Genomic DNA, 52,482 nt, shown 5'->3' on the forward strand with positions numbered 1-52,482 from the left:
GTCCTCGTGAACTTCGCCGACACCCAGTCGGCCAGGCCCGGCACCAGGGCCGAGGCCGCCGCCACGAGGCGCGACGCCCGCATCGGGTAGATGTCGGCTCGCGGTCGCCGGAGTGCGCGCACCATGGTCGCCGCGACGTGGTCGGGCGACTGTCGCGGCCCGGCGCCGGCGACGTCCTGGCCCCACTCGCGCGCCATCGCGCTGCGGAAGCCGGTCTCGGTGCTGATCGGGTACACCAGCGTGACGTGGACGCCGGTGCCGGCCAGTTCGGCGCGCACCGACTCGCCGAGCCCGACCTGCGCGAACTTCGTGGCCGCGTACGCGCCCATGCGCGGCACGCCCTTGCGCCCGACGATCGACGACATGATGAAGAGGTGGCCCGCGCCCGTGGTGCGGAAGTGGCGGACCGCCGCCCGCGCGGCATGGAAGGTGCCGAAGTAGTTCACCTCCATGAGGTGGCGCATGGTGTCGAGGTCGGTCTCGTCGAGGCGGCCGTTGTACCCGAGGCCGGCGTTGGCGACGACCACGTCGAGCCGTCCGGTCACGGCCACGGCCCTGGCCACGAGCGCTTCGACCTGCGCCGCGTCGGTGACGTCGCACGGCACGGCGGTGGCGGCGCCGCCGGCCGCCGCGATGTCGGCCGCCACGCGGGCGAGCTCGGCCTCGCGCCGTGCGGCCAGCACCACGTGGAGGCCCTCGCGGGCGAAGGCGCGTGCGCAGGCCTCCCCGATGCCCGAGGAGGCGCCCGTGATCACCGCGGTCCGGCGGTCGGCCATCCGGGGCATCGTACCAGCCCGTGGATGCTATCCTCGGCCGTATGACTGCTCGCTTGACCCTCGCGGCCGCGACTCTCGCCCTGGTCACGGCCGGGTGGATGCGCCCCGACACGCTCCTGCTCGCCCAGCACCAGGCGCCGGCCATGCCGCCCGTGCCGGCCAATCTCGCCGCACTCGAGGGCCGCCTCTCCGACATCCGGATGCTGACCGATGCCGGCGAGAACGCCGAGGCGTACTTCTCGCCCGACGGCTCGCACCTGATTTTCCAGTCGTCGCCCGATCCGGTCTCCTGCGACCAGATGTTCGTGATGAAGATCGACGGCACCGATCGGCGCCGCGTCAGCAACGGGGAAGGGCGCACCACCTGCGGCTTCTTCACCCGCGACGCCAAGCAGATCGTGTACGCCTCGACGCACGGCAAGGCGGCCGCGTGCCCCGAGCGCCCGTCGATGGCGCGCGGTTACGTGTGGCCGATCTACGACGGCTACGACATCTACAAGGCCAACGCCGACGGCAGCGCGCCGGTCGCCCTCACGAAGACGCCGGGCTACGACGCCGAGGCGACGGTGGGATCCAACGGCCGGATCGTGTTCACGAGCCTGCGCGACGGCGACATGGAGATCTACTCGATGGCCGGCGACGGGTCGGACGTCAAGCGCCTGACCAACCTGCCCGGCCCCGACGGCGGCGCCTTCTACTCGCCCGACGGGACGCAGATCGTCTTCCGCGGTCGCCACCCGCAGGCCGGCAGCCCCGAGATCACCGAGTACTTCACGCTGCTCAAGGAAGGCCTCTGGAAGCCGACGTCGACCGAGCTCTACATCATGAACGCCGACGGCTCGAAGCTGCGCCAGATCACCGACAACGGCGCCGCCAACTTCGCGCCGTTCTGGACGCCCGACGGCAAGCAGCTGATCTTCTCGTCGAACCTCCACAACGTGAAGGGCCGCAACTTCGACCTGTTCCTCATCAACGCCGACGGCACGGGCGTCGAGCAGGTCACGCACCATCCCGACTTCGACGGGTTCCCGATGTTCTCGCCCGACGGGACCAAGCTCGTGTTCGCGTCGAACCGCAACCAGAAGACCCGCGGCGACACCAACATCTTCATGGCGCGCTGGAAGCGCTAGTCATGGAGCGGGCGCGGCAGCTGCTGCGCGACCTCGTCGCGATCAACTCGATCAACCCGTCGCTCGTGCCCGGCGCCCCGGGCGAGGGCGAGGCGGCGGCGTGCCTGGCCGACTGCCTGCGCGAGTCGGGCCTCGACGTCACGATCACCGACGTCGCGCCGGGACGCCCGAACGTGGTGGGCGTCCTCGAGGGCGCGCAGCCCGGCCCGACGCTGCTGTTGTGCGGGCACCTCGACACGGTGGGCGTCGAGGGCATGACCGACCCGTTCGTGCCCGTCGAGCGCGACGGCCGGCTCTACGGGCGCGGCACGCAGGACATGAAGGCCGGCGTGGCGGCGTGCGTCGGGGCGGCACGGCAACTGGCCGCCGAGGGGCTGTCGAGGGGACGCCTGATCGTCGCCGGCGTCGTCGACGAGGAGTACGCGAGCCTCGGCGCCGAGGCGCTCGTGCGCGACTGGCGGGCCGACGGTGCGGTGATCACCGAGCCGACCGATCTCAGCGTTGGCGTCGCCCACAAGGGCTTCGCCTGGCTCGAGATCAACGCCCACGGCCGCGCGGCGCACGGCAGTCGCCCGGAGGAAGGCAAGGACGCCATCCTCGCCATGGGCCGCGTGCTCGGCGTGCTCGAGCGCTTCGATCAGGAACTGCGCGCCAGGCCGACCCATCCGCTGCTGGGCAGTGGGTCGCTGCACGCGTCGACGATCACCGGCGGCACCGAGGCCAGCGTGTACCCGGCGCTGTGCCGGCTGCTGATCGAGCGCCGGACGCTGCCGGGCGAGGATGGCGCGCGCGCGCTGCACGAGGTCGAGCAGATGCTCGCCGTGCTCCGCACCAACGACCCCGAGTTCACCGCCGACGTGCGACTCGTGGTGGAGCGGGCCGGCTACGACCTCGATCCGGCCGCGGAACTCCCGCAACAGTTGATCGTCGCCGGCCGCGCCCGCGGGCTCGAGGCGCGCGTGGCCGGCATGAGTTACTGGACCGACGCCGCGATCCTCGGCGGCGCGGGCATTCCCACCGTGATCTTCGGGCCACGCGGCGCCGGCCTGCACAGCACGGTCGAGTACGTCGAGCTGGCCAGCGTCGACGAGTGTGCTTACACCCTCGCGGCGCTCGCGCGGCAGTTCCTCGGTTAGCGAGAGGAGCCCAGGGCTGCAGGCTCAGTGAGGCTCAGCGTTCGCGGAGGAGGCTCTTGAGCACGAATCCGACGTTCGCGGGCCGTTCACCGAGCCGACGCATGAAGTACGGGAACCACTCGCGGCCGTAGGGGATGTAGACACGCATGCCGAAGCCCTCGGCCCTGAGCGCCGCCTGCAGGTCGCGGCGGACCCCGTAGAGCATCTGGAACTCGAAGGCACCAGCCGGCACGCCGGCGGCCGCGGCGAGGCGCTTCGTCTCGGCGATCATCTCCGGGTCGTGGGTCGCGATGGCCGGGAAGTGCCCGGCGCGCAGCAGGCGGTCGAGCATCCGGACGTACGCGCCGTCCACCTCGGCCTTGGACTGCCAGGCGACGGCGGCCGGCTCCTTGTAGGCGCCCTTCACGAGGCGGACGCGCGCACCGAGGGCCAGCACGCGCTCGAGGTCGGCCTCGCTGCGCTTGAGCGCCGATTGCAGCACCACGCCCACGTTGGTCAGTCCGTCGCGCCAGACAGCCTCGAACAACGCCAGCGTCGCCTCGACGTAGGGCGAGTTCTCCATGTCGATGCGCACGAAGAAGCCCAGCTCGGCGCCGTGCGACAGGATGCGGCGCAGGTGCGTGCCGGCCAGCTCGGGCGAGAGGTCGAGTCCGAGTTGCGTCAGCTTGATGGAGATGTTGCGGCCGATGCCGGCCTCGGCGATGCGCGGCATCATCGCCAGGTACGCCTCGGTGGCGGCGACGGCCTCGGCCTCGCTGGCGACGCTCTCGCCGAGCAGGTCCAGCGTCTGCGAGAGACCCTGCGCCTCTACTGCGCGGGCGGCGCCGATGGCCTCGTCGATGGTCTCGCCGGCGACGAAGCGGCGGGCAAAGCCACCCCGGCCGCGCATGCCGTACCGGCTGGCGACGCCCTTGAGCGCAGCACTGCCGGCCAGCGTGCCGAACACGGCCTTCGAGAGGGCGTCGATCATCTCACTCGATGGGACGCGTCGGCTCGAGCAGGTGTTGCAGTTGTCGCCCGTAGAAGCGGAGCGTGAAGCGGTCGCGCACGCGCACCAGGTCGCCCTCGCGCTGCAGGACGCCGCGTTCCTCGAGCAGGGCCACGCCGTCGTGCACGGCGTCGCGGGCCGAGGTCGTCGACATGTTGGCGCCCGAGGCCGTCAGCTCCCCGATGAGCGCATCGACGCGCGACACCAGCGTCGCGTACGGCGTGGAGGGCGTCATGGCCCGCGCCACGAGCGCGGTCGGCAGCACCTTGTGGAGCCGCCCCACCGCCGCCAGCGACTGCTGCGCGAGGTCGATCACGTCGCGCCGCGACCGTGCCTCGCCGCCGGCGAGCGTGATCGGCTCGCCGAACGTGACGAACGCGCGCGACTGGTACCCGACGGCCGTGCCGACCATCTCGGCGAGCTCGCGCGTGAAGGGCCGCTGCCGGCTCTTGGTCATCTGCGGCGCCAGGATGCGGTCCTCGAGCACGAGGTCGTACGCGATCGCCAGCGGCAGGATGTGCAGCACCGGCACTTCCGCCGTGACGACGGCGTTGAACAGGCCCGTCTTGGCCGACTTGAGCGCGCCGCTGTAGCTGCGGCCGCCCTCCGGGTAGAAGAACAGGTCGTGCCGCTCGAGCAACTCGGCGACGTAGGCCTTGAGGGTCACCAGGTAGGCCGCGTCGCGCGTGCCGCGCCTGATCGGGATGGCGCCGGTCACGTGCTTGTGCAGCAGGCCGAGCGCGCCGCCGAACAGGTTGATGCCGGCCGCGATGATCGGCGGCCGGATGTCGTGCTCCTCGAGGATCAGCAACTCGATCAGGTAGTCGACGTGGCTCTTGTGGTTCGAGACGTAGACCACCCGTCCGGAGCCGATCGCGCTCTGCACCCGGTCGAGGTGCTCGGGGATGCGCTCGACCTTCCGCAGGATCGGATAGAGCGGGTGTTGTAGCGCCCGGTAGATGGACCGGCGCTGCGTCGCGCGCAGCTCCTCGAGGTACTCCTCGACGCGCACCAGGGCGGCGGGATCGCCGTCGGGGGGCTCGAACAGCCGGCGCACGTCCTCGCGCGCCAGCACCTGGTGCCGCAGGTCGTCCGCGTTCACGGCCTCAGCCCCGATGAGCGTGGATTTCCCGCACCACGGCGTCGGTGAACGCGGTGGTCGACGCCGACCCGCCGAGGTCCCGCGTCAGGGTCGTGCCGGCCGCCAGCACGCGGCTCAGCGCGCCGAAGATCACGTCGGCCGCGGAGCGCTCGCCCATGTGGCGCAGCATCATGAGGCCCGAGAGCAGCAGGGCCGTCGGGTTGGCCTTGTCCTGGCCGGCGATGTCGGGCGCGCTGCCGTGCACCGCCTCGAACACGGCCGCCTTCTCGCCGAGGTTCGCACCCGGGACGACGCCGAGCCCGCCCACCAGGCCTGCCGCCAGGTCCGACACGATGTCGCCGTAGAGGTTCGGCAGGAGCAGGACGTCGAACTGGCCGGGCCGCATCACCAACTGCATGCACGCGTTGTCGACGATCTTCTCGTCGTACTCGATGCCCGGGAACTCCGGGGCCACCGCCCGCGCGCTCCGCAGGAACAGGCCGTCGGCCTGCTTCATGATGTTGGCCTTGTGGATGGCCGTCACCTTCTTGCGGCCGTTCTCCACCGCGTGCCGGAAGGCGAAGCGCGCGATGCGCTCGCTGGCCACGGCCGTGATGATCTTCAGGCCCGCCACGACGCCCGGGACGATCTCGTTCTCCATGCCGGAGTAGAGGTCCTCGGTGTTCTCCCGGACGATCACCATGTCGACGTCCTGGTACCGGGAGGGGACGCCGGGCAGGTTGCTGACCGGCCGCAGGTTGGCGTAGAGGTCGAGCGTCTTGCGCAGCCCCACGTTCACGCTGGTGAAGCCCTCGCCGACCGGCGTGGTCACGGGACCCTTCAGCGCCACGCGGTTGGCCAGCACCGAGTCGAGGAGCGTCTGGGGCAGTGTGCTGCCCGATTGCTCGACGGCGGTCACCCCCGCGTGGTGCTCGTCCCACTCGATGGCGACCCCGGCCGCCCCGATGATGCGCACGACGGCAGCGCTGACCTCCGGCCCGATGCCATCTCCTGGAATGAGCGTTACACGGTGAGCCATGGCGTCGTCATTATAGGACCCGTGGCTCCTCAAGACTGGCAACCGTGGCAGACGGCCGCCTTCCTGGACGCGCAGCGTCGCCGACGGCCCGTCCTGCTGCTCCTCGACGCCGAGTGGGCGCCGGCGGCGGCCGAGGCCCACGCGCGCGTGTTCGCCAGGCCCGACGTGGCCGCCGTCATCGGCGATCGCACCGTGCCCGTCAGGGTCGATGTCGACCGCCGGCCCGATATCGCCGATCGGTACGGCCTCGGGCAGTGGCCCTCCCTCCTGCTGCTGACGCCCGAGGGGCACGTCCTCACCGGCGGCACGGCCCTCGACGACACGCTGGCCGAACGCCTGCGGGCGGCGGCCGACGCCTATGCCGCGCAAGGCCGGCCCGACGCGTCCTGGCCGGCGGCCGCCACGACGGCCGTGCCGGGGGACGCGGACGCGGCAGGAGCCGACGACCTGCTGCAGGAGGTCCGGCAGGCCGTCGAGGCCCCGGAGACCCTCGGCCTCGCGGCCCCCGTGGCGGTTGCGGCACTCTGCGCCTTCGCCCAGGCTGCCGTGGCGCGCGACCCCGAGTGGGCGTCGCTGGCGGCCTCGCTGCTCGACGCCGCCGACGAGCCATCCCTCGATCCCGACGCCGTCGCCGACGACGCGCCCGCGCCGGCGCGCCTCGACGACCAGGCCGAGTGGGTGCGCGTGCTCTCGCGTGCCGTGCGGCTCGAGCCCCTGCCGTCCTGGCAGGCACACCTGCATCGCCGCCTCGCCGCCCTGCGCGCCCTGCGACGTCCTGACGGGCACTGGCGGCCCTGGGCCGGCGCGGGACGCGTGGTCCTGGTCGACGCGAGCGCGCGGGCGTGCCGCGCGCTGCTCGCCGCCGCGGAGGCCCTGCAGGATGACGACCTCGCTGCGGAGGCCATCGAGGCGCTCGAGGTGCTGGCGCCGCTGGCGTACGCGCGTGGCGCTGGCGTGTCGCACGTGATCGACAACGGGCAGGCACACGGCCCGGTGCTGCTCGACGACGCGATGGCGTTGGCGCAGGCGGTGCTCGACGCCGACCAGTGGCGCGACGAGTCCGTGTACCGGGACCTCGCCGACGAAGTGCTGCAGACGGCGCTCGGCCGCCTGGCGCATCCCTCGGGCGCGCTCGTCGATCGCGTTGCGACGATGGCGGGCGCCGGACAGGTGGGGCGATTGTCTGCCCCGCACGTGCCCATCGTCGGCAATGCCGAGGCGGCGCGCGTCCTCGTGCGGCTGCACGGCCATGATGCTGCCGCCCGCGAGCGGGCACGGCGCATCGTCGTGGCGGCTGCGGCCGAGGCGGGTGGGGCGGGCGTGTTCGCGGCGCCGCTGGGACTGGCCTGGATCGGCCTGGATCCGGCCGGGACCGCCACCGCCGCGTGGTAGACTACGCGTTCTCCGGAGGTCCTTGTGTCACCGTCAGTTGCACCCGCACACGCCGTCCTGCACAACGTCGCTACCCGCCTGCGCATCGACTCCGTCCGGAGCACCACCAAGGCAGGGAGCGGCCACCCGAGCACCTGCGCATCGGCCGCCGAAATCGTGGCTGTTTTGTACTGCGGCGAGATGCGGTACGACCCCCAGGACCCACACCGGGTCGACAACGACAGGTTCATCCTCTCGAAGGGCCACGCCGCGCCGCTGCTGTACGCCGCCTGGGCCGAGGTGGGCATCGTCTCGCGTGAGGCGACGCTGACGCTTCGCGAGCTGACGAGCGACCTCGAGGGCCACCCGACGCCGCGCCTCCCGTGGGTGGATCTGGCGACCGGCTCGCTCGGGCAGGGACTCGCCGCCGGTGTCGGCTGCGCGCTCAACGCGCGCCGCATCGGCAGCGACTACCGCACCTACGTGCTGATGGGCGATGGCGAGATGGCGGAGGGGTCGGTGTGGGAAGCCGCGCAGAGCGGCCAGTTCCACCAGCTCGACTCGCTCTGCGCCATCGTCGACCTCAACGGCCTCGGCCAGAGCCGCGAGACGCAGTTCGGCCACGACACCGAGACGGTCGCGGCCCGCTGGCGCGCCTTCGGCTGGCACGCCATCGTCGTCGACGGCCACGACATCGGCGCCGTGCAGGCCGCCTTTGCCGAGGCCAGGGCCACCACGGGCAAGCCGACCGTGCTCGTGGCGCGCACCGAGAAGGGCAAGGCCATCTCGTTGATGGAGGGCAAGGCCGGCTGGCACGGCAAGGCGCTGTCGGCCGAGCAGGCCGATGCGGCCGTGGCGGAACTCGAGGGGCAACTGGTGCCCGAGAACGGCGCCGGCCGTCCGACGATCCCGATGCCGTCTGGCGTCGTGACGCGGCCTGACCCCGTCGGTCCGTCGGCGGTGGAGGCCCCGGCGTACAAGAAGGGCGAACTCGTGGCGACGCGTGAGGCGTACGGCACGGGCCTGGCCAAGCTCGGCGTGGCCGACGCGCGCGTCGTCGCGCTCGACGCCGACGTGAAGAACTCGACGTTCACCGACAAGTTCGAGAAGGTGGCGCCGGAGCGCTTCTACCAGTCGTTCATCGCCGAGCAGGTGATGGCGGGCATGGCGATGGGCCTGGCTGCGCGTGGCGCGACCCCGTTCGCGACGACGTTCGCGGCGTTCCTGACGCGCGCCGCCGACTTCATCCGCATGGCCGGCATCAGCGGCGTCAACACGAAGTTCGCCGGCAGTCACTGCGGCGTGTCGATCGGCGAGGACGGCGGGTCGCAGATGGCCCTCGAGGACCTCGCGATGTTCCGCGCCGTGCCCGGCTGCGCCGTGCTCTACCCGTGCGAAGCGGTGAGCGCCGAGAAGCTCGTGGCCGAGGCGGCCGCCCACAAGGGCATGGCCTACATCCGCACCAGCCGGCCCAAGACGCCCGTCATCTACGACGCGTCGGAGTCGTTCCCGATCGGCGGGTCGAAGGTGCTCCGGTCGTCGGCCAGCGACGTGATCACGATCGTGACGGCGGGTGTCACCGTGTTCGAGGCCCTCGCGGCTGCCGACGCCGTGGCGGCCGATGGCATCCACGTGCGCGTGATCGACCTGTATTCGGTCAAGCCTGTCGACGCGGCGACGGTCATCGCTGCCGGTCGCGAGACGGGGCTGCTGGTGACGGTCGAGGACCACTACGCGGCCGGCGGCATCGGCGACGCGGTGTGCGAGGTGGTCTCGCCCCACGGCCTGCGCGTCGAGCGCGTCGCCGTGCCCGGGCTGCCCCGCAGCGGCACGCCAGAGGAACTGATGGACGTCAACGGCCTGTCGGCCGCGAAGCTGGCCGCCACCATCCGGCGTCTCGTCAGCGCACGCTGACGCGTCGAGGCGGCCGAACGGCATGCGCGCAGGTGCCAGGCTCGGTCGCCTCGTCCTCCTCGGCAGTGCGATCGCAGGCGCGTGGCACCTGGCCGCGCGCGCCCAGGACGCGCGGCCGCTGACGGCGGTGCGCGACCCCGCCTGGGCGCCATCCGGCGGCCGCATCGCCGTCTCCCTGCTCGATCAGATCTGGACCATGACGCCCGACGGGCGCGACCCGCGCCCGTTCGTCGCCTGGCCGCGCGGCACCACCCCGGCGGTCGAGCGCGACCCCGCGTGGGCGCCCGACGGCCGACGCCTTGCCTTTGCCGCCGACCTCGGCGACGGATTCGACCTCTACGTGGCCGAGGAGGGCGCCGCCCCGCGCCGCGTGACCATCGCCCCGGGTGACGAGCGCCAGCCTTCGTGGACGCCCGACGGGCGCCTCGTGTTCGCCCAGCGCCTCCGCGATCAGTGGGGCGTGATGCGCGTCAACCTCGATGGGTCTGCCCCCGGCATGCCCCCGCCCATCGACACGGTGATCGACTCGCCGGCCGACGAGTACGACCCGGCCGTGTCGCCAGACGGGTCGCGCATCGCTTACGTCTCGAGCCACGAGGACGATCGCGGGGCCGACGATGTGTGGGTGCGCACGATGCAGCCGGCGGACCCGCCGGAGGGCCGCGGCGAGCCCGCCACCGGTCGCGCGCGCGACGAACGCGGATGGCGCGTCACGGCCACACGCGGCCGCGAGAGCACGCCCGCGTGGTCGCCCGACGGTTCGCGGCTGGCCTACGCCTCGGCCGCCGATGGCGCAGGCGCCGTGTGGGTGGCGCCGGTGCCCGCGGCGGAGGCGCTCGCCGAGCGACGGACGACGCGCCAGTCCGGCGACTCCGCGATCCTCGTGTCGCGCCAGCGGTCCCACCCCGCGTGGTCGCCCGACGGCCGCACCCTCCTGCTGGCGGACCTGCCCGACGACCTGCCGGCCTACAACGGCAACCCCATGCGGGTGCCCGGCGATCCGCCTCCCGTGTTCGAGCGTGGACGTGCCTTCACGCTGCGCACCATCCCGGCGCCGTTGCCGCCCGATGCCGGCGCGCAGCGCGTCACGGGCGCGATCGTCCCCGACCCGTCGCGCTACGCGCTGGCGTTCGATCGCACGTGGGCCCTGCTGCGCGACCTGTACTACCAGGCCGGCGCGTCGGCGGCCGCGTGGGACCTCCTCAAGCTCCAACTGCGTCCGCAGGCGGCTTCGGCACGAACGGCGGCCGACCTCGAGCAGGTGGTCGACGACCTGGTGGCGCGCCAGCCGCTGGTGCGCACGCCGGTCACCTCGTCGGATGCCCTCGTGGTGTCGGGGCACCGCCTCGCGAGCGAGGCCGGCGCTCGCGTCCTCGCGCAGGGCGGCAACATCGTCGATGCGGCGATCGCCGTGTCCTTCGCGCTGGGTGTGGTCGAGCCGGACGCCTCGGGCATCGGGGGCGATGGCATGGCGCTGCTGTTCCTGAACGGCATGCGCGAGCCGGTGGTGATCGACTACAAGGACCAGTCGCCGATCCACGCGACCCTCACCAACGCCGCCATCTTCCGCGACGGCCGCCTCGTGGGCGACGGCCCTGCCGCCGCCAACATCCCCGGCGTCGTCGCCGGCATGGATCACCTGCACCGGCGGTACGGGTCCGGCCGTTTCACCTGGGGACAGCTCATCGCGCCGGCCGTCGCGCTGGCCACCGATGGCTTCGAACTCGACGATGCCTTGCCCACGACGTTGCGCGAGGGGCGGGCGCTGCTCGAGCGCTGGCCCGAAGCGGCGCGAGTCTACCTGCCGGGCGGCCGCGTGCCGCGCGCCGGCGAGCGCTTCGCCAACCCCGACTACGCCGCCACGCTCAGGACGATCGCGTCAGAGGGCGCCGACGCGTTCTATCGCGGCAGCCTGGCGCGCCGCATCGCCACCGACATGGAGGCCAACGGCGGCATCATCGGCCTCGAGGACCTCGCGCAGTACCAGGTGATCGAGCGTGCGCCCGTGTCGGGGCGCTATCGCGGCCTGCAGGTGTTCGGCGCGCCGCCGCCCGTGTCGACCGGCACGGCGCTGATCGAGACGCTCCAGATCCTCGACCATCACGAGCGTGCCGCGACCCCCGGCCAGCCGACGTCGGTCGACGACCTGCACCACGTGATCGAGGCCTGGAAGGTGCGCGACCCGCTGCGGCGCGTCGCCGATCCGGCCCTGTGGCCCGTCGACGTCACCACGCACCTCGAGCCGTCGCACGCCGCGACGCTGTTCGGGCGCATCGACCCGGCGCGGGCGCTGCCGTTCGCCGAGGATGCCGACACCACGGGGCAGGGCCAGGGCGATCGCATCGGCCGCGGTACCACGGCCTTTGCCGTCGGCGACGCGGCGGGCAACGTCATCGTCATCACGCAGACGCTGTCGACCTGGGGCGGCAACTTCTACGTGTCCAAGGGACTCGGCTTCCTCTACAACAACCACCTGCGCGGCTACCGCACGGTGCGCGGCGCCTACGGGCAATTGCTGCCGCTGATGCGTTCGTCGTCCACGAGCGCGCCGACGCTGGTGTGCGAGGACGTCAACGGCACCCTGAAGCCGCGTCTGGCGGTCGGGGCCGCAGGCAACGCGTGGATCACGGCGTCGGTGTACGGGATCATCCTCGCGCACGTCGATGGTGGCCTCGGCGCGCAGGCGGCCGTGGAGGCGCCGCGGCTGCTCGTCGGCCGCGATCCCGCCGATCCCGCGGGCACGCGGCCTCGTGTGCAGATCGAGGATCGCTTCCCGGCGCCGCTGCTCGACGCCCTGACCGCGCGTGGGCATCTCTTCCAGAAGGTCGGGCGCAAGGGCGAGTTGCGCTACGGCTATGCCTCCGCGTTGCAGTTCGACGCCACCACCGGCCGGCTCGAGGCCGGGGCCGATCCGCGGCGGTCGCACTTCGCCGTCGCCGTGTCCAGGTAGGGCGCGGGACGTTCGCCGGCCACGGGTCGAGACCGCGCACCCGTCGCGCCTGGCCGCACGGTGCTACCGTGACCGGATGGGCACTTCCCGCACGGCCTTCCTCATCGATGAGCTGCATCGCGCCTTCGATGGCGACCCCTGGCACGGGCCCTCGTTCATGCTGGCGTTGCAGGGTGTGACGCTGGCGCAGGCGCAAGGGCAGGTCTCGCCCGACGTCCATGGCATCGCCGAGATCGTGGCGCACGCGACGTCGTGGACGGTCGAGGTCACCCGCCGACTCGGCGGCCACCCGGCGGGCGATCCCGAGGATGGCGACTGGCCCATTCCGGCGGCCATCGACGAGGCCGGCTGGGTGGCGATGCACCTGTCGCTGGCCAACGCCGTGGCGCGCGCCATCGAGGCCATCGCCGGGTTTCCGGAGGCCCGGTGGGACGAACTCGTGGGCGACGTGCGCAACCCCGCGCTCGGCACGGGCGTGACGTACGCGCAGACGGTCTCGGGCCTGGTGCAGCACTTCGCCTACCACGGCGGCCAGGTGGCGGTGCTGCGAAAGCTGGTCGGCTGATAGGCTGGACACATGAGCCTTCAAGTCCTCGACGCCACCCTGGGCGATGCGTACCAGACGACGCTGACGGTTCGCCAGCACGTGTTCACGGCGGACGAACCTCTCGCCGTGGGCGGCACCGACACCGCGCCCACGCCCGTCGAGTTGCTGCTGGGCAGCCTGGCCGCCTGCACGGCCATCACGCTGCGCATGTATGCCCAGCGCAAGCAGTTGCCCCTGGAAGGCCTCGACGTGCAGGTGCAATACACCGCCAGGCCGGTGCCGGCGGTGGTCAAGGTGATCACGCCGCATGGACCCCTCGACGACACGCAGAAGGCGCGGCTGCTCGAGATCGCCGAGATGTGCCCCGTGGCCAAGCTGTTGAAGGGTGGCGTTGCCAGCGAGTCGCGGCTCGGCCCCGCCGACGCGGTCGCGCAGGCCTAGCCCACGGCGCCCGACAGCAGGCGCGCCACGGCGACGCGGTCCACCTTGCCGCGATCGGTCAGCGGCAACGCACGCGTCACCACGACGACGCGTGGCAGCTTGTACGGGGCGAGGGATGGCGCCAGCGCTTCCCGTATCGTCCGGGCGTTCCACGCCGCCTCGCTCGCCACGACGACGCCGAGCGCCTGTCCGCGGAGGGGGTCGTCCACGCCGATCGCCACCGCGTCGCGCACGCCCGGCAGGGCGCGCAGCGCCGCCTCCACCTCCTGTGGTTGCACCTTGCGGCCCGCGACGTTGACGACCGTCGCCACGCGGCCCGCGAGCGTGTAGACGCCGCCATCGTCGCGGCGGGCGTAGTCGCCGGTCAGGTACACGCCATCGAACGGCTGGCCCTCGGCCGGACCCGCGTACCTGTCGATCACGTTCGGCCCCGACACCTGCACGCGCCCGGCGTCGTCGGGCGCATCGTCGTCGGGCACGAGGTCCACCTGCGTGGCCCCCATCGGGCGACCCACCGGCACACGGGCGTCCAGCGCGTCGCCATCGTCGAAGCAGATGCCGCCCGTCTCGCTCGATCCGTAGAAGGACCGCACCTTGCGGCCCGTCGCCGCATGGAAGGCCTGGACGGTCTCGAACGGCAGGCGTGCGCCCGCCGAGATCACCAGGCGCAGCGACGGGAGGGGCGGCAGCGCCTGATGTCGCGCCAGGTGCTCGAACATGAACGGCACGCCGGCGAAGGTCGCGAGGGCGCCGGCCGCGATGTCGCCGGCCACCTGCGTCGGCACGAACTGCGCCCGCAGCAGCACCGGCGAGCCCTGCCACAGCAGCGGCATCACCAGGTTGCTGAAGCCGTACGAGTGCGAGAGCGGAATCACGCCGAGCTGGCGGTCGTGCGGGCCGATGGCCATGGCGTCGACGATGTGGCGCACGTCGGCGATCAGGTGGCGTTCTTCCGTGCAGGTGGCCCGCGGCTCGCCCGTGCTCCCGGACGTCAGCTTGAGCAGCGCGGCGGGGGCATGTCGGCCCGGCGTGGGGAGGTGGGCCGGCAACCAGGCGGCCAGATCGCCCGGCAGGGCGCGGGGCAACCTGCCCGACGCGTCGGCGCTGAGGTCGCTGGCCTCCGGCACCAGCACTGCGGCGGCCTCCCAGCGGTCTGCCAGCGCCATCAACTCGGCCGGAGGGGCGCTGCGGTCCACGGGCATGAGCGGCCAGCCTTCACGGAGGCAGGCCAGCACCAGTGCCGGCATCGCCGCGACGTTGCCGAGGCTGCTGATGACCAGGTGTCCGGGTGCGAGTCCGCAGTCGTGCAGGCTCGAGGCGAGCGCTCGTGCGGCGGCGTCGAGATCGTGGCCCGTGAGCGTGCGTCCCTCGCCGGGCGCCATCACGAGGCGATCGTCGCCGCGGTCGCGCAGGACGGCGGCAAAGGCCTCGGCGATGGGGGAGGGGGAGGGCATGGCGCGTCTGGGCGATGATAAGCCGTGGATTACCTCTCGCTGCTGCCTCACACGCCCCCGATGCGCCTCGTCGAGGAGGTCGTGTCGGTCGACCCCGGCCAGCAGGCCGTCGCCAGGCGGGTCACGCGGCCCGACGACTTCTTCTTCCAGGGGCACTTCCCCGGCCAGCCGGTGGTGCCCGCCATCGTGTTGATCGAGCTGCTGGCCCAGACCGGCGGCCTGGCCGCGGGCACCCCCCGCCCGGGCGAGCCGCACCAGCCCCGCGCCCTGCGCGTGGCGGCCGTCGACGGCTTCCGCTTCCCGGCCGGCTGTGGCGCGGGCGTGACGCTGGAGGCCACGGCGAAGGTGGCGGGACGGATGGGCGGGTTGTTCAAGATCGAGGGGACGGTGACGGCCGACGGCACGCTCGTGGCGCGAGGCGCCCTCACCCTGGCCGACGTGCCGGCGTCGCGCGGCTAGAGCTCGGCGACGCCCTCGATCTCGACGAGGAGGTCGGCGCGGCACAACTCCGCCTGCGCGTACTCCACGTCGGCGAGCACGCCGTACCGCGCCTCGATGCGATCACGGACCACGGCGACGTCCTCGGCCCGCACGATGTACACACGCAGGCTCGTGAAGCGGGCCTGTGTGCCGCTCGTGCCGTGCCGTGTCTCGGCGGCCGCGAGCAGCGCGTCGAGGTTGTCGAGCGTCTCGACCGTCTGCGCCGCGACGTCGCCGACATGGACCGTCTGTTCGCCGCAGATGCTTGCGGTGCCTGCCACGAGCAGCCACCAGGCGTCGCCGATGGGCTGGGCCAGCTGCGTCGCGCGCGCGAAACACGGCGGACGCGGGCCATAGCGGCGCGAGTACTTGTAGGCCGGCACCTGCCGCGGGTTCTCGACGGGCGACCCGGGCGCCTCGGCGGCGAGGCAGTGGATGGCCAGGGCCTCGCCCAGCACGCCCACGCCAGAGGCGGCCGCGAGGGTGTGGTCGAAGTCGTTGGGCGACCCGTGCCAGTGCTCGCACGCGGCGAAGCGCCCGCCGTTGAACACCATGTACCGATCCATCCCCTCGCCCGACGGCGTGTGGATGTGCGGCACGAAATTCCAGAACCGCACCGGATGCCGCTGCTGGGCGTTCAGCGTCGTGGCTACCGAGAGATAGGCGTCGCGGACGTCGGCGGACAGCACCTCTGGAGCCAGCGCATGCGCCCGCGGAATCGTGACCGAGACGTGAGTGAACCGCGGCGCGGTACGGACGACGACGGTGCCGTGGGCGGTTTCGGTGCGCGAGATGACCGGCGCGGGCCCGAGGAGCGTGTCGACCCAGGGCGGGGGGAGCGGAGCGAGTGGCGCGACCGTGATGGGGGACGTGACCGTGGACTTTGGCATCACTGCACGGCGACCCCGCACGCGGCTGCGCGGGACGAGCCGCCATAATACCCGAAGATGACCACGGCTCCGTTGGCGGGCAGTGCCCGTGCGCTGTCGCGCGCCTCGCGCCTGCAGCGCGCCATCCACGCGCTCAGGACCGAGGGCGACACGCGCGGGCGCGAGTCCCTCGCGATCGGCCTGGGGCTCATGATCGGCTGCACCCCGTTCTGGGGCGTGCACTTCGGGTTGTGCTGGCTGGTGGGCATGGCGTTCAAGCTCAACCGCCTGAAGATGTACCTGGCGGCCAACGTCATCAATCCGCTGATCGTCCCGCCCCTGTTCTATGCCGAGGTTCAGGCGGGCGCCCTCGTCCGCCGAGGGCACTTCCTGTCCCTCTCCTGGGACATGCTCTCGGCCGATCGCATCTGGGCCTTCGGCGCCGACCTCGTCGTCGGCAGCGTGGTCATCGGAGTGATCGTGGGCGCGATTGGCGGGATCGTGACATGGGCGGCGCGGCGGCCCGCCTCCGACCCGTTCTTCCAGCTCCTGGTGCGGCGCGCCAGCGATCGCTACCTCGATTCGGGCATCACCGCCTGGGAGTTCGCGAGGGGCAAGCTGTCGGGCGACCCCGTGTACGCCGCGGCACTGACTGCCGAGTTTCCGGCAGCGACGGGGACGCTGCTCGACATCGGCTGCGGGCAGGGACTCACGCTCGCGCTGGTGGCCGAGGCGCAGGACACGGCCCGCGAGGGCGCCTGGGACACGGCGCGCCCCGACCCGCCGCAGTTCACGCGCCTGGTGGGGGTCGAACTCCGCCCGAAGATCGCCGGGATCGCGGCGCGCGCGCTCGAGCACGAGGCAGAGATCGTGAGCAGCGACGCGCGGGACACCGGGCTGCCGCACGCCGACGTGGTGCTGCTCTTCGACGTGCTCCACATGCTGCCCGATCAGGACCAGCGCAGCCTGCTGCGGGCGATCCGCGCCGCGCTGCCGCCCACGGGGCGCCTGCTCGTGCGGGAGGCCGATGCGGCCGCCGGGTGGCGCTTCCGCATGGTGCGGCTCGGCAACACCCTCAAGGCGCTGGTCACCGGCCGCTGGCGTCAGCGGTTCGTGTTCCGCTCACAGGCCCAGTGGCGGACCCTGCTGCACGAGGAAGGCTTCATGCCGCACGTGCAGCCGATGGGCACCGGCACGCCGTTCGCCAACGTCCTCATCAGCGCCGGCGTGCGCGACTTGCCGTCCTAGGCTTTCTCCTTCTGCCTTCTGCCTTCGCCCTTCGGCATGAGGCATGAGTCATGAGTCATGAGGCATGAGGCATGAGGCATCACTCGACCCTCCATCGCTGCGGGGCGCGACGCTGCAGGTGCCCCCCGAGCCAGACCAGTGCCTCGTACGGCCGCCCCTCCGTGTCGTAGGAGCCGCCGAACCACAACGCGCATCGCAGCGGGGCCTTCGCGGGCCGCACGTCCTGGTGCGGCACGTCGTCCTGCGCGTCGGCCTGTTCGTCGGGCGTCCAGCAGAAGCGCGCGTCCGACCAGAACACCACGTGCCCCGCCGCATCGTGCCGCAACGACGCGAAGGCGAACGGGTGCACGGGCACGAACGTGTGCGCGGTGGCGAAGTCGTCGAGCGAGGCGCGTGCGAACGGCTGTTCCTGCGTCGGTGATTGCGTGAATCGGAGGCGCGCCTGCCGGCTGACGCCATCGGCCTGCCAGGCGCGGACGGTGCCGTCGGGCAGGCGATCGAAGAACCGCCACTCGCGCCACGAGCCCCACACGGCCTCCATGGCCACCTGAGAAGGAGCAGGCCCGGCTGCCGCGGCCGCGGCCTCGTACGCCGTCGCCGCGCGGGCCCGGGTCGCCAGCTTCACGCCACTCACGAGGGCGAGCAACGCCATCACCAGGGCCGCCGCGGTCCGTGGCACGCGGGGCCACACCCAGAAGGCCACGGCGCCGAGCGCGAGCACGGCGATGGCGATCGGATCCGCCATCGCGACCACGGGCGCGGTGACCACGCGCGAGGAGAACGGCCACAGGACCTGGATGCCCGCGCCCGAGTAGATGTCGAAGAACACGTGGCTGAGCACGCCGAGCCACGCGCCGAACGTCAGCGCACCGAAGGGCGCCTGCGGGGCCCAGGTGCGCACCAGGCCTGCAGTGGCGAGAGCCACGACCGGACTCCCGACCAGCGCGTGGGTTCCGAGTTCATGCCAGCGGAGGTAGACGTCCCAGCCGATGGCCATCAGCGCGGCGTCCACATCGGGCGCGAGGCCGCCCAGCACCGTGGCCGCGACCACACCACGCGGCAGGCTGCGGGCTGGCCGCAAGGCGCTGACCATGCGCGCGAACAGCAGGTGCGAGACCGGATCCACCTAGCGCGGAGCCTCGCCGACGACCGGGTTGGGCGAGTCTGGCCCACTGTCCCGGGACGGGATCATCGGGTTGATCAGGCCATCCGGGTTGTCCGGCGACTCGCCGGGAGAACCGGACCGGCCAAGGTCGTCCGCCGCCGTACCCGGTACCCGGAACCCGGTACCCGGCCCGAGGTCCGCCGACGCCTGCGGCGAAGACTGATCCCAGTACCGATAGAACTGGTACCAGCAATCCGGGCGCTCCTCGATTTCGCGCTCGAGCAGCGTGGCGACCTGCTGCGCGGTGCGCTGTACCTGTTCCTCGCGACGGCCCGTCCGGTCGACGAGGATCGGCTCCTGGGGCCGCGCACGGAAGCGGCCGCGTCCCTCGCGGACGAGGAAGATGGGCACCAGCGGTGCGCCGGTCAGGTACGCGAGCATCGCGGGCGCACCCATGAAGTGGGCGCGCCGCCCGAACATCGTCACCGGCACCTTGTCGCGTTCGACGTGCCGATCCATCAGCATGGCGACGGCGCGTCCCTCGGCCAGGCGCCTGCGGATCTGCAAGGGCGTGTCGAGCGACTGGCGCACCTCGATCGTGTCGGCGTCGAGTTCGCCGCGCACCTTGTGGCGGATCCAGTTGACGTTCGGATCGGCCTCGGGCATGGCCACGACGGTGAGCGGCACCTGCAGCGCCTTCATGAGCACCGCGCCGGCTTCCCAGTTGCCGAAGTGGCCCGTCACCAGGATCGCGCCGCGCCCGAGCGACAGCGCATCCTTCAGGCGCTCGGCGCGCTCGTACGTGAACCGCTCGAGCACCTTCTCGCGCGACCACGACAGCGACCGCATGAAGTCCATCCAGTCGTCGGTGTAGGTGTGGCAGGTGCGGTAGGCGCGCTGCCGCAACTGCGCGTCCGTCTCGTGCGGGAACACGGCGCGCAGGTTGTCGACGAGGGCGTCGCGCACGCTCGGCATGAACCGACTGACCAGCCAGGCGCTGGCATGTGCCACCGGCCACGAGATCGGCAGCGGCGCGTACCGCGACCCGAGGTAGCTGGCCCCGACGACGAACGTGCCGTTGAGGCGGTGGTTGACCCACCGGACCGGCGCCTGTCCCGGCAGCGGCGTACTCATGCGCCCGTCCTCCCGCCCTGGCGCAGGAACCGGTACACGAGCGCCAGCAGGATGTTGCGGACCGTATCGCGCACGGGACGGATCTTGCTCGTCTCGTCGCCGTACACGGCCTTGATGGGCACCCCGGAGATGTGGGCGCCGCGTCGCGCCAGCTTGACCACCAGCTCGGTCTCGAATTCGTAGCCGGTGGCCTCGAGCGGAATCTGTCGCAGCACGTCGGTGCGGACGACGCGGAAGCCCGACTGGGTGTCCTTGAGGGACACGCCCATCAGGGTCGCGAGTGCCCAACTGCCGATGATGTTGGCCCAGTAGCGCGATGCGGGCATCTCGTCGCGCACGAAGACGCGCTCGCCGATCACCATCGCGGCGCCCGATGCCGCGGCCTCGGCCAGCAGGGCCGGGATTTCCTGCGGTTGGTGCTGCAGGTCGCCGTCCATGAACAGCACGTGCGTGGCATCGCTCTGGAACACCCGCGACAGCCCGGCGCGCACGGCGGTGCCCTTGCCGCCGTTGCGCTCGAGGCGCATCACCTCCGCGCCGGCCTCGACCGCCACGTCGGCCGTGCCGTCCGTGGATCCGTCGTCGACCACGAGGACGCGCGCGACATTGGCGGCGGCGCCCTGCACGACGCGCGCGATCGTCCTGGCCTCGTCGAAGGCCGGCACCAGCGCCCACACCTTCATCGCGCAGCCCCTCCGGGACGCACCAGCGCCGGCAGCACCAGCAGCGACGCCACGAGCGCCGCGCCGATCGTCGAGACCGACACCAGCCCGAGTGAGCGCAGGGGGGCGTACGCCGACCAGATCAGCGTGCCGAAGCCGACGATGGTCGTCGCGCCTGCGAGCAGCAGCGCAGGGCCCACGAGCGAGAGCGCGCGCGACACGTCGAGGCCGTCTGGCCCGAGCGTCGGGTGCAGGAGATGGATGCCGTAGTCCACGCCGATGCCGAGGAACATCAGGATCGCGAACACGCTGAACAGGTCGAGCACGACGCCCGCCCAGCCCAGCGCGCCCAGTCCCCAGATGATGCCGCAGATGGTGGGCAACAGCGCCAGCGCCGTCGGCCTGACGGCGCGGAACTCGAGCCAGATGAGGAACACGACCACCAGGGCGCCCACGGTCAGGCCCCACGCGAGCTCGCGCGGCAACCGCGCGGCAAGGGCGGCATTCACGAGGGGAAGTCCCGTGAGCACGAGGCCGGGGTGTGCGGCCACGTGCGTGCGCAGCGCCGCCACGGCTGCCGGATTCCCGGCAGTGGCGTACGTCGCCACCAGGTAGTCGCTGCCATCCCGCCGGACGAAGCGTCCCACGAGATCGCCGAGGCCGTGGGCCTCGAGGTCCTCGAGCGTCAGCGCCTGCGACGGATCGAGCAGCCGCTCCAGCCGCGCGCGGAAGGGCGCGAAGGTGCCCGGGACGAAGCCGAGGTCGTCGGCGGCCGCATCCACGTCCGCCGCGATGGCCGCACGCCGCGGCGCGATGGTGCGCAGTTCCCGGCGTCGCGCCTCCTGGACACCTGCCGACGGTAACAGCACCGACGGGCCCGCATGCGCCAGGCCGTCGGTACCAGACAGGGCGTGCTCGAGCGACTCGTGTGCCTGCAACTGCGCGTCGAGCGTCGACCCGCGGCTGAGCACGAGGTACATGTCGGCCGCGAGCCCGAAGCGCGACGTGATCTCGGACTCGAGCGCGAGCCCCGCGGTGGACGGCCGTAGCCGTTCGATGCGGGGATCCACCCGCAGGCGCGGCAGCCCCCACGCGAGTGGCAGCGTGGCGATGGCGGCGAGCGCCAGGATCGCGCCTCGATGCCGGGTGACCCAGGGACCGAGTCCGGGCAGCGTGAGGTCGCGCGAGTGTGCCACCCATCGTCGGCCCGGCAGGCCCGCCACGAGCACGGTGAGCGTGAACAGCGCCGTCAGCAGGATGCCGAGGCCGACCACGACGCCGAGCTGCTGCAGGCTCGGGAAACTCACGAACCAGAGCCCGAGGAACGTCGCTGCAGTGGTCACGGCGCCCAGGACGACGCTCATGCCGATGCCACCGAGCTGGCCGACGGCCTCGGCCGGCGTGAGGCCTCGCGCCAGGCCGTCGCGGTACGCCACGAACAGGAGCACCAGCCCGTCGTCGCCGAGGCCGAAGAGCATCGCGGAGGCGCCCGTGGCAGCGGCAGACAGCTGCACGCCCGCCACCTGGTGGAGCGCCAGCGTCACCAGGGTGCCGAGCAGGATCGGCAGCGTGCCGAATACCACCAGCCAGGCGTTGCGGAAGGCGAGGTAGAGCAGCGCCAGCACGCCGACCATCGACCACACGGTGTTGCTGATGGCCTCGCCCCGCATCAGCGTCTCGGTTTCGATGGCGGTGCGGTGCCCGCCGGCGACGTCCATCCGGGGCGGCGCGAGCTCCTCGTCCTGCCATTGCGCGGTGAACTGGCCGCGCACGACCCGCTCGGCGGCGGCGACGCGATCGAGCAACGTGCGCGCGAACGCGGTGTCGAACGGGGGGCGGGTGGGGTGCACGACGAGCAACTGCGCGCGTCCGTCGCTGGTGACGTAGCCATCGGCGGTGCCCGGAGAGAGGCGCAGCACGCCCGAGGCGCCGTCGAGGCGCGCCGTGGTCAGCTCGAGCCAGCCGAGGGGGTCGCGTTGGGCCAGCGCCTTCAGGTCTTCCGACGGCATGGCGAGCATGTCGCGCGTGCGGGCCACCTGTGCGGGGATCCGTTCGGGCGCCATCCGTGCCACGGCCTCTGTGTAGTTGGCCGGGTCGAGCAGCAGCAACTGGCGGTCGGTGAGGTAGGCCCAGTCGCGCGAGTTGTCGAGGCGGCCCGCGTCGACGCGACGCACCTCGGGCAGCGCGCGCAGCGCCACGACGAGCGCGTCCACGTACTCGCCGTAGTCGGCGACGGAGGCCTCGGCAGGCGCCTCGACATACACGTAGAGGGCGTCGAGGCTGCCGAACCGCTCGAGATAGGTCTCGAAGGCATCGACCGCGCCGGCCTCGCGGGGCATCAACTGCAGCACGTCGGTGCCGAAGCGGATGCGCAGTGTGGGGACGAGGCTGGCGAGCGCGACGATGGCCGCGAGCCCGAGCACCAGGCCGCGCCGGGCACGCGCCCACGTCATGAGCGCCTGGACGAAACGAGTCACGTACGGTGGACCGTGGGAAGCGCGGCGATCAACGCCGAGGAGCCGGCGTGAACGCCTGCGCGTCCACCGTGGGATTGATGCGGACGTCGCTGAACTCCATCAGTCGCGCGTCGCCGCCGGGGTAGTCCATCTTCAGGGCCTGGAGCTGCAGCGACGCCTGGTCGATCCACAGGTGGACGCGCGATACGCCCTCGCGCATCTGTTTGCGCCGGGGCGTGAACGTCACCTGCCAGGCGCCCGTGCGGCCGGGGGCCTCGATGGTCGTGATGTCGAAGTGCTTGCGCAGTTCCGCGGGAGACGTGAGCACGAAGAAGCGTTCGGCGCGCCGCATCGTGCCGCTGATGTCGCGTGTCTCGCGCAGCGCCCGCGACGGCCAGTCGATCGCCAACGTGTTGCCGTTGACGATCACGGTGCGGGCGTCGGCGCCGGCGTACTCGAGCCGGACCTGGTTCGGGCGTCGGCCGACGAGCGTGCCGCGCGCGACCTGCGGCGCCTTGAGGAGCGTGGACGTGCTCGTCTCGACGAAACTGGCCGACACGGTCTTGAGCGTGCGCTCGACGGGGGCGCCGCGCCGGAAGATGTCGTCGAAGGGATCGGTCGTGGCGGCGGCCCTCGTCGTGGTCGCCGGCGCGGGCGTCTGGCCGGACGTGCCGCTCGCCAGCAGGACCAGCCCGAGTGCCAGTCCGGAGGCGAAGACTCGTCGAAGCGCCCGTTGAAGAGCCATGAATCGAAATGGTAACGTACCGCCCGTGCAGCGACGGGCCGCAATCACGGGCGTTGCCGCCTGCTCCAGTCTCGGCCAGACCGACGCCTTCCTCGACGCGCTGCTCGCGGGCCGGTCGGGAATCCGTCCCATCACGTCCTTCGACGTGTCGGCGCGCCGCGCGAAGCACGCGGCCGAACTCATCGACTTCACGCCGTCGGCGTTCATCGCCCCCATGAAGCTGCGGCGCATGGACGAGGTCGGCGCGTTGTCGGTCGCCTCGGCGCGCCTCGCGCTCGATGCCGCCGGGCTGCCGCGCACCGACGCTGGCTACGACGACGTGGGCGTGGTGTTCGGCACCTGCACCTGCGGCGTGCACTCGACCGGCGAGTTCCTCGACCGCCTGCTCGAACTCGGACCGACCGGCGCGCCAGCGCTGCTGTTCAGCAACACCGTCGGCAACGCGGCCGCCAGCCTCGTCGCGCTCGAGGAGAAGCTGCGCGGTCCCAACACGACGCTGAGCTACAAGGAGGCGTCCGGCCTGGCCGCCGTCGCGCTGGCAACCGACCTCGTGCGTGCCGGGAAGGCCGGGGCGCTGGTCACCGGCGGCGCGGAGGACATCTACGACCTGTATTTCCAGGTGCACGACTGGTTCGGAGTGCTGTCGGTGGCGGGCGCACACCCCGAGGGCGCACGGCCGTTCGATGCGACGCGCAACGGGTTCGTGATGGGCGAGGGCGGTTTCGTGCTGGTGGTCGAGGACCTGGCGCGCGCCGAGGCCCGACACGCGACAGTGCTCGCCGAGGTGCTCGGCGTCGGCGCGAACGCGGGCCTGACGCCGGTGAACGCCTGGCCGACCGATCCGGCCCTGCTGGTGCGATGCATGCGGATGGCGCTCGACGAGGCCGGGGTGTCGCCGGATCAGGTCGGGGCCGTGTATGCGGCCGCCAACGGCGCGGTGGACTTCGACCGCCTGGAGGCCGGCGCCATCGCCGAAGTGTTCTCCGGACGTCCCGTCCCGACGACCTCCGTCAAGGGCGCGGTCGGGGAGGGGGGCATGGCGGCCGCCGCGTCGCTGGTGGCGGCCGTGCTCGCCGGCCGTCGCGGGCTGGTGGCGCCCACCGCAGGGCTGACGTCGCCGGACCCGACCTGTGGCCCGCTCGGCTGGGTGATGGGCGCGCCCGCACCGCTGGCGTCCCCGTACGTCCTCGTGAACAGCTTCGCGAGCGGCGGCACGAACTACAGCGTGGTCATCAAGGTCGGATAGCTTCGGCACCCCGTACCCCGTACCCCGTACCCCGTACCCCGTACCCGGTAACCCGTCTCTCCCTTGGTATAGACTAGTCCTTTCGCGGCCCACCCGGGTGCCGCGTGGGACCTGCGTGTACGAATCGCTTGCCTTGTCTGGCCGGGTCGCGCTGGTCACCGGTGGATCGCGCGGCATCGGTCGCGCCATTGTCGAGGTGCTGGCCCGTCGCGGCGCGGCGGTGGCCTTCTCCTATCGGGAACGCGAGGAACCTGCGCGGGCGCTGGTCACGGCGCTCGAGGCGGAAGGCGCGCGCGTGTGGGCCACGCAGTGCGACGTCGCCGACGAGGCTCAGGTCCAGCGCATGGTCGCAGACGCGACGACGGCCCTAGGGAGCATCGACATCCTGGTGAACAACGCCGGCGTCACCCGGGATGGCTACCTGATGATGATGGACCGCGAGAAGTGGGACGCGGTCCTGCGGCCCAACCTGGACGGGGCGTTCTTCTGTGCCCGGGCCGTGGTGCGGGGCATGCTGGTCCGCAAGTGGGGACGCATCATCAGCCTCACCTCGCCGAGCGCGGTGGCGGGCCTGCCCGGACAGGCCAACTACGCGGCGTCCAAGGGGGGGCTGATCGGCTTCACCCGCACGTTGTCGCGTGAACTGGCGCCCAAGGGCGTGCTCGTGAACGCGGTCATGCCCGGCCTCATCGCGACCGACATGACCGCGGCGATTCCCGAGGCGACGCGCGAGGCGCACCTGCGCAACGTGCCCGTCGGCCGCCTGGGCACGGCGGCCGAGGTCGCCGAGATGGTGGCGTTCCTGAGCTCGGACGCGGCTGCGTACGTCACCGGACAGGTGATCGGCGTGGACGGCGGGCTCGTGTAAGGCACTCATGACTGACTTGCGTTCCGACATCAAGGCCGCCATCGTGCGTGCCCTCAAGCTGCCCATCTCGCCCGACGAGATCGACAGCGCCGCGCCCCTGTTCGGCGCCGGCCTCGGCCTCGACTCGATCGACGCGCTCGAACTCGTGCTCGAAATCGAGCGTTCGTTCGGCGTGGTGATCGGCGACGAGGAGACCGGCGGCAAGGTCCTGCAGTCGGTGGATGCCATTGCCGAGTACATCGAGGCGCAGCGCAAGACCGCGTAGCGCATGGCGTTGAACGCCTTCACCGTCGACGTCGAGGACTGGTTCCACATCTGCGGCGTCGACGACCGCCTGCCCGCGTCCGGTTGGACGCGCCTCGAGAGCCGCGTCGTCCCCACCACGCGGGCGCTGCTCGAGGACCTCGCGCACGCCGGGCATCGCGGCACCTTCCTCATGGTGGGCTGGGTGGCCGAGCACTTTCCGGGCCTGGTGCGGGAGATCCGGGATGCCGGGCACGAGATCGGCCTCCACGGTCACCGGCACCGGCGCGTCTTCGAGCTGACCCCCGACACATTCCGCCAGGACCTGCGCGACAACCTCGCTGCCCTGCGGGCGGCTGGCGCAGGCCCCGTGGTCTCTTTTCGCGCCCCCGAGTGGTCGCTGAACCAGCGGGCGCCGTGGGCGCCCGCGATCCTCGCGGAGGAAGGCCTCAGGATCGATGCGAGCCGGGCGCCCGTCGCGCGCGTCGGATCGCCGGGCTATCCACGCCGGCCGTATCCGCTCGCCACGACCGGCGGGCCGCTGCTCGAGATGCCGCCGCTCGTCGGACGCCTCGCGGGGCAGTCCGTGCCGCTCGGGTGGGGCTGGGGCCTGCGCAAGTCCGCACCGGGGGACGTGGTGGCTGCCATCGCCGCCAACAACCGGGACGGTGACCCGGCCGTCCTTACTGTGCATCCATGGGAGATCGATCCCGACCCCCCGCACGTCCGCCTGCCCCCGCCGCTCGCGTTTGCCCATTACTTCCGGCTGTCGGGGTTTCGCACGCGGCTGCGCGAGGTGCTGGCGGGAGCCGAGTTCGGGCCGCTGTGCGAACTGCCCGACGCGAGGGCATGGCTGGCCGAGTGATCGCGGCGGCCGCGGCGCTCGTCGCCTGCCTGATTGGCGCATCCGCCGGTGCGCAGTCGGACCCGCCGCAGCCGCCCCGCTTCTACTTCGAACTGCCCTCGTCTGACGAGGCGGCCTGGACGACCCAGCCCGCGCCGTCGGACGGCGTGCGCGCCGCGCGGCGTGTCGTCGTGCCTGCGATGGCGCCCGACGCGGTCGTGCGGCTTGGGCCGGCAGGGCCGTGGCCGCTGTGGTTGACCATCAGCGTGCCGCAGGCGGGCGCGATCGACGCAGCGGCGTGGCCAACATGGGTGCGTGACGTCCTCGCGGCCGCGCCCACCGTGTCGGCGGTCGAACTCCGGATCGGTGAACCCGGCGCCGGGCCGCTCTCCGACGCACGGCAGGGCGCGTACCTCGTGAAGCTGGCGGCTGCCGAGATCCGTGCGCGCGATGCGCGGATCCCCGTCGTCCTCTCCGGGGCGGTCATCGACGCTGCTGCCCGGGAGGCGCTGGTTACCCCTGACGTGGCGCCCGCCGTCGACGCCTACGTCATCGCCCCGGACGACGATGCCGCGGCTGCCGAGCGCTGGGTCGCGGACCACGACCCCGGTGCGAGCCTCGTGCGTGATGCCATCGCCCTGGTGGATGCGCCTCCACCGCATGTCCCGGGACCTGCGGCACGCTTCGCCGACGTCGAGGTGACCGGCGCGGGCAGTGCCATCGTCGCTCGCGGCTACAGGCTGTCGGCGGCGGCGTTGCGTGCGGTGCTGCCGGTCGCCGCGCGCCTGCGGGACCTTGCGCCTCGGGATGTCGCACCGGTCACGACCACGCCCGACACCGTGCGCATCAGGGCCAGGGGCGTCGACGTCACCGCCTCGCGCCGCTGGCGCGTCCTCTACAACCTCTCGACGCTCGGCACGTACCTGGTGATCGACGGCCTCGGGCCCGGCGAGGAGCGGCTCGACATCGCGCTGGTGCTGCCGTCGGCCGGCAGCGTCGTGGTGCGCGATCCCGTCAGTGGCCGGGATCGCCCCGCGCTGACGACCACGCGCGACGACGCGGCACAGCGCACGGACGCGACGGTGGTGCTGCCGGGGCCGGGGACGTGGCTGGTCGACTTCAACCGCGGTGCAGAGGCGGGGTTCATCCAGCAGGAGGACGTGACCGGCGCGCGCACGCTCTCGGTGGAGGAGGTGCTGGCGCGACACCAGGCGCGGCAGGCGGTGGAGCGCGACGCGTCGCCCCGCTACGTGATGGACGGCCGCATCCAGCAGTACTTCCGGCCGACGGTCACCGACCCGGGCTTCGACGTCATCACGGTGAACCGGTTCTTCGTCGATCGCGTCGATGGCACCGAGTGGGAGGAGCGCGAGTTCAGCGTCAACGGCGCGAAGTTCGGCGAGCCGCGCCCGCCGTTCCCGCTGCTGCAACCGGAGAAGGTGCTCACGCCACCCCTGCAGATCGAACTCGACGCGCGTTACCGCTACCGGCTGCAGGGATCGGCGCGCATCGGCGAGCACGACACCTGGGTCGTGGTGTTCGAGCCGCAGCGCAAGGACCAGTCGCTCTATCGCGGCACGGTGTGGATCGACAAGGCCTCGTACGCGCGCGTGCGGCAGCAGGCCACGCAGACGGCGCTCTCGGCGCCGGTGATCTCCAACGACGAGGTGCAGGACTTCACGCCTGTCCGCGCGTCCGACGGTCGTGAGGTGTGGCTGCCGTCGACGCTGTACAACCAGCAGCTGATCCTGATTGCGGGCCGCAACCTGCTCGTCGAGCGCCGCATCACCTTCACCGGCCACGCCATCGCGCCGGGCGACTTCGCCGCGCAGCGCCAGGAGGCGCGAGGCGGGGCGCGGACGATGTACCGCGACACGCCGGTGGGCGTGCGGTACTTCGTGAAGGACGGCGATCAGCGCGTCGTGTCCGACGTCGCGACGACACGCGCCAAGGCGCTCGCCCTCGGTGTCACCATCGACCCGGGGTTCGGCTTCCCGCTGCCGATCGGCGGCATCAACTACCTGAACTTCCGCTTCCGCGGGCGGGCAGACACGCAGGTCGCCGTGCTGTTTGCCGGCGTGCTGGCGGCGGGCAACATCCAGCGGCCGAAGGCGCTCTTCGGGACGGTCGACGCCTCGATCGATTTCTTCGCGATCGCCCCGCCATCGACCGATCGCCTGTTCGGCCCCGAGGGCGAGCGCGAGGACCAGAGCCTGCTCACGTGGCCGCTGTCGACGGGCCTGAATCTCGGCTGGCAGGCGACCACCTATCAGCGCGTGTCGGGACAGTACCTGTTCCGCTTCGACGGCTACGTGCGCAACACGACCACGGCGGAAGACTTCGTCACGCCCACCAGCACCGTCAGCAACGGCCTGGGCCTCCTGTACGAGTACCGCCGTGGCGGCTACTCGCTGACCGCCAACGGCACGTGGACGCGGCGGATGTCGTGGCGGCCCTGGGGCGACCCGACGGCGCTCACGGCGACGCCGGCGTCGTATGCGAAGTACCAGGCCGTGGCCACCAAGGTGTTCTACCTCGGCCCCTTCAGCAAGGTCATCGTCAACGGCGCGTACTTCGGCGGCGATTCGCTCGATCGCTTCAGCCAGTACCAGTTCGGCCTGTTCGACGACACGAGAATTCACGGCGTGCCGTCTGCCGGTGTGCGCTACGGCGAGTTGGCGATGGCGCGCGGGCAGTACTCGTTCAACATCCTCGACCAGTACCGGATGGACCTGTTCGTCGACCAGGCGTGGGGCCGCACGAGACCCGGCGGCGTTCCGGGCGTGAGCGCGATTCCGTGGGAGCCGCTGACCGGCGTCGGCGTTGCCTTCAACGTGCGCGTGCCCGGCAAGGTCGCCTTCATCCGCGGCGAGGTCGGCCACAGCTTCCTGCCCGATCGCTACCGCGGCCTCGGCTCGACGACGGTGCAGGTGATGCTGCTGAAGCCGCTGAACTAGGAAGGTCCGAACGAAGGGCTCCTCAGGCCGCCCGAGCGCAGCGAGGGCGTCCGCCGAAGCCGGAGGCGAAGGCGGACCGCTCCTCCTGCGTCCCGTCCTGTGCGATCCTGACCCCTGTCCATGTCCGACCAGAAGCGAATCGCCATCACCGGCATCGGCATGATCTGCGCCCTCGGGACGCAGCGTGAAGCGGTGTGGGAGCACATGCTGGCGGGCCACTGTGGCATCGGCCCGGTCACGCTGTTCGACACGGAGGGCTACCGGAGCCGCATCGCGGCCGAGGTGGACCTGTCCGAGGTGCAGGCGCGCTACACGCCCTACCAGCGCCGCCGCTGGTCCCGCAGCGACATGATGGGCGTTGTCGCAGCCGAGGAAGCTGTCGGCGATGCCGGCCTGCTCGACAGCGGCATCGACCGCGCGCGTGTGGGCGTACTGCTCGGCGCAGGCACTGGCGACCTCGTGCGCAACGAGTCGTACTACTTCACGATGCGGCGCGAGGGCATGGACCACGCCCGCCCCACGTGGATCCACAACCACTTCTCCAGCACACCCGTCGACATCGTCGCCAGTCACTTCGGCTTCGAGGGCGTCCGGTCGTGCCTGATGGCGGCGTGCTCGTCGAGCACGATCGCGATAGGACAGGCGGTCGATGCGATTCGTCGTGGCCGCATCGATGCGGCCCTGGCGGGTGGCACCGATGCGCTGTCGCGGCTCACGTTCGCCGGGTTCAACGCGCTGCGCCTGATGGATCCGCAGCCGTGCCGTCCCTTCGACGCCGGCCGCCAGGGCATGAACATCGGGGAAGGCGCTGCCATCCTGGTGCTCGAGGACTGGGACCGTGCCACGCGTCGTGGCGCGCGGATTTATGCGGAACTCGCCGGTTACAGCTTCACGTGCGAGGCGTACCACCCGACGGCGCCAGAGCCCGAGGGCCAGGCCATCGCCTCGACCGTGCGTGCGGCACTCGACGATGCGCGCGTGAATGCCGACGAGGTGACGCACGTCAACGCCCACGGCACCGCGACACCGCAGAACGACAAGGCCGAGGCGCGCGGCGTGCATGTGGTGTTCGGCGAACGCGCCTCGCGCATGCCCGTGACGTCTCTCAAGGCCATGTTCGGCCACTGCCTGGGCGCCGCCGGCGCCATGGAAGCCGCCACCCTGGCGCTCACCGTCGCGCGCGGCGTCATCCCGCCCACGGTCCATCTCGACACGGTCGATCCCGAGTGCGCCGTCGACGTCGTGGCCAATACGCCCCGCGAGGTGCCGGTCCCCTGCGGCGTGTCGACCTCGCTCGCGTTCGGCGGCAACGACTCGGCCCTGGTGATCCGGGCCGTCTAGCAGGGCCTGAAGACAACTCCGCCCTGTCGTGGGGAATTCAGGGTGTCGCTGCCCCTCAATTCTGAATTCTGAACTCTGCATTCGGTTGCTGGCTTCTTCGCAACCTGCCGGGGTACCCCCAATCCCCCGCCATCCGTCGTTCCACCCTGCCGACTGCCGCCGACTCCGGCTGTCGCCGACTGCCTTTCGATAGCGGGCCGGTGTCGTTGTACCCCGTACAGGCTGCCCCTGAACCGGTCCGTGTCGCGCGGGCCGTGCCGCGCGTCGCGTGGCGAAAGGACTTGATGGAGATGCTTCGTACTGGGTTTCGAGGGGGACTGGCGACCGCGCTGATCGCCGGTGCGTTGAGCGGGACGGCCGCCCCGGCCGAGGGCGCTCAACTGCTGCTCAACGGCGGCTTCGAAGGCGGCCTGTCGGGATGGACAGAGGGGGTGCTGATCGGAAGCGAAGGGGGCTTCCTTCCGCACGCGGGCACCGACAGCCCCGTCAATGGCCTTCCCATTCCGGACCCGCCCGCCGGCAGCTACGCCGCGGTCTCCGACGCGGCGGGTCCCGGAACACGGGTGCTCTATCAGGACTTCCTGGTCCCCACCAGTGCCCCCGCGCCCGTGCTGTCGTTCTCGCTGGCCTTGAACAACACGGCGCCCCAGTACTACGTGCCGACGCCGGCCTCGCTCGACTTCTCCGCCCAGCCGGCCAATCAGCAGTTCCGGGTCGACATCCTGAGCGCGACCTCCGATCCGTTCGCGCTTGGCGGCGACGTGCTTCTGGCGCTCTACCAGACCGCCACGGCCGACCCGCTTGTCTCGGGATACACCGACCTGTCGTACGACCTGTCGGCGCTCTTCGCCGCGCATGCCGGCGAGACGCTGCGCCTCCGCTTCTCGCACGTGGACAATGTGGCCCCCTTCGTCGTCGGCCTCGACGCTGTCAGCCTCACCACGACCCCGGTGCCGGAACCCACGGTGCTGTCCCTGATGGGGCTTGCGCTTGGCGGCCGCCTCTGGCGGGCGCGTCGTCGGATCGGCCGGGCCGGCCGCGCAGCGGTCGTCGCGGCGGCGGCCCTGGCGACCGCGACCGACGCGATGGCCGATACCACGCCGGTCACCCTGCTTGATCCGAACCTCCGCCTGACAACCGTGGTCAGCTCTGGCCTGACGCAGCCCATTGGCATCGTGTTCCTCGGCCAGGGTGACTTCCTCGTGCTCGAGAAGGCGTCGGGACAGATCAAGCGGGTCATCGGCGGCGTGATCCAGCCGACGCCGGTGCTCGACCTCGCGGTGAACTCGGCATCGGAGCGCGGCCTCCTCTCTGCGGTGCTTCATCCGAACTTCCCCACGACGCCGTGGGTGTACGTGCGGCACACCGAGAGCACGACGGGTGCGGATTCGACCGTGCTCAGCGAGGTGCCGCTGCTCGGCAATCGCGTCGATCGGTTCGTCTGGAATGGCAGCACGCTGCTGTTCGATACCGCCATTACTCGGTTCCGCGCCCGGCAGACCGACAACGTCCTGGTGTCGGGCCAGCCTGCTGGCTCGGTCAATCCCGCAGAGAACGGCAACCACAACGGCGGGGTCATGGCGTTCGGGCCCGACCGCAAGCTCTACGTGTTCATGGGGGATCAGGGGCGCCGAGGCTGGATGCAGAACCTCGTCAACGGGCCGTTCCTCCGCCAGCCGTTCGTCGACGACACGTTCGGCGGCCCCTCGCCGGACAACGCCCACCTCAGCGGCGTCGTCGTGCGCCTGAACGACGACGGCAGCGCGCCGGCCGACAACCCCTTCTTCGCGATAGGCGCCTCCCTCGGTGGCGAGGTCGGGGCCAACGTGCAGCGGGTGTTCTCGTACGGACACCGCAACGGCTTCGGCCTGGCGTTCGACCCGTACACGGGCAGTCCCTGGCTGTCGGAGAACGCCGACGACGCCTTCTCCGAGGTCAACCGCCTGGTGCCGGGTATGAACGGCGGCTGGATCCAGGTCCAGGGGCCGCTGGCGCGCTTCCCGCAGTTCAAGTCGATCGAAACGCTCCAGTTCTTCGGCCAGCTGCAGCAGCGTCGCTACCCGCCGACGCGCCTGGCCTACACCGCCGCGCTGGCGACGTCGCGCATGTTCATGCTGCCGGGGGCGGTGTACGTGGACCCGGTGTTGAGCTGGAAGTACGAGGTCGGGCCGTCCGGGATGACCTTCGTGCAGGGCGTCACCCTGGGGGCAGAGTACGACGGCACGATCTGGATGGGCAGCGCCCGTTCGTTCCAGCAGGTGGGCGGCACCGGCGGCAGCCTCTACCGCCTCAAGCTGACCCACATGCGCCTCGACCTCGACCTGTCGGCCGACGTGCGACTCGCCGACAAGGTCGCCGACAACCTGGCCAAGTTCGGGACTCACGAGAGCGAGACGCTGGTGATCGGGCGTGGTTTCGGGGTCGTGCCCGACATCCGTCAGGGGCCTGACGGCGACCTGTACGTGGTGTCCCTCAGCGACGGCATCATCTACAAGATCAGCCGGTCCGTGACGGTCTGAGCATGTCAACGGTGGCGGCGTGTCCCACGCCGCCCCAGCCACGGTGCGGTCGGTTGCCCTGAGCGAGATGGGGCGACCGGCCCCGTCGCCCTGTCACTCCGGGAACCCCGCCTTCCGTCCCGCCGTATCCGTCGTACGACCCTGCCGAGCGCGTCCCCACCCCAATCCGGGGCAATCGTGCGCTGCGGCAGCCTGTGGAATGTCGTGGCGTGCCCGCCGCTCCCGCGCAGCGGCGAAGGCGGGTAGCCTGTGGCCATGAGGTGTCTTCAATGGTGCGAGTGTTCTCGACGATGGTGTGGAGCGGCCTGGCGGTGGCGCTCGTGAGCGGCGCTGCGCTGGCGCAGTCGGCCGGACAACCGCCGATCATCGACCGTGCGTTGTTCTTCGGTGATCCCGAGGTCTCCGGGTCGCAGTTGTCCCCCGACGGGCAGTACCTGTCGTTCATCAAGCCGTTCAACGGCACGCGCAACATCTGGGTGAAGAAGGCGGATGCGCCGTTCGATACCGCGCGCCCGATCACCAACGACCAGAAGCGGCCCATCGGCGGCTACTTCTGGAGCCGCGACAGCAAGTACGTCCTCTACTCGCAGGATCAGGGCGGCGACGAGAACTTCAACGTCTACGCCGTCGATCCCGCGGCGGCCCCGGCGGCGGGGTCGCCCGTGCCTGCGGCCCGCAATCTCACCGACGCCAAGGGCGTCCGCGCGCTGATCTACTCGGTGCCCAAGTCCGAGCCCGACGCCATGTACGTCGGCATCAACGAGCGCGACAAGGCCTGGCACGATCTCTACAAGGTCACGATCTCGACCGGCCAGCGCACGCTGCTGCGCGAGAACCGCGACAAGGTCGCCGCGTGGGTCTTCGACGAGCAGGGCATGCTGCGCCTGGCGTCGCGCACCACCGACAGCGGCAGCACCGAGATCCTGCGCGTCGACAAGGACGCCCTCACCAAGGTGTACGACTGCAGCGTCTTCGAGACCTGCCAGCCCGTGCGGTTCCACAAGGACGGCGCGAAGGTCTACCTGATCACCAACAAGGGCGACGTCGACCTGATCGGCCTGGCGCTCCTCGATCCGGCCACCGGTGCGGTCACTCCGGTCGAGAGTGATCCCAAGAAGCGGGTCGACTTCGGCAACGCGCTGTTCTCCGATCGTACCGGCGAACTCGTCGCCACGCAGTACGAGGACGAGCGCGTCCGCTGGTACCCGAAGGACGCCACCTTCAAGGCCGACCTCGCGTTCCTCGAGAAGCGCTTCCCCGGCAAGGACGTCGCGTTCCAGTCGTCCACGGCCGACGAGCGCCGCTGGATCGTGGTGGCCGCGGGCGACACCGATCCCGGTGAAGTGTTCGTGTACGACCGCACGACGAAGGCGCTGACGCCGCAGTACAAGGTGCGCGAGACGCTGAAGCGCGATCAGCTTGCGCCGATGACGTCCATCAGCTATCCCTCGTCGGACGGCCTGGTCATCCCGGCCTACCTGACGCTGCCGAAGGGCGTGGCCGCCAAGGCCCTGCCGCTGGTCGTGTTCCCGCACGGCGGTCCGTGGGGGCGTGACGCCTGGGGCTACGACACCTACGCGCAGTTCCTCGCCAATCGCGGGTACGCCGTGCTCCAGCCGAACTTCCGCGCCTCGACCGGCTACGGCAAGAAGTTCCTGAACCTCGGCAACGGCACGTGGGGCGAGACGATGCAGGACGACATCACGTGGGGCGTCAAGCACCTCGTGGCCAAGGGCATCGTCGATCCCAAGCGCGTCGGCATCATGGGCGGCTCGTACGGCGGCTACGCCACGCTCGCGGGCCTCGCCTTCACCCCCGACGTGTACGCGGCCGGCGTCGCGATCGTCGCGCCGTCGAACCTGATCACGCTGCTCGACTCGATTCCGCCGTACTGGGAGTCGATCCGCACCGTGTTCAACGTGCGCATGGGCGACCCGTCGAAGCCCGCGGACAAGGCGCGGCTGATGAAGCAGTCGCCGCTCAACTCGGCCGACAAGATCCGCACGCCGCTGATGGTGGTGCAGGGCCAGAACGACCCGCGCGTCAAGCGCGCCGAGTCGGACCAGATCGTCATCGCGCTGCGCGATCGCGGCTTCCCCGTGGAGTACATCGTCGCGCCCGACGAGGGACACGGCTTTGCACGGCCGGTCAACAACATGGCGATGATCGCGAGCACCGAGCGCTTCCTCGCCAAGCACCTCGGCGGTCGCTTCCAGGAGGACGTGCCGGCCGACGTCGCCACGCGGCTGAAGGAGATCACCGTCGACCCGAAGACGGTCACGCTGGCCGCGCCCGTGACGGCCGCCAGCACGGCCCCGAAGCCGGTCGCCGACCTTGCCCCGATGACGGCCACGTATGCCGCGACGATCGCGCTGGGTGGGCAGAGCATCAACATGACCATCGCGCAGGAGGCTCGCGAGGAGAACGGCGCCTGGGTCTTCACTGAGAAGGCCGACACGCCGATGGGCGCCGCCACCGACACGGCGGTGATCGAGAAGGGCACCCTGCTGCTGCGCAAGCGCACCGTCAAGCAGGGGCCGGCCGACATCGCGCTCGACTTCTCGGGCACGGCGATCAGCGGCACGATGGCGATGGGCGGGCAGTCGCGTCCCGTCAACGTCGCGCTCGACGGCCCGGTGTTCGCCGACGGTGCCGGCTCGCACGCCGTGATCGCGCGCCTGCCGCTGGCCGAGGGCTACGCGACGTCGTTCCGCAACCTCGACGTGCGCTCGCAGAAGGTCGACGTCAAGCAGTTGAAGGTGGTGGGCCGTGAGTCGGTCACCGTGCCTGCCGGCACGTTCGACGCGTGGAAGGTCGAGGTGAAGGGCGGCGACGGCGGCGTGACGACGCTGTGGGTCGCCGCCGATTCACGCACGGTCGCGAAGATCGCGGCCACGCTGCCCGCGATGAACGGCGCGGTGATGACGGCCGAACTGCAGAAGTAGCCGGTGGGCAGGGACGCTCGTCCGGGGTGTCCCTGCCTTCACGACAGGAAGGCGTGAATCAGAAGAGCAGGTCGAACAGTTGTTGCACGAGCCACCACAGCGCGAGGGCTGCCAGTGCTGCCACGGCGATGAGCTTCACCAAGGCAAGCGCGGAGGCGAGGTAGGCCTTGGCCTTGTTCTGCGGGGTGAGCGGCGGGACGGCCACGACCTCGCCGTCGACGCCGTGCACGAGTGCGGGCCATGTCTCGCCGAGCGCCGTGCACGTGAGCACGTGCAGCGGTACGAGCACGAGGCGCCCCTTGTGCTGGCTCCACGTGGGCCACGTCTCCCCGGGCAGCGTCGCGCCGTCTCCCGCGGCCTTCAACTTGGCGTCGACTCTGGCGTCGATCTTCCCGCGCGCCATGTCCCAGGCACCCCACAGGCCTCGCGTGTCCTGCTGGACGATGGCACCGGCCAGGTACCGCGGGTCGTACGGCCTCGCGGCTTCGCAGGAGACCGGCTCCAGCTTGCGGAGGAGCGCCGTCGGCAGGTGCGAGAACCCGCGGCCAAACGCGACGAACGACTTGTCGATGGTGCCATCGTATGCCCGCCGCTGCACCTCGCCGTCGCGGTTCCTGTACTCGTATTCTCCGCGGTAGGGGCAGTGGACGTGAGCCGAGAATTCCCAGTAGGGCACGTACTCCCGGCGCACCTCCGAGACGTCGACCCTGTGGTTGCCCAGGCGGCCTCGCGACGCCGCCCATTGGCGCAGTAGTTCCTCGGCGTTGGCCTCGCCGACCGTGAAGGGAATCACTCCGCCCGGCGGCAGCGGTGCGTCGCCGGCGGTCGCCCCGCGGACCAGCGGCGTGCCGCAGCCATCGCACACCATCGTCACGGTGTTGACGGGGAACGTCGCCGGCCCGCCGCACGCGGGGCAGGGCGCCGTGACCTCGGTCGGTGTCCAGGTATCGCGATTGTCTGGCGAATCGCGGAGCCGTTCCACGAGCGGCAACCACGGCACTTGGCCCTGGGGCGACGGCGGCAGGTCCAGCGTCGCGCCGCACGCACCGCACACCATGCCCTGCCGCTCCGGGTGCCACGTCGCCTTGCTGCCGCACTGGCGGCAGGAGTACGCGTGAGTGGAGACCACGTTGGCTTGAACGCCGTCGGATGACGGGACGAACGCGGATCGGTACCCGGTACCCGGTACCCTGTACCCGGGCACTACCTGTTCGCGTATGCGAGCACGATCAGTACTGCCGCGATGATGAGCGCGATCTTCACCCAGCTGAGTGGGTAGGTGCCGCCCATGCGGCCGTTGGATCCGTTCACCACCACCTGGTACGACTGGCGGCGGTACACGTAGGTCATCACGTAGACGGGCACCAGCACGTGCTTGAACGTGCGGCCGCTCCACGTTGGCGACATCCGCAGGTTCTGGTAGGTGTCGCCCGGGATCTGCGCGATGCACATCTCCCGCAGCGCCGCCTCCATCTGCCGCCCGCCGAACTCCGCCGCGGTGGGCAGCGGCACCTGGTACTGCTCGACGACATGTCCGGACAGATAGGCGGTGTCGTACGGCACCAGCTCCTGCGTCGGGAACGGCTCGATCTGCGCGAGCAGGCCGCGATCGACCCCGGCGGTGCCCGGCACCAGCGTGTCGTCGAAGAAGTAATCGACCACGCCGGATGCGGCCTGCCAGCGCACGCGCCGCACCGTGTTGTTGCCCTGCTTGACGTAGTGGTAGTACCCCGCCTCGGCACGCCACGGGCAGTACGCCCGCGCGTCGAACGTCCAGTAGGGGATGTAGAGCCCGTGCAGCGTGTCGACGAGCGCCTTCCGCTTGAAGGCGTTCGGCGCGAGCCACTTGCTCGCGAACCAGTGGCGCACCGTCTCGCGCACCTGCGCCTCGGTGACACGGAACGGCAACAGGCTCGAGGGCGTGATCGGCGGCTTCACGTCGGCGTAGTCGACCAGCGCCGGCGATCCGCAGAACTCGCAGTTCTGGCCGACGCGCGACGGCTCGTAGACCATCACCGCCTTGCAACTGCGGCACTGCACGCTGCGCGTCTCGGCGCGCCAGCCGCGCTGGTCGTCGCCGGCCTCCGCGAGCGCGCGAGCGAGGTCGAGTTCCGCGATCGGCCCGGTGCCCTGCGGGGCGACATAGGCCGACTCGGTGCCGCAGAACGGGCACACGAGCTTCTGCCGCGACGCATTCCATTCCGCCTGCGCGCCGCACGAGACGCACAGGTGCTTCTGGAGGGCGGTGATGTCCTGTGGGGGCGGGAGAGGGGGCGTCGACACGGGCATCGGGGCCACAGGCGACAGGCCGCAGGCAACCCGCAGGTCGCCTGCAGCCCGTGGGCCGTGGCCTGGAACGATCAGTTCGCCAGGTACGAATCCAGCGCGGCGCGCGTGATGCGGTACGTGCTGCCGATCTTCTTGGCCTTGAGTTCCCCGGCCTCGATCACGGCGAGCACGTCCGCGTCGGACACGCCGAGCGCCTTGGCCACGTCAGGCACGCCGAGCAGGTCGATGGCTGGCGCCGCAGCCGCAGCCGGAGCGGCGGCCACCGGCCCGCCCTGGACCGGTGGCGTCGGGGGCGCGCCCCCCGCCATGCCCTGCTGCATCATCTGCTGCGCGATGCCGAAGCCGACGGCCAGCTCCGAGGCCATGCCGGCCGCGCCCGCGCCGCCGGGCGTCTCGAAGCCCTTCGCCATCTGGTACTTGACGAAGTCGTTGAGGTTGCCGATGGCGGCCATGCTCGAGCGCTTGTCGATGGCCTCCTCGACTTCCGGCGGCACCGAGACGTTCTCGACGATGAACGACGCGATCTCGATGCCGTACTTGGTCGAGGTCAGCGGGTTGATCAGCGGCAGCAGGGCCTCGCCGAGTTCGCTGTAGCGCGTGGCGATGTCGAGCACCGGCACGCCAGACGACGCGAGCGCATCGCTGAAGATGCTGACGATGCGAGAACGCATCGTCTCGGCGAACTCGTCGAGGCGGAAGTTGTGATCCGAACCCGCCACTTCCTTCAGGAACAGCTTCGGGTCGGTGACCTTGAAGTCGTAGGTGCCGAAGGCCCGCGCGCGGACGATCCCGAAGTCCTTGTCGCGGAGCATGATGGGGTTGCTGGTGCCCCACTTGTTGCCCGTGAACAAGCGCGTGGTGACGAAGTAGATGTCGACCTTGAAGGGCGACTCGAAGCCGTACTTCCACGACTTCAGCTTCGTGAGGACGGGGATGTTCTCGGTGACCAGCGAGTGCTTGCCGGGTCCGAAGGTGTCGCCGAACTCGCCCAGGTAGACGAACTGCGCCACCTGCGACTCGCGCACGATCAGCTGCGCGCCGTTCTTGATCGCCTTGTCGTCGTCCGGGAACCGGAACGAGATCGTGTCGCGCGAGTCGTCAGTCCACTCGATGACCTCGAGCAGCTGTCCCTTGATGAAGTCGAAAATCCCCATCGTTCAGTTGGCCTCCGTAGCGGCACCATTGTACTGCCGAGACTTGCCGGCCGCCGGGAATCCCGGAAACGGGCCTGACCACGCGGCCGCCGGCCGGAGATGTTCACGGCTCATCGTCGTCCCAGAGGAGCGCGAGGTGCACACCCAGCTGGTCGAACGGCTCGGCACAGGCGACGTCGTGGCCCACATGGGTCGCGACGACCGTCCACCCCGCACCGCTCCGGCGCAGCACCTCCATCGACTGCGCCAGCGGGTCGATCAGCCACACGTGTCCCACGCCCGCCGCGGCGTAGACGCCCAGCTTCTTGTCGCGATCGAGCCGCTCGGTGGACGGCGACAGGACCTCGCAGACCCAATCGGGCGGCGCCTCGAAGTACGCGGCGTCAGGCAGCCGGGGCAGATGCGCCCGCTTCCAGCCCGCGAGGTCCGGAACGACGACCTGGCGACCGAGGTGCAACTCGGGCTCCGGCAGGATCCGCCAGCCGTCGCGGCCGTCGTTTCCGTGGCCCCGGAGTCCGGTGCCCAGTTCCACCATCAACTGGCCCGCGGCCCAGGCATGCCGGGGCGCCGGTCGTGGGGCGGTCCAGAGGTCGTCGTCGACGATCTCGCCGACCAGGTGGTCGGGCAGGGCGAGGATGTCGGCGTAGGTGGCCGTGCGGCCGAGGGCGGTTCGTGGCATGTGACTCAGCATGCGCAGGCCTGGTGCAGGCGGCGTGCCCGACCCACTTTGCGCGAAATATCGAGCCTTTCATGACGATCGTCGCGTCGACCACTGCTGAAATGCGACAACGCTGGTTGACGCCGCGAAACGCGGGTTGCCTCCGAGCCGCTCGATTGGCGTCGGTGCCCCTGCCGTCCGACGACGATGCCATCGTCGGCGGGCGGTTTCAAGGTCATGCCGACCGGGACCGCCGTCTGTCAGTTCAACAGCAGCTGGAAGACCCGCAACGCCGTGCCGGTGGCTCGCGCATCGTGTCCCTCGGCGATGCGCACCGTCACTTCATGTCGCCCCGGCGCGAGGCCGTCGTCCAGGATCACCGCCCACGGCAGGTGCAGGCCGGGACTCCACTGCGTGAACGTGTCGACGACGCGGAAGGCGCTGCCGTCGATGCTGAACTCCACGCGGCCCGTGTCGGGGCCCGCGGTGATGAGCAGGCCGGCCGCCGTGCCCTCGCACGTGAACGTGAACGTCGCGCCGGGCTCGGTGCCGACGAGCGCGGGCACGTCGACGAAGCCTGCGCGCGTCCCCTTGCCATCTGATGGGTGCCACGACCGCACCTGCGTGAAGCCGCTCACGATCCGCACATCGTCGATGCTGCCGAAGCGTCCACGCGCGTAGCTGCGCGGGTCGAGCGGTGCGGGCATCGTGTGGGGAGCCGCCGCCGACGCCTGCGGCCTGGAGAATGCCGCATCGAGCATGCGCGCGATGCTGTGGGCGTACAGTTGGTGGCCGAACGGGGACGGATGCAGATCCTTGAAGTCGCCGGCCCACGTGAATTGCCCGGCAGCGATGCGATCGGTGACCTCACGCGCCAGGTTCAGCGACGGGTTCCCGTACGCCGCAGCCACGGCCTCGTGCTGCGCAATCGAGGCGGGCACGCGCCCGGCCTCGTAGTCGGCCATGTGCTCCGGCATCACGAAGTGCAGGTGGACGATGTCGGTGAGGGGATTGGCGGCGCGCGCATGCCGCACCACGCCTTCCATGCCACGCCGCATGTGCGCCGGATCGGCAGTGTTGGTCGAGTCGTTCACCGCTGCCTCGACGAAGAGCAGGTCCACCGGCCCGTTCGCGAGCACGTCGCGCTCGAGGCGGAACGCATGCGGCACCGAGCCCATCGACGGGATACCCGCACTGATGAACTCGAATGCCGTGTCGGGGAACTTCTGCTGGAAGTAGCGGATGGTGTGCTCGCGCCACCCGCCGCCGGCCGTGATCGAGCCGCCGAGGAACGCGACGCGTCCCGTCTTCTCGCGCGTGAACTTCAGGTGGGCGTTGGCGAGCCCGTCACGCAGCGCGAAGTAGTCGCGCCCCTTCGGCAGCACGCCGGGGTCGTACCGGCCCTGGGCCAGCAGCGCGACCGAGCAGAGGAGGCAGGCGAGAAGTCGTGTCAAAGGAGGGAGAGCGTCGACCTGAAGGTCGACGCCCACGAACAATCCGGTGTTGCCGGCATTCGGCATCGCGGAATCGCGGCATTGTCAGGGAGCCGCGCAGCGGCGACGCCGTCAAGCGGCGACGTGCGCTTTCGGCAGCTGGAACACCGCGGCGTTCTCGAAGCCGCCGTGGTCGCGGGCGATCGTCTTGCCCGCGGCCATCTGCAGGATCACGTCCGCGTAGCGCTCGAGCTCCGCGAAGTTCTCAGTGAGCCGCATTGTCAGCGTCGCGTCGTCGATGTCATCCCAGAGCTGGCCCTGGATGCGGTGCAGGTACGGCATGTCGAGCAGCGACATCTGCTGGTAGCCGTAGCTCACCTGGTCGCTGTCGCTCCAGGCCTTCAGCCTGGCCTGCATGCGTGCGTGCAGGAAGAAGAACCGCGTGAGCAGGCCTTCGAGCTGCTGCATGTAGGCCATGTCGCGGTACTTGCGGCGGAAGTAGAGCAGCGCCGAGATCGCCCAGTAGCAGGCGTTGTCCCAGGCCACCTTCACCGTCATCACCTGGGCGTTGCCCATGATCGGGTACTGGCCGTCGTACAGCTTGAGGAACGCCTGGAACAGCAGCAGGTACATGCGGCTGAAGAAGGCCGCGTGCTGCGTGATGTCCTCGCCTCGGCGGTCACGCCCGATGAGCTCGGCGGTGATGTCGTTGCCGATCGAGATGAAGTCCGAGCCCGGTGAGTAGAACGGGTCGGTGAACACGCCGGCCTCGCCGATGAGCGCCCAGCGATCAGCCGAGTACATCTGCGTGCAGTTGTGCGAGAAGTGCTGCAGGCCCAGGAAGTCGTCGAGCTCGTTGCGATGATCCTCGAGGAACTCGGCGCACTGCGGCTCGAACTTGTGCAGCCACGACATCGCCCGGTCGAAGCGGTTCAGCGTCTGGTACGGATGAATCGCATCGTCGGCCACGATGCCGATGCTGTGGCTGTTGGAGGCGAGCGGGATCAGCCACGTCCAGTAGCCCTTGCCCATCAGGTGGACGGTGCTCATCCACCGTTCCTCGGAGGGCATCCAGTCCTTCCACGAGGCCTTGGGCGACCACTCGTCGATCTTGATGCGGCTGCCCATCCGGAACCACACCGCGTTGGCGTTGTGCGAGGCCGGCCGCGTGAGTCCCAGCTTGCGACGGATCATCCCGGTGCGGCCCGTGCCGTCGACCACCCAGCGGCCCTTGAAGCTGTGCACCTGCCCCGCGATGTCGATGTCGACGCGGTGATGCGGGTCGCCGAACTCGATGGCGGTCACCTTCACGCCGTCGAGCACCTCGATACCGCACTTGCGGTCCTCCTCGAGCAGGAAGTTCTCGAGGCGCCCGCGGTCGAGCTGGAACGATGGCACCTTCGGGAACGTCTTCGGCCCGAGCTCGATCCGCTGCGTCACGTCGCGGTTGTCGCCCTCGGTGAAGAAGTAGCGCAGCCCGAGCTTGTAGAGCTGCTTCTCGACGAGGTGCTCCTCGAGGCCGAGGATCTTGGAGAAGTAGTGCGCCCCGATCTCGACGCTCGATTCGCCGACCTTGTGGGCGGCCTCGGGCACCGGGTGCTTCTTCTTCTCGGCCACCAGGATGGTGAGGTCCGGGTGTTCCTGGCGGAGCTGGCGGGCGAGGCAGAGGCCTGCAAGGCCGCCGCCGGCGATGATCACGTCGTAGGTCGTCAGGGACATGCGGTCAGTCGGGTAGCGGGTAGCGGGTAACGGGGAGCGGACATTGCCGCCCTCCGGAATCACGAAACCTTATCTTGCACCACAGTTGACGTCGCGCAAGCCTCGCGCGGTTCAGGGGCCGGGGGGCGCCCAACCGTCACGGCCGGAAGGCCCCGGGGCCGGCGCGGCCGGCCAGGCCCTTCGCGGAGGCTACTTGCCCTCGCGGCGGCCCTGGGGCCGCTGGGTCCGGGCGGCGGGATGAGCCTGGGCGCGGGCCACGTGCGCCGGCTTCTGCGTCGCATCGGCGTCCGTCCCCGCGTGCGCGTCGGGCGCCGCGGTGCCGTCCTGCTTGGCGATCCGCTGCTTCAGCAGGGCCACTTTCTCCTGCGCGCGCTTCTTCGCGTCGCTCATCGATGTCGACTTTGTCATCCGTCATCGTACCGCGGTCTCCGGCGGCTGGTCCGAAGGCGTTCGACGCCCGAGACCGGACCGTTCCTCGCCGGCCGGTCCCGTCGACGCCGACCCACGACGCCGTCCGTCAGCATCAGTGCTGCTAATCGCAACTTCACGGCAGCTAATCACGCGGGCGTTACAGGGCCGCGGGTGGCGCATTTCGTCCATGAGCCAAACGCATGCTCATGGGGCCTGACATACACTCCTCGCACGCTTTACCAACCGGCGGGACGTGTCCCCGCTGGTCTCCCGGTGAGCGCGGTGCCCCAATGGACAACACGCAGTTGCCCCAGCGGCCGCAAAACGGCCTGTACGATCCGTCTTTCGAACACGATGCCTGCGGCGTCGGGTTCCTCGCGCACCTCAAGGCGCAGGCCTCGCACGACCTCGTGGATCGCGCCCTGAAGGCGCTCGAGCGGATGGAGCACCGCGGCGCCACCGGCGCCGAGCCCAACACCGGCGATGGCGCCGGCATCCTGATCCAGATCCCGCACAAGCTCTTCGAGCGGGAGTGCGCCCTCGGCCGCATCACCGGCGCCGACGACGGCAAGGCGCTGGCGGTGCTGCCGGCCCCGGGCAAGTACGCCGTGGGGCTGGTGTTCTCGTCGCCCGACCCGCAGGCTGCCGCGCTCGCCAAGCTGATCTTCGCGATGGTGGTCCGCCAGGAGGGGCAGGTGCTCCTCGGGTGGCGTCGCGTGCCCACCGACAACCGCACGCTCGGCCAGACGGCACGGTCGGTCGAGCCGGTCATGGATCACGTGTTCCTCGCGCCCGGTCCCGACGTCGCCGACCAGGCCGCGTTCGAGCGCAAGCTCTACGTGATCCGCAAGCGGTACCAGACGACCATCCGCACGAGCGGCATCGACGACACGAAGTACTTCCATGTGCCGTCGCTGTCCTCGCGCACGCTCACCTACAAGGGCATGCTCACGCCGCCCCAGGTGCGCGACTACTTCTCCGACCTCGACGACCCCCGCACCGAGAGCGCGCTGGCGCTGTTCCACTCGCGCTTCAGCACCAACACGTTCCCCAGCTGGGAGCTCGCGCACCCGTACCACCTGATCGCCCACAACGGCGAGATCAACACGCTGCGCGGCAACATCAACTGGATGCGCGCCCGCGAGGCGATGCTCGCCTCGACCCTCTTCGGCGACGACCTGAAGAAGGTGTTGCCGATCGTCCGCGAGGGCCTGAGCGACACGGCCTGCCTCGACAGCGTCCTCGAACTGCTCGTGCAGGGCGGCCGCTCGCTGCCGCACGCCGTGATGATGCTGGTGCCCGAGGCGTGGGAGCACCACGACACGATGAGCGAGGAGAAGAAGGCGTTCTATGCCTATCACTCCTGCCTGGTGGAGCCGTGGGACGGCCCGGCGTGCGTCACCTTCACCGATGGCACCCAGATCGGCGCCGTGCTCGACCGCAACGGCCTCCGCCCCGCGCGCTACTGGGTGACCGACGACGACTTCGTCATCCTCGCGTCGGAGGTCGGCGTGCTCGACGTCGAGCCCTCGCGCGTCGTCGAGAAGGGGCGCCTGCAGCCGGGCAAGATGTTCCTGGTCGACCTCGCCGAGCAGCGCATCATCGCCGACGAGGAGATCAAGCACCGCATCGCCGCCGAGAAGCCGTACCAGGAGTGGGTCAGCCAGCACCTGATCCCGCTCGAGGCGCTGCAGCAGGCCGAGACGCCGGCCCCGGTGGAGGGCGATGCGCTGCGCATCATGCAGCAGGCCTTCGGCTACACGCAGGAAGACCTCAAGGTGCTGATGGCGCCGATGGCGCTCAAGGGCGAGGAGCCGATCGGCTCGATGGGCAACGATGCCGCCCTCGCCGTGCTGAGCCGCAAGTCGCGGCCGCTGCCCGACTACTTCCAGCAGCTGTTCGCGCAGGTCACCAACCCGCCGCTCGACGCCATCCGCGAGAAGCTGGTCACGTCGGTCGGCACCGCCATCGGCCCCGAGCGTAACCTGCTCGATCCGCAGCCCGAGAGCTGCCGGATGGTGCTCTGCGAGAGCCCGTTCCTCGACAACGCGCAGATGGCCCGCTTCAAGGCCCTGCAGCGCTACGACCGCGCCGGCAAGCTGCTGGCGGCCGCGCGCGACGACCAGCCGTTCTACGTGACCGTGCTCGACATGGTCTTCCCGGTGGCCGACGGCCCCGACGGCCTCGAGCCGGCCCTGCGCGCGATGTTTGCCAAGGCCGACACGGCGATCGCCAACGGCGCGAAGGTGCTCGTGCTGTCGGACCGCGCCGTCACCGCGAAGAAGTGCCCGATCCCGGCGCTGCTGGCCGTCGCGGGCCTGCAGAACCACCTGGTGCGCGCCAGCACCCGCACCCGCGTCACGCTCATCGTCGAGACGGGCGAGGCGCGCGAGGTGCACCACTTCGCAACGCTGATCGGCTACGGCGCAAGCGCCGTGAACCCGTGGCTGGCTCTCGACTCGCTCGCGGAGCTCCGGGCGCTCGGCCTGGCCGACGCCGGCACTCCCGACGCCTACCTGCGCGAGAAGTACCTGAAGGCCGTGGAGAAGGGCGTGGTCAAGGTGATGTCCAAGATGGGCATCAGCACCGTGGCCAGCTATCGTGGCGCGCAGATCTTCGAGGCCATCGGCCTCGCGAAGGAACTCGTCGACCGGTACTTCACCAACACGCCCTCGCGGATCGGTGGCGCGGGGATGCGCGAGATCGCGCAGGAAGCTCTCCTCAGCCATGAGCGGGCCTACCGGCCGCAGGTGGCGGTGGAGCGCGAGCTGGTGTCGGGCGGCCAGTACCAGTGGCGGCGCGACGGCGAGCTGCACCTCTTCAACCCGGACACGATCTTCAAGCTGCAGCACGCCACGCGCTCGAAGCGGTACGACATCTTCAAGCAGTACACGGTGGCCGTGGACGATCAGAGCCGCGACCAGGCAACGCTCCGTGGCCTGTTCAGGCTGCGCACGGGCGTGCGCCCGCCGGTGTCGCTCGACGAGGTCGAGCCAGTCGAGTCGATCGTCAGGCGCTTTGCCAGCGGCGCGATGAGCTTCGGCTCGATCAGCGCCGAGGCGCACGAGACGCTGGCCATCGCCATGAACCGCCTCGGTGGCCGCAGCAACAGCGGCGAGGGCGGCGAGGACCCGCACCGCTTCACGCCAGACGCCAACGGCGACAGCCGCCGCAGCGCCATCAAGCAGGTGGCCTCGGGCCGGTTCGGCGTCACCAGCCACTACCTGGTCAACGCCGACGAGCTGCAGATCAAGATGGCGCAGGGCGCCAAGCCTGGTGAGGGCGGCCAGTTGCCCGGCAACAAGGTCTACCCGTGGATCGCCAAGGTGCGGCACTCGACGCCCGGCGTCGGCCTCATCAGCCCGCCGCCGCACCACGACATCTACTCGATCGAGGATCTCGCGCAGCTGATCTTCGACCTGCGCAACTCCAACCCCCGCGCGCGCATCAGCGTGAAGCTCGTGTCGGAGGTCGGCGTCGGCACCGTGGCGGCCGGCGTCGCCAAGGCCAAGAGCGACCTCGTGCTGATCAGCGGCCACGACGGCGGCACCGGCGCCAGCCCGCTGACGTCGCTCAAGCACGCGGGCGTGCCGTGGGAGCTCGGCCTGGCCGAGACGCAGCAGACGCTCGTCGCCAACCGCCTCCGTGACCGGGTCACCGTGCAGGTGGACGGCCAGATGAAGACCGGCCGCGACGTCGTCATCGGCGCGCTGCTCGGCGCCGAGGAGTTCGGCTTCGCCACCGCGCCGCTCGTGGTGATGGGCTGCGTGATGATGCGCGTGTGCCACCTCGACACGTGCCCGGTCGGCATCGCGACGCAGAACCCGACGCTGCGCGCCAAGTTCACGGGGCAGGCCGAGCATGTCGTCAACTTCTTCCACTTCATCGCCGAGGAAGTGCGCGAGCTGATGGCGCAGCTCGGGTTCCGCACCATCGAGGAGATGGTCGGCCGCGCCGACATGCTCGACATCACGCCGGCCGTCGACCACTGGAAGGCCAAGGGCCTCGACCTGGCCCGTATCCTCGACACGACGCACGTGTTCGGGGCCGAGGGCGCAACGCCCCCGGTGCTGCATCGCACCGTGAAGCAGCAGGTGGACCTGTCGTCGGTGCTCGACGCCGAGCTGATCCGGCTCGCGGCGCCGGCGCTCGAGCGGCGCGAGAAGGTGACGCTCGACCTGCCCATCTCCAACGTCAACCGATCGGTCGGCACGATGCTCGGGAGCGAGGTGAGTCGACGGTACGGTGCGCAGGGCCTCGCGCACGACACGATCGATCTCTCCTTCCACGGCTCGGCGGGCCAGAGCTTCGGCGCCTTCCTGCCGGCCGGCATCACGCTGCGGCTCGAGGGCGACGCCAACGACGGCGTCGGCAAGGGCCTGTCCGGCGGCCGGGTGATCGTGCGCCCGGCGCACGACGCACCCTTCGCGGCCGAGCAGAACGTCATCGCCGGCAACGTGGTGCTCTACGGCGCCACGAGCGGCGAGGCTTTCCTGCGCGGCGTGGTCGGCGAGCGCTTCGCGGTGCGCAACAGCGGCGCGACGGCGGTGGTCGAGGGCGTGGGCGACCACGGCTGCGAGTACATGACCGGCGGCCGCGTCCTGGTGCTCGGCCGCACGGGCCGCAACTTCGCGGCCGGGATGAGCGGCGGCGTCGCGTACGTGCTCGACGAGGACGGCGACTTCGCGCAGCGCTGCAACCGCGAGATGGTGCTGCTCGAGGGCATCGACGACGAGGACGAGCACTTCCTCCGTGAACTGCTCGAGCGCCACATGGCGACCACCGGGTCCGCGGTGGCCGCGCGGCTGCTCGCGCACTGGTCCGACACGGTGGCGCGCCTGGTGCGCGTCATGCCGACCGAGTACAAGAAGGCACTCGAGGCGCAGCGCGCCGAGTTGCAAGGGGTGGCGGTGTAATGGGCAAGCCGACGGGGTTCCTCGAACTCACGCGCGAGACGCCGACGCGGCGTCCCGTGGATCAGCGCATCACCGACTGGGAGGAGGTCTACGAGCCGTTCCCGGTCGAGTCCCTGCGCGCCCAGGCGAGCCGCTGCATGGACTGCGGCATCCCGTTCTGTCACCAGGGCTGCCCGTTGGGCAACCTGATTCCCGACTGGAACGACCTGATCTACCGCGACCGCTGGAAGGAAGCGACCGCGCGCCTGCACGCCACCAACAACTTCCCCGAGTTCACCGGGCGGCTGTGCCCGGCCCCGTGCGAGGCCGCCTGCGTGCTCGGCATCAACGATCTGCCCGTCACGATCAAGCAGGTCGAGGTGTCGATCATCGATCACGCCTTCGAGCAGGGCTGGGTCGTGCCGGAGCCGGCGGCCGTGAAGACGGGCAAGAAGGTCGCCGTCGTCGGGTCGGGCCCTGCCGGCCTGGCTGCCGCGCAACAGCTCGCACGACAGGGCCACGCCGTGGTGTTGTTCGAGCGCACCGATCGGATCGGCGGCCTGCTGCGCTACGGCATCCCGGACTTCAAGATGCACCGCCGGCTGCTGGACCGTCGCCTCGAGCAGATGGCGGCTGAAGGCGTCGAGTTCCGCACGAGCGTCGACGTGGGCGGCGCGCTGTCCGGTGAGCAGCTCCGCAAGGACTTCGACGCCGTGTGCCTGGCCGTCGGCGCGACGCAGCCCCGCGCCCTCACCGTGCCCGGCGCGGACCTGCGCGGCGTGGCGCTCGCCATGACCTATCTCGAGCGCCAGAACCGGATCATCGCCGGCGACGATGTGGCGGCCGACCCGTTCCTGGATGCGAAGGGCAAGCGGGTCATCATCCTCGGCGGCGGCGACACCGGCGCCGACTGCCTCGGCACGGCCCACCGCCAGGGCGCGGCGAGCGTGAAGCAGTTCGAGATCGCGCCACGGCCGCCCGACAGCCGGGCGGCCTCGGACCCGTGGCCGCTGTGGCCGAACGTGTACCGCGTGTCTGCCGCGCACGAAGAGGGCGGGGAGCGCGACTACGCCATCATGACCACGAAGCTCGAGGGCGAGGATGGCGTGCTGAAGCGCCTGCACGCCGTGCGCGTGGAGATGGTGAAGAAGGACAACGGCCAGATCGCGTTCGAGCCCGTCCCCGGCACCGAGTTCACCGAGGACGTCGACCTGATCTTCCTCGCGATGGGCTTCACCGGCCCGGAGCCGCTGCCGCTCTTCCAGCAGCTCGGCGTCGAGTGCGATGCCGCCGGCCGTGTGAAGGCCGATTCGGTCACGCGACAGACGAGCACGCCCGGCGTGTTCGTGGCCGGCGACGCCAGGCGTGGCGCCTCGCTCATCGTGTGGGCGATTGCCGAGGGCCGGCAGGCGGCAGAGCAGGTCGGCAAGTACCTGGCAATTTGAAATTGGACATTTGAAATTCGGGGGGGGGCGCGGCTGCGCCGCCGCCCCTCGAGATCGTTCGAGCGGCAAGGCCGGCAGGCCGGCCGCCGGGCAATTTCGAATGTCAAATTTCGAATTGCCACCTCACTCGACTGTGACCTCGCCACACGCCATGATTCGCATGAGGGCGTCCACCACGGCGGGGTCGAACTGCCGGCCCTTCTGGCGGTTCAGTTCGTCGAGCACTTCCGACAGCGGCCACGACTTCTTGTAGGTGCGCCGGTGGGTGAGCGCGTCGAAGACGTCGGCCACGGCCACGATCCGGCTGACCAGCGGGATGGCATCACCCTGCAGCCCCTGCAGGTAGCCCGACCCGTCCCACTGCTCGTGGTGCGTGCGGGCGATCTCCTCGGCCATCTGCAGCAGAGGGTGCGTGCTGCCCGACAGCAGGCGCGCGCCGATCGTCGTGTGCGTCTTCACCACGCCGAACTCGTCGTCGTTCAGCCCGCCGCCCTTCAGCAGGATGCTGTCGGGCACCGCGATCTTGCCGAGGTCGTGCAGCGGCGCCGCCAGCCGCAGCAGCGCGACGTCCTCGTCGTGCATCCCGAGCTCGCGTGCCAGCGCGGCCGACAGCCGCCCGACCCGCTCGGTGTGCTGCATCGTGTCGTCGTCGCGGAAGTCGGCGGCGCGTGACAGGCGGTTCAGGATCTCGAGCTGCGCCTGCTCGAGTTCCCCGGTGCGCTCCTGCACGCGTGCCTCGAGCACGTCGTTCTGCGCCTGCAGCGCCAGGTAGAGGTACCGGGCCTCGAGCAGGTTGCGGATGCGCAGCACGATCTCGGTGGCGTCGAACGGCTTGTTGACGAAGTCCTTGGCGCCCATCGAGAGCGCGCGCTTCTTCAGGTGCGTGTCGGCGTCGGCCGTGATGAAGACGATGGGGAGGTAGCCGTCGGGAGGGAGCAGCGGCGAGAGTTCGTCGAGCACCCCGAACCCATCGAGCCCGGGCATGTGCAGGTCGAGCAGCACGAGGTCGGGCTTGTGCTCCTCGAAGAGCGGGCGCGCGTTGTGAGGCTGGGTCGTCGTCACGACCCGATCGAACCCGGCGCGGCGGAGCAGCCGGTCGATGATGTTGACGTTCTGGACCTGATCGTCGACCGCGAGGATGCAGGCCTCCGGCCACGAGAACTCTGCCATGCGCGCCTCCGATCCTGACCGCTCGTGGCTGCAGTGTCAAAGGACCGCACGAAGGGACGGCCGGCGCCCCTGCACGGGCCTCAGCCTCCGTGACCCTCCCGACGTGCCGCCGCCACGCGCTGGTACAGGTAGGAGGCCGCCACCAGGAGTGCACCCACCGCGAGCACGCTGAGCATCTGGTAGACACGATCGAGCTCGGCGATGTCCTTGGTCATGACCTTGACCAGCGTGAGCCCGAACAGCGCGATGGCCAGGTAGCGCGCCGGCGCATAGGCGCGCCGGAACCCCGCGGCCACGAGGCCCACCGCGTACAGCGCCCAGGTCACCGAGAGCGCGACCTGCTGCGCCAGCTCCGCGCTGGCCACGCCGGCAGGGACATCGTTGGCGCTGGCCGCCAGCGCCCGCTGGCCGAAGAACAGCACGATCTCGGCCGAGATCCAGCCGAGCGCCAGCACATTGGCGCCGAGGATCAGGGCGTCGCGTGCCGGCGGCCCGCCGACCGTGCCGTCCTCCGCCTCGCGCACGCGCGCGGCAAGCCACGCCATCGCCCCGACGACGATGACTGCCGCGAGTGCGCGGGTGTTGACGATGGGCCAGGTCCCGACGGGCATCGGCCTCACCAGCGTGTCCACCAGGCGCATGGCGGCCAGCGCGAAGAGCGAGAGGCTCCCGCGCTCGAGCCACCGGTTGCCCGACCGGAGGGCGGCCACGCCCACGACGGCCCCCTCGATGGCCCAGCCGATGGCCTCCACCGGTCCCTCGAACCACTCGGCGATGGCCACCGCGGCCAGGGTGCCTGCCAGGGCGAGGAACTGCCAG

General features: G+C 70.8%; 39 protein-coding genes. 19 read left to right on the top strand and 20 right to left on the bottom strand.

Annotation, left to right across the window (positions count from 1 at the left end; genetic code table 11):
- A partial coding sequence (locus ACIRDX_RS05005; RefSeq protein ID WP_396624305.1) for an SDR family NAD(P)-dependent oxidoreductase occupies positions 1–776 on the bottom strand: 776 nt, incomplete at its 3' end.
- A gap of 41 nt (positions 777–817) precedes the next feature.
- Between ACIRDX_RS05005 and ACIRDX_RS05010 the strand changes: the two genes are divergently transcribed.
- Together ACIRDX_RS05010 and ACIRDX_RS05015 are read left to right on the top strand one after the other, a co-directional pair.
- The gene (locus ACIRDX_RS05010; protein ID WP_396624306.1) at positions 818–1,906 is read left to right on the top strand and encodes a TolB family protein; all 1,089 of its coding nucleotides are present in this window, start codon (positions 818–820) and stop codon (positions 1,904–1,906) included.
- Positions 1,907–1,908: 2 nt separating this feature from the next.
- Positions 1,909–3,042 (top strand): ArgE/DapE family deacylase, encoded by a 1,134-nt coding sequence (locus ACIRDX_RS05015; RefSeq protein ID WP_396624307.1) that lies wholly within the window; start codon positions 1,909–1,911, stop codon positions 3,040–3,042.
- A gap of 34 nt (positions 3,043–3,076) precedes the next feature.
- Here the strand turns inward: ACIRDX_RS05015 and ACIRDX_RS05020 are convergent, their stop codons facing one another.
- The 3 genes from ACIRDX_RS05020 to ACIRDX_RS05030 are packed head-to-tail and all read right to left on the bottom strand — an operon-like array spanning position 3,077 to position 6,150.
- The gene (locus ACIRDX_RS05020) at positions 3,077–4,012 is read right to left on the bottom strand and encodes a proline dehydrogenase family protein (RefSeq protein ID WP_396624308.1); all 936 of its coding nucleotides are present in this window, start codon (positions 4,010–4,012) and stop codon (positions 3,077–3,079) included.
- Position 4,013: 1 nt separating this feature from the next.
- Complete coding sequence (locus ACIRDX_RS05025; protein WP_396624309.1) at positions 4,014–5,132, bottom strand: 1-acyl-sn-glycerol-3-phosphate acyltransferase; 1,119 nt, start codon at positions 5,130–5,132, stop codon at positions 4,014–4,016.
- A 4-nt stretch (positions 5,133–5,136) separates the two neighbouring features.
- Complete coding sequence (locus ACIRDX_RS05030) at positions 5,137–6,150, bottom strand: isocitrate/isopropylmalate dehydrogenase family protein (RefSeq protein WP_396624310.1); 1,014 nt, start codon at positions 6,148–6,150, stop codon at positions 5,137–5,139.
- 21 nt (positions 6,151–6,171) lie between these two features.
- Here ACIRDX_RS05030 and ACIRDX_RS05035 point away from each other — a divergent pair, with 21 nt between their 5' ends.
- The 5 genes from ACIRDX_RS05035 to ACIRDX_RS05055 all read left to right on the top strand — a co-directional run bounded on the left by ACIRDX_RS05035 (position 6,172) and on the right by ACIRDX_RS05055 (position 13,373).
- Positions 6,172–7,542 (top strand): DUF255 domain-containing protein, encoded by a 1,371-nt coding sequence (locus ACIRDX_RS05035; RefSeq protein ID WP_396624311.1) that lies wholly within the window; start codon positions 6,172–6,174, stop codon positions 7,540–7,542.
- Positions 7,543–7,566: 24 nt separating this feature from the next.
- Complete coding sequence (locus ACIRDX_RS05040) at positions 7,567–9,435, top strand: transketolase (protein ID WP_396624312.1); 1,869 nt, start codon at positions 7,567–7,569, stop codon at positions 9,433–9,435.
- A 22-nt stretch (positions 9,436–9,457) separates the two neighbouring features.
- Positions 9,458–12,385, top strand: a complete 2,928-nt coding sequence (locus tag ACIRDX_RS05045) for a gamma-glutamyltransferase (RefSeq protein ID WP_396624313.1) — start codon at positions 9,458–9,460, stop codon at positions 12,383–12,385.
- 76 nt (positions 12,386–12,461) lie between these two features.
- The gene (locus ACIRDX_RS05050) at positions 12,462–12,950 is read left to right on the top strand and encodes a DinB family protein (protein WP_396624314.1); all 489 of its coding nucleotides are present in this window, start codon (positions 12,462–12,464) and stop codon (positions 12,948–12,950) included.
- Positions 12,951–12,962: 12 nt separating this feature from the next.
- Entirely contained in the window at positions 12,963–13,373 is a 411-nt protein-coding gene (locus tag ACIRDX_RS05055; protein ID WP_396624315.1) for an OsmC family protein, read from the top strand.
- Here ACIRDX_RS05055 and ACIRDX_RS05060 read toward each other — a convergent pair.
- Entirely contained in the window at positions 13,370–14,827 is a 1,458-nt protein-coding gene (locus ACIRDX_RS05060; RefSeq protein WP_396624316.1) for a class I adenylate-forming enzyme family protein, read from the bottom strand. The two genes, ACIRDX_RS05055 and ACIRDX_RS05060, sit on opposite strands and share 4 nt — an antisense overlap.
- Before the next feature lie 24 nt (positions 14,828–14,851).
- On the opposite strand from ACIRDX_RS05060, the gene ACIRDX_RS05065 reads away from it, so the two are divergent.
- Positions 14,852–15,286 carry a 3-hydroxyacyl-ACP dehydratase FabZ family protein gene (locus tag ACIRDX_RS05065; RefSeq protein ID WP_396624317.1) on the top strand — a complete coding sequence of 145 codons (435 nt, stop codon included), beginning with the start codon at positions 14,852–14,854 and terminating at the stop codon, positions 15,284–15,286.
- On the opposite strand, the gene ACIRDX_RS05070 is transcribed toward ACIRDX_RS05065, so the two are convergent.
- Entirely contained in the window at positions 15,283–16,197 is a 915-nt protein-coding gene (locus tag ACIRDX_RS05070; RefSeq protein WP_396624318.1) for a hypothetical protein, read from the bottom strand. The genes ACIRDX_RS05065 and ACIRDX_RS05070 overlap by 4 nt on opposite strands.
- Before the next feature lie 57 nt (positions 16,198–16,254).
- Here ACIRDX_RS05070 and ACIRDX_RS05075 point away from each other — a divergent pair, with 57 nt between their 5' ends.
- Positions 16,255–17,424: a DUF2062 domain-containing protein gene (locus tag ACIRDX_RS05075; RefSeq protein ID WP_396624319.1), complete on the top strand. Its 1,170-nt coding sequence runs from the start codon at positions 16,255–16,257 to the stop codon at positions 17,422–17,424.
- A gap of 79 nt (positions 17,425–17,503) precedes the next feature.
- Here ACIRDX_RS05075 and ACIRDX_RS05080 read toward each other — a convergent pair whose 3' ends face one another.
- The 5 genes from ACIRDX_RS05080 to ACIRDX_RS05100 are packed head-to-tail and all read right to left on the bottom strand — an operon-like array spanning position 17,504 to position 23,526.
- Entirely contained in the window at positions 17,504–18,550 is a 1,047-nt protein-coding gene (locus tag ACIRDX_RS05080; RefSeq protein ID WP_396624320.1) for a metal-dependent hydrolase, read from the bottom strand.
- The gene (locus ACIRDX_RS05085; protein ID WP_396624321.1) at positions 18,551–19,663 is read right to left on the bottom strand and encodes a lysophospholipid acyltransferase family protein; all 1,113 of its coding nucleotides are present in this window, start codon (positions 19,661–19,663) and stop codon (positions 18,551–18,553) included.
- On the bottom strand, positions 19,660–20,346 hold the full coding sequence (locus ACIRDX_RS05090; RefSeq protein WP_396624322.1) for a glycosyltransferase family 2 protein: 687 nt from the start codon (positions 20,344–20,346) through the stop codon (positions 19,660–19,662). Before ACIRDX_RS05090 ends, ACIRDX_RS05085 begins: the two co-directional genes overlap by 4 nt.
- Complete coding sequence (locus ACIRDX_RS05095; protein WP_396624323.1) at positions 20,343–22,802, bottom strand: MMPL family transporter; 2,460 nt, start codon at positions 22,800–22,802, stop codon at positions 20,343–20,345. The genes ACIRDX_RS05090 and ACIRDX_RS05095 overlap by 4 nt, the downstream gene beginning before the upstream one ends.
- A 28-nt stretch (positions 22,803–22,830) precedes the next feature.
- Positions 22,831–23,526, bottom strand: a complete 696-nt coding sequence (locus tag ACIRDX_RS05100) for an outer membrane lipoprotein carrier protein LolA (protein WP_396624324.1) — start codon at positions 23,524–23,526, stop codon at positions 22,831–22,833.
- A gap of 25 nt (positions 23,527–23,551) precedes the next feature.
- Between ACIRDX_RS05100 and ACIRDX_RS05105 the strand changes: the two genes are divergently transcribed.
- The 8 genes from ACIRDX_RS05105 to ACIRDX_RS05140 all read left to right on the top strand — a co-directional run bounded on the left by ACIRDX_RS05105 (position 23,552) and on the right by ACIRDX_RS05140 (position 36,489).
- Positions 23,552–24,772 carry a beta-ketoacyl-[acyl-carrier-protein] synthase family protein gene (locus tag ACIRDX_RS05105; RefSeq protein ID WP_396624325.1) on the top strand — a complete coding sequence of 407 codons (1,221 nt, stop codon included), beginning with the start codon at positions 23,552–23,554 and terminating at the stop codon, positions 24,770–24,772.
- Between the two features lie 115 nt (positions 24,773–24,887).
- Entirely contained in the window at positions 24,888–25,640 is a 753-nt protein-coding gene (locus tag ACIRDX_RS05110; protein ID WP_396624326.1) for a beta-ketoacyl-ACP reductase, read from the top strand.
- A 7-nt stretch (positions 25,641–25,647) separates the two neighbouring features.
- Positions 25,648–25,905: a phosphopantetheine-binding protein gene (locus tag ACIRDX_RS05115; protein ID WP_239490081.1), complete on the top strand. Its 258-nt coding sequence runs from the start codon at positions 25,648–25,650 to the stop codon at positions 25,903–25,905.
- A 3-nt stretch (positions 25,906–25,908) separates the two neighbouring features.
- Positions 25,909–26,748: a polysaccharide deacetylase family protein gene (locus ACIRDX_RS05120; protein WP_396624327.1), complete on the top strand. Its 840-nt coding sequence runs from the start codon at positions 25,909–25,911 to the stop codon at positions 26,746–26,748.
- On the top strand, positions 26,733–29,684 hold the full coding sequence (locus tag ACIRDX_RS05125; protein ID WP_396624328.1) for a hypothetical protein: 2,952 nt from the start codon (positions 26,733–26,735) through the stop codon (positions 29,682–29,684). Before ACIRDX_RS05120 ends, ACIRDX_RS05125 begins: the two co-directional genes overlap by 16 nt.
- 120 nt (positions 29,685–29,804) lie before the next feature.
- Positions 29,805–31,025, top strand: a complete 1,221-nt coding sequence (locus ACIRDX_RS05130) for a beta-ketoacyl-[acyl-carrier-protein] synthase family protein (RefSeq protein WP_396624329.1) — start codon at positions 29,805–29,807, stop codon at positions 31,023–31,025.
- 290 nt (positions 31,026–31,315) lie between these two features.
- Positions 31,316–33,544, top strand: a complete 2,229-nt coding sequence (locus tag ACIRDX_RS05135; RefSeq protein ID WP_396624330.1) for a PQQ-dependent sugar dehydrogenase — start codon at positions 31,316–31,318, stop codon at positions 33,542–33,544.
- Positions 33,545–33,813: 269 nt separating this feature from the next.
- Positions 33,814–36,489 carry an alpha/beta fold hydrolase gene (locus ACIRDX_RS05140; RefSeq protein WP_396624331.1) on the top strand — a complete coding sequence of 892 codons (2,676 nt, stop codon included), beginning with the start codon at positions 33,814–33,816 and terminating at the stop codon, positions 36,487–36,489.
- A 58-nt stretch (positions 36,490–36,547) separates the two neighbouring features.
- On the opposite strand, the gene ACIRDX_RS05145 is transcribed toward ACIRDX_RS05140, so the two are convergent.
- From ACIRDX_RS05145 to ACIRDX_RS05175, 7 genes are all read right to left on the bottom strand, one after another.
- Complete coding sequence (locus tag ACIRDX_RS05145; RefSeq protein ID WP_396624332.1) at positions 36,548–37,618, bottom strand: hypothetical protein; 1,071 nt, start codon at positions 37,616–37,618, stop codon at positions 36,548–36,550.
- Positions 37,619–37,692: 74 nt separating this feature from the next.
- Positions 37,693–38,772: a zinc ribbon domain-containing protein gene (locus ACIRDX_RS05150; RefSeq protein ID WP_396624333.1), complete on the bottom strand. Its 1,080-nt coding sequence runs from the start codon at positions 38,770–38,772 to the stop codon at positions 37,693–37,695.
- Positions 38,773–38,849: 77 nt separating this feature from the next.
- Complete coding sequence (locus ACIRDX_RS05155) at positions 38,850–39,932, bottom strand: SPFH domain-containing protein (protein ID WP_396624334.1); 1,083 nt, start codon at positions 39,930–39,932, stop codon at positions 38,850–38,852.
- A gap of 103 nt (positions 39,933–40,035) precedes the next feature.
- On the bottom strand, positions 40,036–40,611 hold the full coding sequence (locus ACIRDX_RS05160) for a Uma2 family endonuclease (RefSeq protein ID WP_396624335.1): 576 nt from the start codon (positions 40,609–40,611) through the stop codon (positions 40,036–40,038).
- A 239-nt stretch (positions 40,612–40,850) separates the two neighbouring features.
- Positions 40,851–42,044, bottom strand: a complete 1,194-nt coding sequence (locus tag ACIRDX_RS05165) for a GDSL-type esterase/lipase family protein (RefSeq protein WP_396624336.1) — start codon at positions 42,042–42,044, stop codon at positions 40,851–40,853.
- A 111-nt stretch (positions 42,045–42,155) separates the two neighbouring features.
- Positions 42,156–43,742 (bottom strand): NAD(P)/FAD-dependent oxidoreductase, encoded by a 1,587-nt coding sequence (locus tag ACIRDX_RS05170; RefSeq protein WP_396624337.1) that lies wholly within the window; start codon positions 43,740–43,742, stop codon positions 42,156–42,158.
- Between the two features lie 189 nt (positions 43,743–43,931).
- Entirely contained in the window at positions 43,932–44,150 is a 219-nt protein-coding gene (locus tag ACIRDX_RS05175; protein WP_396624338.1) for a hypothetical protein, read from the bottom strand.
- Between the two features lie 293 nt (positions 44,151–44,443).
- On the opposite strand from ACIRDX_RS05175, the gene gltB reads away from it, so the two are divergent.
- Positions 44,444–49,069, top strand: a complete 4,626-nt coding sequence (gene gltB, locus ACIRDX_RS05180; RefSeq protein ID WP_396624339.1) for a glutamate synthase large subunit — start codon at positions 44,444–44,446, stop codon at positions 49,067–49,069.
- Positions 49,069–50,493: a glutamate synthase subunit beta gene (locus tag ACIRDX_RS05185; RefSeq protein ID WP_396624340.1), complete on the top strand. Its 1,425-nt coding sequence runs from the start codon at positions 49,069–49,071 to the stop codon at positions 50,491–50,493. Before gltB ends, ACIRDX_RS05185 begins: the two co-directional genes overlap by 1 nt.
- Before the next feature lie 123 nt (positions 50,494–50,616).
- Here the strand turns inward: ACIRDX_RS05185 and ACIRDX_RS05190 are convergent, their stop codons facing one another.
- On the bottom strand, positions 50,617–51,663 hold the full coding sequence (locus tag ACIRDX_RS05190) for an HD domain-containing phosphohydrolase (RefSeq protein ID WP_396624341.1): 1,047 nt from the start codon (positions 51,661–51,663) through the stop codon (positions 50,617–50,619).
- A gap of 80 nt (positions 51,664–51,743) precedes the next feature.
- Positions 51,744–52,482 (bottom strand): DUF2339 domain-containing protein (locus ACIRDX_RS05195; RefSeq protein WP_396624342.1); only part of this gene is annotated, 739 nt, incomplete at its 5' end.

Origin of the sequence: Luteitalea sp. (genome assembly GCF_044337415.1) — a bacterium.
Classification (GTDB): Bacteria; Acidobacteriota; Vicinamibacteria; order Vicinamibacterales; family Vicinamibacteraceae; genus Luteitalea.

Coding starts and splice junctions, on each gene's coding strand:
- ACIRDX_RS05135 (WP_396624330.1), top strand. CDS start 31,316: ATGCTTCGTACTGGGTTTCGAGGGGGACTGGCGACCGCGCTGATCGCC.
- ACIRDX_RS05010 (WP_396624306.1), top strand. CDS start 818: ATGACTGCTCGCTTGACCCTCGCGGCCGCGACTCTCGCCCTGGTCACG.
- ACIRDX_RS05190 (WP_396624341.1), bottom strand. CDS start 51,663: ATGGCAGAGTTCTCGTGGCCGGAGGCCTGCATCCTCGCGGTCGACGAT.
- ACIRDX_RS05125 (WP_396624328.1), top strand. CDS start 26,733: ATGGCTGGCCGAGTGATCGCGGCGGCCGCGGCGCTCGTCGCCTGCCTG.
- ACIRDX_RS05015 (WP_396624307.1), top strand. CDS start 1,909: ATGGAGCGGGCGCGGCAGCTGCTGCGCGACCTCGTCGCGATCAACTCG.
- ACIRDX_RS05050 (WP_396624314.1), top strand. CDS start 12,462: ATGGGCACTTCCCGCACGGCCTTCCTCATCGATGAGCTGCATCGCGCC.
- ACIRDX_RS05185 (WP_396624340.1), top strand. CDS start 49,069: ATGGGCAAGCCGACGGGGTTCCTCGAACTCACGCGCGAGACGCCGACG.
- ACIRDX_RS05175 (WP_396624338.1), bottom strand. CDS start 44,150: ATGACAAAGTCGACATCGATGAGCGACGCGAAGAAGCGCGCGCAGGAG.
- ACIRDX_RS05020 (WP_396624308.1), bottom strand. CDS start 4,012: ATGATCGACGCCCTCTCGAAGGCCGTGTTCGGCACGCTGGCCGGCAGT.
- ACIRDX_RS05115 (WP_239490081.1), top strand. CDS start 25,648: ATGACTGACTTGCGTTCCGACATCAAGGCCGCCATCGTGCGTGCCCTC.
- ACIRDX_RS05170 (WP_396624337.1), bottom strand. CDS start 43,742: ATGTCCCTGACGACCTACGACGTGATCATCGCCGGCGGCGGCCTTGCA.
- ACIRDX_RS05100 (WP_396624324.1), bottom strand. CDS start 23,526: ATGGCTCTTCAACGGGCGCTTCGACGAGTCTTCGCCTCCGGACTGGCA.
- ACIRDX_RS05160 (WP_396624335.1), bottom strand. CDS start 40,611: ATGCCACGAACCGCCCTCGGCCGCACGGCCACCTACGCCGACATCCTC.
- ACIRDX_RS05055 (WP_396624315.1), top strand. CDS start 12,963: ATGAGCCTTCAAGTCCTCGACGCCACCCTGGGCGATGCGTACCAGACG.
- ACIRDX_RS05085 (WP_396624321.1), bottom strand. CDS start 19,663: ATGAGTACGCCGCTGCCGGGACAGGCGCCGGTCCGGTGGGTCAACCAC.
- ACIRDX_RS05120 (WP_396624327.1), top strand. CDS start 25,909: ATGGCGTTGAACGCCTTCACCGTCGACGTCGAGGACTGGTTCCACATC.
- ACIRDX_RS05075 (WP_396624319.1), top strand. CDS start 16,255: ATGACCACGGCTCCGTTGGCGGGCAGTGCCCGTGCGCTGTCGCGCGCC.
- ACIRDX_RS05060 (WP_396624316.1), bottom strand. CDS start 14,827: ATGCCCTCCCCCTCCCCCATCGCCGAGGCCTTTGCCGCCGTCCTGCGC.
- ACIRDX_RS05090 (WP_396624322.1), bottom strand. CDS start 20,346: ATGAAGGTGTGGGCGCTGGTGCCGGCCTTCGACGAGGCCAGGACGATC.
- ACIRDX_RS05130 (WP_396624329.1), top strand. CDS start 29,805: ATGTCCGACCAGAAGCGAATCGCCATCACCGGCATCGGCATGATCTGC.
- ACIRDX_RS05070 (WP_396624318.1), bottom strand. CDS start 16,197: ATGCCAAAGTCCACGGTCACGTCCCCCATCACGGTCGCGCCACTCGCT.
- ACIRDX_RS05030 (WP_396624310.1), bottom strand. CDS start 6,150: ATGGCTCACCGTGTAACGCTCATTCCAGGAGATGGCATCGGGCCGGAG.
- ACIRDX_RS05045 (WP_396624313.1), top strand. CDS start 9,458: ATGCGCGCAGGTGCCAGGCTCGGTCGCCTCGTCCTCCTCGGCAGTGCG.
- gltB (WP_396624339.1), top strand. CDS start 44,444: ATGGACAACACGCAGTTGCCCCAGCGGCCGCAAAACGGCCTGTACGAT.
- ACIRDX_RS05140 (WP_396624331.1), top strand. CDS start 33,814: ATGGTGCGAGTGTTCTCGACGATGGTGTGGAGCGGCCTGGCGGTGGCG.
- ACIRDX_RS05155 (WP_396624334.1), bottom strand. CDS start 39,932: ATGGGGATTTTCGACTTCATCAAGGGACAGCTGCTCGAGGTCATCGAG.